This is a genomic window from Mesorhizobium sp. M1A.F.Ca.IN.020.04.1.1 (assembly GCF_003997315.1).
Lineage (GTDB): Bacteria > Pseudomonadota > Alphaproteobacteria > Rhizobiales > Rhizobiaceae > Mesorhizobium.
Genome location: NZ_RZSN01000029.1, coordinates 1 through 42,533, shown reverse-complemented (window position 1 = coordinate 42,533; position 42,533 = coordinate 1). Strand labels below are relative to the sequence as shown.

Below are 42,533 nucleotides of genomic sequence, written 5' to 3'. Positions count from 1 at the left end.
CCTATGCCGGGCTTGTCTAGGCGGGCAACACCGCCGATCCGCAGCGCGCCAAGCTCTATGGCGACATCCAGGAGAAGATGACGGATGCCAGCGCGCATCTTTTGTTCTTCGCGCTGGAGCTCAACCTGATCGACGACGCGGTGATCGAAGCAGCACTCGCGGCCGACCCGGCCTTCGCCCACTACCGCCCCTGGGTGCTCGACCTCAGGAAGGACAAGCCGTACCAGCTTGAGGATCGGGTCGAGCAGTTGTTCCACGAGAAGTCGGTCACTGGACGCGGCGCCTGGAACCGCCTGTTCGACGAGACGATGACCGATCTGCGATTCGACGTCGATGGCGAGGAGCTGACGCTGGAGCCGGCGCTGAACCGACTGCAGGACGCGGATGGCGAAGTGCGCCGCCGCGCCTCCGAGGCGCTCGCCGCGACCTTCCGCAAGAACCTGCGCACCTTCACGCTCATCACCAACACGCTGGCCAAGGATAAGGAGATCTCCGACCGCTGGCGCGGCTTCGAGGACATCGCCGATTCGCGCCATCTCGCCAACCGCGTCGAACGCGGCGTGGTCGATGCTTTGGCCGCGGCCGTGCGCGAAGCCTATCCGCGCCTGTCGCACCGCTACTATCAGATGAAGGCGCGCTGGCTCGGCATGGACGTCATGAACCACTGGGACCGCAACGCGCCGCTGCCCGAGACCCCGCAGTCGGTGATCCGCTGGGACGACGCCAGGGACACGGTGCTGTCAGCCTATCAGCGTTTCTCGCCGAAGATGGCGGAAATCGCGCGGACCTTCTTCGACCGCAAATGGATTGATGCGCCGGTCAGGCCGGGCAAATCGCCCGGCGCCTTCGCCCACCCGACCGTGCCTTCGGCGCATCCCTACGTGCTCCTCAACTACATGGGCAAGCCGCGCGATGTGATGACGCTGGCGCATGAGCTGGGCCACGGCGTTCACCAGGTGCTGGCCGCCGGCCAGGGCGCGCTGATGGCGTCCACCCCGCTGACGCTGGCCGAGACCGCCTCCGTCTTCGGAGAGATGCTGACCTTCCGCTCGCTGCTCGACCAGACCTCCGACAAGCGCGAGCGCAAGGCCATGCTCGCCCAGAAGGTCGAGGACATGATCAATACCGTCGTGCGCCAGATCGCCTTCTACGAGTTCGAGCGCAAGGTGCATGCCGAGCGCCGCAACGGCGAGCTGACCTCGGACAGGCTGGGCCAGTTCTGGCTTGAGGTGCAGGCTGAAAGCCTGGGGCCGGCGATCAAGTTGCGCGATGGCTACGAGGTCTTCTGGACTTATATCCCGCACTTCATCCACTCGCCCTTCTACGTCTACGCCTATGCCTTCGGCGACTGCCTGGTCAACTCGCTCTACGCCGTCTACCAGAACGCCGAGCGCGGCTTTCAGGAGAAGTATTTCGAGATGCTGCGCGCCGGCGGCACCAAGCATCATTCGGAACTGCTGGCGCCCTTCGGCCTCGACGCCACGGATCCGGCCTTCTGGCAGATCGGCCTGGGTGTGATCGGCGCGCTGATCGACGAGCTGGAGGCGCTCGACAAATGACGGGTGCTCGCCTGGCGGCATAGACCGGGAACGGTTTGGCCGGAACGCATACTTGTGCTGTTCTTGAATAACTCTGCCCGCACTTTTCAATTAGCTTTGCGCAGGCCGTGTGCTAGCGTAGACCCCAAGCTCAACCGGACGCGACAGCAAGGCCGGAGGCGGCCCTAGCGTTGCTTCAGCGAGAGCGATAGCGGCCGTCGGGCCGCAGCCGGAGGAGGGCCAGCCGCCAGCGATTGGAGGGGCGGTTCCGCCCAGCGCGCGGAACGATTGACGATCCCTGCGGCAAGGCCGCCGTTTGCGACCGCGGCCCGATCGGACTGGAGAGGGAAATGAGCACTTTCTTCTATATGCTCCTGGCGTTCGTTGTCGGTGTCCTGGTTGGCTGGTTCATCTGGGGCCGCCTGCGTGGCGAGCTCGACAGCCTGCGCGGCGAACTCGGTCGCGCCAAGAGCGAACGCGACCGGTTTAGCGCCGATACCTACCGCCTGAGCGGCGAGCTCGACGCATGCGGCCGCAGCCGCGCCGATCTCGAACGCAAGCTGCGCGAAGCGCCGACCTCTTCCGCCAAGGCGGGAACCGACAAAGCCTCCGCGCCGGCGCCTGCGGCGCTGATGTCGACCCCGACCCCAGCCAGATCCTCATCTGCAAGACCGTCAGCGGCAAAATCGGCTTCGACCAAATCCGCCGCGGCCAAGCCGGCAGCGGCAAAGACGGCCGCCGCGGCGCCAAAGAAGGCGCCGGCTCCGAAGAAAGCCGCCGCCCCGAAGGCGACCACCGGCAAGGCGGACAATCTGCGCCGCCTGATCGGCATCGGCCCGGTCAATGAAAAGCTGCTCAAGGCGCAGGGCGTCACGTCCTATGCCCAGATCGCCGCTTGGACCGATGCCGACGTCAAGCGCGTCGAGGAGGTGCTCAATTTCGACGGCCGCATCGCGCGCGAGAAATGGATCGAGCAGGCGAAACTGCTGGCCGCGGGCGACGAGGCCGAATTCGCTAGCCGATTCCCTACGGCGGCGACCTCGAACAACAACTGATCTCGCTGTGTCTTCCCAGCGCAGGCGGCGTCCATTGGGCGCCGTTTTTGCTTTGGACCAGATGCCTTTACGCCCTCCGACGCCGCTCTCTCGATTGCGCCTCGCCGCGCCCCCATATAGAGCGATCGACTTAATCGACCCATCCAAGGCTTATGTCCCTGCCCTCAGCAATATTCCGCAATGACGAGACCGGCCGCCAGCTCGTCTTTGACGGGCCGCTTGAGGTCATCACGGCGCGAACCGCGGACGAATTCACGCCGGCGCTGGAAGCGGCACAGGCCGCCTCCGACGCGGGCAAATGGCTGGCAGGCTATTTCTCCTATGAGGCAGGCTACCTGCTGGAGCCGAAACTGGTGCCGTTGCTGCCAGAGGGCCGCCGCGCGCCGCTGATCTGTCTCGGTGTCTTCGATGCGCCGCTCGAACAGGCTGTGCCGCGGAATGAAGGCCCCGCCAGCAACGGACCGATCTTCGACGCCCGCGCTTCCTGGTCCGCCGAGGACTACGCCGTCCGCTTCGCGCGCCTCCACCACCATATTCGCAAGGGCGACTGTTATCAGGGCAATCTGACCTTTCCGGTCCATGCGCAATGGTCGGGCGATCCGCTTGCCGCCTTCGAGGCGCTGACCGGGCGCCAGCCGGTGAAATACGGCGCGCTGATCTCGTTCGGCGATCCGATCGTGCTGTCGCGCTCGCCGGAACTCTTCTTCCAGATCGACGCCGACGGTATGATCGAGACGCACCCGATGAAGGGCACGGCGCCGCGCGGCGCCACCAAGGCCGAGGACGCGCGGCTGAAGGCGTTCCTGCGCAACGACGAGAAGAACCAGGCCGAGAACCGGATGATCGTCGATCTCCTGCGCAACGACATCTCGCTGATCAGCGAGGTCGGCACGCTGGAAGTGCCTGAGCTGTTCCGCATCGAGACCTACCCGACGGTGCACCAGATGGTGAGCCGGGTGCGGGCGAAGCTCCTGCCGGATATCGGTATTCGCCAAGTCTTCGCAGCACTCTTTCCTTGCGGCTCGATCACCGGCGCGCCGAAGATCCGCGCCATGGAGATCCTCCACGATTTGGAGGTGGTGCCGCGCGACGTCTATTGCGGCGCCATCGGCTGGGTCGCGCCCGGCGGCACGATGCGGTTCTCGGTGGCGATCCGCACCATCTCGCTCTTTGCCGACGGCGAGGCTGTCTACAATGTCGGCGGCGGCGTCGTCTTCGATTCCACCGCCGAGGAGGAGTACCGGGAGTGTCTTCTGAAAGCGCGCTTCGCGACGGGAACCGTGCCGACTTCGAGCTGATCGAGACCATGCGCTGGGAGCCTGGCTCGGGCTTCCTGCGCTTCGAGCGCCATCTTGCGCGGCTTTATGCCTCGGCCGCGGAACTCGGCTTTGCCTGCGATCCGCATCGGATCGGCGAGGTGCTGAAGAACGCGATCGGCGGGCAGCGGATCGCTTTGCGCACCCGGCTTGCGCTGCAGCGCAACGGCGAGGCGACAGTCGCCGCGCAGCCCTTTGAGCAGCTTCCCGCGGGCAGGGCATGGCGTCTGCAGCTGGCGCGGGTCCGGCTCGATTCCGGTAACTTGTTGCTGCGTCACAAGACCAGCCGCCGCGAAACCTACCAACAGGCGCGGGCCGAATACCTCGCCACCCGCGCCGACGAAGTGCTGCTCGCCAACGAGCGCGGAGAACTCTGCGAAGGCACGATCACCAATCTGTTCGCCGATTTCGGCGGCGGGGTGCTGGTGACGCCCCGGCTTGATTGCGGCCTGCTGCCTGGAGTATTGCGCGGCGAGCTTCTGGACGAAGGCCGCGCCGCGGAAGCGATCTACACCTTCGACGATCTGAAGTCGGCGCAGGCGATCTTCGTCGGCAACTCACTGCGCGGATTGATCCCGGCGCAACTCGGCTGATTGAGGCTGGGAGACATCAACTGGATAGCACCAGGCACGCATGACCATTCGCCAACCGACCCATACGCCCTATGACGGGTCCTCAAAGCTCTTCACCATCGGCCTGAAGCCGCTCGAGCTCAACCGCTGGATCGAGGTCGATCATTTGCTTCTGCCCCATCTCGCCGAGAAGCGGCGGCTTTACGCGGAGATCCCGGAAAAGATTTTTGTCGAGGAGGAAGAGACTCGCGATGCACAGCAAGAAGTGTTCGACCTTCTCGCCGGCTATCTTCCGGCAAAACATCCCGAGACCCACCGAGGTGCCGGCTCGGATGTCGAGGTCGTGGGCCTCGAAAGCGCGAGCAACGCGCTGCCGCCCGAATTGAACAAGGCGCCGCTCGCCCACGCGTCCCTGCTGGTGCAGGAAGACCTGATTATCATGCGCCGCGGCGATAACGGCTGGCGGCTCGCCGCCGGCTCGCTCTGCTTTCCGTCATCCTGGTCGCTCCAGGAGAAATTCGGCAAGCCGCTGCAACAGATCCACGCGCCCGTGCCCGGCTTCGGCCCCGGCACGCGGCCTGCCGACCTCATCAACCGCATGTTCGACGGCCTGCAGGGCCAAGCGGTCGAGCGCTTCAACTGGTCGATCCAGGCAGGCGACGCGCTCTATCATCCGCTTTCCAACGGGGAGCGCATCGACCGTGCCACGAACCGTCCGACGCGTTTTTCGGATGGTGACATCAACGCCCATGCCTTCATTCGCGTCGAGCGTCAGACCTTGCGCAAGCTGCCGGTGTCGCGCGACATCCTTTTCACCATTCGCATCCATCTCGACCCGCTGGCGGTGCTTGCCCGTCACCCCGACAAGGTCGCGCTTGCGGCCTCCTTCGCCGACCAGCTGAATGCTCTCGATCAGGCGCAGCTCGACTACAAGGGTTTGAGCGCGGACCGCGACCGGCTGGTTTCGTACCTCGCCGGCATGGCCATGGTGGCTTAACCAAACCGCCAGGCCGGTTTGGCCGTCGGTTGGCGGTTTTCGCTGGTTTGTGGCAATGATCTGTGATGTAGGGCTACCGGCGAAAAATGCCGGACTTTCCCATGTTTGAAGGAGTATACGAAAAAATGGCGAATGAGAACTGGCCCGTTTACGGTGAAATCACCGGCCCTGTCGTGATGATCGGCTTCGGCTCGATCGGACGGGGAACGCTGCCGCTGATCGAACGCCATTTCAAGTTCGACAAGTCGCGCATGGTGGTCATCGACCCGCGCGACAGCGACCGCATGCTGCTCGACGAGCGCGGCATCGCCTTCGTTCAGGACGCGGTGACCAGGAAGAACTACAAGAAGCTTCTGACCCCGCTTCTCACCAATGGCAGCGGTCAGGGCATGTGCGTCAACCTGTCGGTCGACACCTCCTCGCTCGAGTTGATGAAGCTCTGCCGCAAGCTCGGCGTGCTCTATATCGATACGGTGGTCGAGCCGTGGCTCGGCTTCTATTTCGACGACAAGGCCGACAATGCCTCGCGCACCAATTACGCGCTGCGCGAGAGCGTGCGCCAGGAGAAGGAGAAGGCTCCCGGCGGCACTACGGCGATCTCCTGCTGCGGCGCCAATCCTGGCATGGTCTCCTGGTTCGTCAAGCAGGCACTGGTCAACCTCGCCAACGATCTCGGGCTCGAGTTTGTGGTCCCGCCGGAGCACGACCGCGAGGGCTGGGCGAAGCTGATGAAGAAGGCCGGAGTCAAGGGCATCCACATCGCCGAGCGCGATACCCAGCGCACCAAGAAGCCGAAGCCGATGGACGTATTCTGGAACACCTGGTCGGTCGAGGGCTTCATCTCGGAAGGCCTGCAGCCGGCCGAGCTCGGCTGGGGCACGCATGAGACCTGGACGCCGAAGAACGGCAAGAAGCACAAGCACGGCTCGCAAGCGGCGATCTATCTGGAGCAGGCGGGCGCCAACACGCGCGTGCGCTCCTGGTGCCCGACGCCCGGCCCGCAATATGGCTTCCTGGTGACCCACAACGAGGCGATCTCGATCGCCGACTTCTTCACCGTGCGCGGCAAGAAGGGCAAGGTTCAGTATCGCCCGACCTGCCATTATGCCTATCACCCCTGCAACGATGCCGTGCTGTCGCTGCACGAGATGTTCGGCGCCGCCGGCAAGGCGCAACCGGTGCATCACGTGCTCGACGAGAACGAGCTGGTCGACGGCGTCGACGAGCTCGGCGTGCTGCTCTACGGCCATGCCAAGAACGCCTATTGGTACGGCTCACAGCTGTCGCTGGCCGAGGCGCGCAAGCTGGCGCCTTACCAGAACGCCACCGGCCTGCAGGTCACCTCGGCGGTGCTCGCCGGCATGGTCTGGGCGTTGGAAAATCCGATGGCCGGCATCGTGGAGGCCGACGAGATGGACTACCGGCGCTGCCTGGAAGTGCAGCTTCCCTATCTCGGGCCGGTCAGGGGCTACTACACCGACTGGACGCCGCTTGATAATCGCCCGGGGCTTTTCCCCGAGGATCTGGACAAGGACGATCCGTGGCAGTTCCGCAACATCCTGGTGCGATAGCAGCCAAGCCTACCCGCGTCTCCACCTTGCAATCGCCCGGAAATCGGGCGATTGAAGACGGGCGGCCTAGAGAAACGGGCGTTCCTTCGGACGCACAAAGTACTCTAGCACTTTGAATGCACGCATCGTGCTTTTCCGAAGATCGGAGATCGGTTTTCGGGCCGACGCGAGAGGAGAGGATTCTAAATGACCATTGCGCGCAAATTGCTTTCGGCAGGCGCCGCGGCAAGCCTTCTGGCCGCGGCCGCCTGCACCACCAACGGCCCTTCGGAGCCGATCGCAGCGGCGCCCAAGGGCGTCGAGGGCAACTGGATCGACGCCAAGGGCACCGGCCTCTCGACTTTCGCGGCCGGCAGCTTCACCACCGTCGCGACCGATACCGGCCAGAAGCTGTCCGAGGGCAGCTACATCATGACCGGCGCGACCTCGGTCGAGATCCACGGCACCTCGCTGATCCGCCAGACGCCGGTTAGCTTCAACTGCCTGATGGTCTCTACCAGCCAGCTCAACTGCACCAGCTCCAGTGGTCAGAATTTCGTGCTGACGCGCCGGGCCTGAGCTCAGGCAGAGATCGACTTTGTTGAGGATGGCGGCGCGAGCCGCCGTCCTTTTTTGTGCCGGCAAACCTCCTCCCGATTTCCGCTTGCATCGGCCAAAACGCGATGTGAACATGACCCGAAGCTGACTGTTACCTTCCAGCCAAGCGAGGGCTTTAAGCACTTCAAGTCAGCTCATCCGGGAGACGAGAATGAAGAAATTTGCCGCCATTGCCGCCCTTTCCGCATCAGCACTTGGCCTCTCGGCCGGAGCGTCTTTTGCCGACTACACGCTGAACATCCTGCATTTCAACGATTGGCATAGCCGCATCGAAGGCAACAACAAATACGAGTCGACATGTTCCGCGGAGGAGGAGACCAAAGGCGAGTGCATTGGCGGCGCCGGCCGGCTGGTCACTGCGATCGCGCAGGAGCGCAAGAAGCTCGAAGGTCAGAACGTGCTGCTGCTCAATGCAGGCGACAGCTTCCAGGGATCGCTGTTCTACATCACCTACAAGGGAGCAGCGGAGGAGGAATTCCTCAATCAGCTCAAGCCCGACGCGGTGACGCTCGGCAACCATGAGTTCGACGACGGCGAAAGCGCGCTTGTGCCTTACCTCGACAAGGCGAAGTTCCCGGTGGTCAGCGCCAACGTCGTGCCCAACGACAAGTCCGGCGCCCACGGCAAGGTCAAGCCGTCCATCGTGGTCGAGGTCGGCGGCCAGAAGATCGGCATCGTCGGCGCCGTCACCAACGACACTCCGGAACTCGCCTCGCCCGGCCCCAACATTGCCATCGCGGACGACGTCAAGTCGATCACCGCCGAGGTCGAGAAACTGAAGGCGCAGGGCATCAACAAGATCATCGCCGTCACCCATATCGGCTACAACCGCGAGCGCGACGTCATCGCGAAAATCCCCGGCGTCGACGTGGTGGTCGGCGGCCACAGCCACACGCTTTTGTCGAACACCGATCCGAAGGCGGCAGGCCCCTACCCGACGATGGTCGACAACCCCGACGGCTACAAGGTGCCGGTGGTGCAGGCGGCGTCCTATTCGAAATATCTCGGCGAATTCAAGGTCGTGTTCGACGACAACGGGGTCGTCAAGTCGGCCAGCGGCGACCCGATCTTTCTCGACAAGTCGATCACCCCTGATCCGGCGGTGCTCGCCCGCATCAAGGAGCTTGGCGCGCCGATCGAGGCGCTGAAGAACAAGGAAGTGGCGGAGACCACCAAGCCAATCGATGGCAGTCGTGAAAGCTGCCGCGCCCGCGAATGCGAAATGGGCAATCTCGTCTCCGACGCTGTCCTCGATCGGGTCAAGGGCCAGGGCGTCGAGATCGTCATCTCGAATGGCGGCGGACTGCGCGCCTCGATCGACCAGGGCACCGTGACCATGGGCGAGGTGCTGACGGTGCTGCCTTTTCAGAACACGCTGGCGACCTTCAAGATCTCCGGCAAGGATCTGGTCGCCGGTCTCGAAAGCGGCGTCAGCCAGGTCGAGGACGGCGCCGGCCGCTTCCCGCAGGTGGCCGGCTTGAAATATACCTTCGACAAGTCGGTCGCGCCCAATGCCGGTCGCGTCAAATCGGTCGAGGTGATGGAGAACGGCGCCTGGGTGCCGATCAACCCGGACAAGCAGTATCTCGTCGCCACCAACAACTACGTCCGCCAGGGCGGCGACGGCTACAAGGTCTTCGCCGAAAAGGCCACGGACGCCTATGACTACGGCCCGGGCCTGGAGCAGGTGGTGGCCGACTATCTCGGCGCGCACCGCCCCTACACGCCGAAGCTCGACGGCCGCATCACCGAGATCGGCGCCACGACAGCGGCCGCGGAGCCGGCAAAACCTGCCGAGACCGCCACGACGCCGCCTGCCGCCCAACCCGCGAAGCCGGCCGAGACGGCGCCGGCGGCCACCGAGCCTGCCATGCCGGCTTTGCCGTCCAATTCCGGCGACATCGCCGGGACGCCGCCGGCCGTTCCGACCGAGACGGCACCGGCAACGTCGGAGACAGCAAAACCTGCCGAGACTGCGCCGGCGGCCGCCGCCCCTGCGACCGAATCCGCCAAGCCGGCCGAAACAGCGCCCGCCGAGGCCAAGCCGGCCGCGACCGGTCCGGGGGCCAGCCCAGAGACCAGCCATGTGGTTGCCGCCGGCGACACCTATTGGGATCTGGCCAAGAAAAACTATGGCGACGGCAGCAAATGGAAGCTGATCTCCGAGGCCAACAAGGACTACAGGCCGCGCCGTCTGCCGCTCGGAGCAACGCTGACCATTCCGCCGGCCGCAAAGTAATCTTTCGCCGGAAGTTCATGGCGCCCGTCCGAGAGACCGGACGGGTGTTCCGTCTTCAGACGCAAACGCGGTAAGGTGCGTCCAGACGCAGCATTCCAAAACCGGCATGGCATCGCTAGTTTTCGCACCGACAACCGGAGACCGTCGATGACGCTTGCCAATCCTGCCGATGCGAAAGCCGCCAAGACCGCCGGTCCGGCGCCGGCGGGTGCCGCGCCGGTGAAAGCGGGCAAGATCGGCATCATGCTGATCAATCTCGGCACGCCCGACGGCACCGATTTCAAGCCGATGTGGCGCTATCTCAGAGAATTCCTCTCCGATCCGCGCGTCATCGAGCTCAACAAGGCGATCTGGTATCCGATCCTCTATGGGCTGGTTCTCACAACGCGACCGAAAAAGTCCGGCGCCAACTACGCCAGGATCTGGAACCGGGAGAAGAACGAGTCGCCGTTGCGCACCTTCACCCGCTCGCAGGCGGAGAAGCTCGCGGTTGCGCTTGCTGATTTGCCGGACGTCGTGGTCGACTGGGCCATGCGCTACGGCAATCCCTCGACCGGCAGCGTCCTCCGACGGCTGGTCGAGCAGGGCTGCGAGCGCATCCTCACTTTTCCGCTCTATCCGCAATATTCGGCGACGACCACGGCGACCGCGAACGACCAGCTGTTCCGGGCGCTGATGAAGATCAGGCGAGCGCCGGCGATCCGCAGCGTGCCGCCCTATTATGACGAGCCGGTCTATATCGACGCCCTCGCCCGTTCGATCGAGCAAAACCTGGCGACGCTCGATGTCGCGCCGGAGGTAGTGATCACCTCCTACCACGGCATCCCAAAACCCTATTCCGACAAGGGTGACCCTTACCAGGCGCATTGCCTCGAGACGACGCGGCTGCTCAGGGCAAGGCTCGGCTGGGACGAGAAGAAGCTCATCACCACCTTCCAGTCGCGCTTCGGCGCCCAGGAATGGCTCCAGCCCTACACCGACGTCACTGTCGAGAAGCTGGCGAAGGACGGCGTCCAATCGATCGCGGTCGTCAATCCGGGTTTTTCCGTCGACTGTATCGAGACGCTGGACGAGATCGGCCGCGAGGCCGCCGAGACATTCCACCATGCCGGCGGCAAGAACTTCGCCCACATCCCCTGCCTCAACGACAGCGCCGAGGGCATGGCGGTGATCGAGGCGCTGGTGCGGCGGGAACTGTCAGGCTGGGTCTGACGTCCAATAATAGGCGTCGAAACCGGTTCGCAACAGCCTTCGCTAACCAATATTCGCGATCACCTGATTGTAACGCTTCGGAAACACACTTAAGTGATTCCGCGAGGTCGCCGCCTTTTGAGGGAGAAACGAAATGGGGTTTAGCGGTTTCGATATTGCCATCATTGTTCTTGTATTCCTCGTCATCATCCTTCTTTTCAAAGGCATCAGAACGGTGCCGCAGGGCTACAACTACACGGTGGAGCGTTTCGGCCGCTACACCAAGACGCTGACGCCCGGCCTGAACATCATCAACCCGATCTTCGAGCGCGTAGGCGCCAAGATGAACATGATGGAGCAGGTGCTCGATGTCCCGACGCAGGAGATCATCACCCGCGACAATGCAATCGTCGGCGTCGACGGCGTCGCCTTCTACCAGGTGCTGAATGCCCCGCAGGCCGCCTATCAGGTCTCCGGGCTGCAGAACGCCATCCTCAACCTCACCATGACCAACATCCGTACCGTCATGGGCTCGATGGATCTCGACGAATTGCTGTCCAACCGCGATGCGATCAACGAACGGCTGCTGCGCGTCGTCGATGAGGCCGCGCACCCGTGGGGCATCAAGATCACCCGCGTCGAGATCAAGGACATCAACCCGCCGGCCAATCTGGTGGATTCGATGAGCCGCCAGATGATCGCCGAGCGCGACAAGCGCGCCCAGATCCTGGCCGCCGAAGGCATGAAGCAGTCGCAGATCCTCGAGGCCGAAGGCCGCAGGGAAGCCGCTTTCCGCGATGCCGAGGCGCGAGAGCGTTCCGCCGAGGCGGAGGCCAAGGCGACCCAGGTGGTGTCGGAAGCCATCGCCAAGGGCGACGTGCAGGCGATCAACTACTTCATCGCGCAGAAATACACCGAGGCGCTGGCCAGGATCGGCTCGTCCAGCAACAACAAGATCGTGCTCATGCCGTTCGAAGCCTCATCGCTGATCGGTTCGCTCGGCGGCATCGGCGAGATCGCCCGCGAAGTGTTCAAGGCCGACGGCCCTTCCGGCCCGCAACGTCAGGGGGCGCGCACGCCGCTCGTGCGACCGTCGGACAATTGAGTCACGCCATCTGGGTGGGAGAACGTCAATGATCGATCGCATCGTCTCGGAACTCGGGCCGTGGAACTGGATGGTCCTCGGCTTCGTGCTGCTGGTGATGGAAATCGTGGCGCCCGGCGTGTTCATGCTGTGGATCGGCATCGCCGCGCTGATCATCGGCGCGGTATCGCTGCTGATTTGGGACGCTGCCTTCTGGACCTGGCAGCTCCAGGTGCTCGCCTTCCTCGTGCTCTCTCTGGTCTCAGCCTTCGTCGGCAAGAAGCTGGTGGGCGATCGTGCCGTCAATGCGGACCAGCCGCTGCTCAACCGCCGCGGCGCTCAGATGGTCGGCCGCACGGCGACATTGGCCGAGCCCATCAAGAATGGCCGCGGCCGCATCCGCCTCGGCGACACGCTGTGGCGTGTCTCCGGCCCGGACCTGCCCGTCGGCACCCAGGTGCGTGTGACCGGCGCCGCCGACACCGATCTGGAGCTGACGGTGGAGGCCGTCTGAGTTTGCGGGTTTCCTATTCTGAAGCCGTTTGGGAATCAGGCCTGCGTGTCCTGAGTCTGGCCCATCTCAAGCGGCGCCGATGCGCAGCAGATCGTGCAGATGCACCAGCCCCACGGGGCGATCGGCCTCGACCACCATCAGGCTGGTGATGGCCGACGTATTGATCGTCTGCAGCGCCGTCGCCACCAGCGTGTCGGGGGCAGCCGTCTTCGGCTTCTTTGTCATCACCTCATCGACGTTCATCGACAGAAGATCATCGGCAATGTGGCGGCGGATGTCGCCATCGGTGATGATGCCGATCAGCGCACCGTCGGCGCCGGTGATCGCCACGCAGCCAAAACCCTTGCGCGACAACTCAACGATCGCTTCGCGCATTCCCGTGCCCGACGGTACCAGCGGCAGCCGCTCGCCGACATGCATGATCTCGCGCAGTTGCATCAGATTGGCGCCGAGCTGACCGCCGGGATGGAAGGTGCGGAAATGGTCCGGCGTGAAGCCGCGCGCCTCGAGCAGCGCGATCGCCAGCGCATCGCCCATGACCAGCTGCAGCAGCGCCGATGTCGTCGGCGCCAGCCCGTGCGGACAGGCCTCCGGCGAGGCCGGCAGCAACAGCACGACGTCGGCGGCGCGCGCCAGCGCCGAATTCTCGCCCGAGGTGATGGCGACCAGTGGGATCGAAAAGCGTCTGGAATAGGCGACGATGCCCATCAGTTCCTTGCTCTCGCCCGACCAAGACATGGCGATGATGGCGTCGTCCCCGGCGATCATGCCGAGATCGCCGTGATTGGCCTCGGCCGGATGGACGAAGAAGGCAGGCGTGCCGGTCGAGGCGAGCGTCGCTGCAATCTTTGAGCCGATATGCCCGCTCTTGCCGACGCCGGTGACGATGACTCGGCCCTCGATCCGCGCGATGGCATCCACTGCGGCAGCGAACGGTTCGGACAAGCCGTTGCCGAGAGCGGCTGCAAGCGCGGCCATGCCGGCCTGCTCCGTCGCCACCGTTCTCAGCGCCGATTCAATCGCTGCCTGCCTGTCCGGCTGCTTTCTTTCTGAGGACCCCGCGTGCATGGCAGATGCCATTAGCGCCATGTCGCCCGCCTGTCCAACGGAATTCCCGTCTCGCGTGCGTCGCGGACAAGGGCCCTTGGCCTGTTTCAACCCTCCGTTAACCATCCGCATTTACGGTCCGGTAAGTATGGCGCGCCTGCGCCGCGCAAGCAGTGGTGATGATGTTCGGGGGCGAGCCAGATACGAAAAAGGGCCGGAAGTGCATTGCCGTTGCAGCGCTTTTGCTGACGGCAAGCATTGTCGCCTTGCTGCGCACCGTGCCGGCATTTTCGCAAGAAACCGAGTTGCGCGGCGAGGTCTCCGAATCGGCAATCCTGGCCGACCAGCAACGCAAGGCCGGACAATTGCGCCCGCAGGGATCGCTGGATCAAGCGGTTCCAGCGACCCAGATGGCTGAGGACCAGACGCCCGCCAACCCTTATGAGCCGGCAAGCCCAGGCGCGGTGCCCGACGACGACCAGACCGGGGGCGCGGAGGGCAGCATCTTCAACCAGCCGCGAGCCACCGACGACCCCTTCGCCGACAATCAAACAATGGCCGCGCCACGCCGGCCTTCGACTGCCAGGCAGGGCGCGGCGGGTGCCAAGGGGAAAAGCGATGCCAAGGCGGCTGACAAGAAAAACGCCAAGAAGAAGCCTGGCCAGACGACCGACAGCACGGCCAAGGCCGCCACCCGCGATCAGGCCGAAACGGCGGCCACCGAGGATGACGGCGCGAACCGCCGCGCCGTCACTATCGACAGCGTCGACCGGCAGAAGCTCGATCCCGGCGCGGAGCGCACAGGATCGATCGAGGGCCAGAAAGTGAAGCTGGAGGACGATGCCTTCGCCGCCCCCGGCATCAAGGTCGGGACCTTTGTCTTCCGTCCGACACTCGAGCAAGGCCTCACCGCGACTTCCAATGCCGATGCCAGCGCCGGCGGCAGGTCGGCTGTGCTGTCCGAAACCGCGCTGCGTTTCTCCGCCACCTCCGACTGGCGCGAGAATTCGGCCGTCATCGACGGCTACGGCCTTTTTCGCAACACGCTTTCGGGCCAGAAGATCAACGATGCGCAGGGCCGGATCGAAGGCCAGCTCAATGTCGACCTCGACAATGAACTGCGCGCCATCGCCAAGCTCGGCTATGAAGCGGTGCCGGAATCGGCGTCCTCGCCGGATGCGATTGCCGGCGTCACCTCACAGCCGCTGCGGCAGACGGTCGACGGCAGCCTCGCCATCGAGAAGGATGTCGGCAAGATGCGCTACGCGCTGACCGGCGCGGTCTCGCATGATTTCTATGGCGACGCCAAGCTCTCGGACGGCACCGTCTTGTCGCTGAAGGATCGCGACTCGACACTCTACTCTGCGACCTTGCGTACCGGCTACCAGGTCTCACCGGCCATGACGCCATTCCTTGAGGTGGAAGCCGGCCGGCGGATCTACGATCTGCGCCTCGACAGCAACGGTTTCGAGCGCTCCTCGACGCGGCTCGGCGCGCGTGCCGGCCTCGAGCTCGACATGCGCGAGAAGCTCTCCGGCGAGTTCTCCGTCGGCTGGCTGCGCGAAGGCATCGACGACGACCGTCTGCCGGCGATTGCGGGGCCCTACGTCAACGCCGACCTCAAATGGTCGCCCGAGCGCGGCACCATCATCGGGCTGACCGGAAGAACCACGGTCGAGACCACGACCATCGCTAACGAGAGCGGCGACCTCCTCTATTCGGGCCGGCTCACCGGCGAGCGGCAGGTCCGCGCCAACCTGACGGCGAATACAGCGCTCGGGCTCGACTGGCGCGACTACACCGGCTCCGATGGCCACGATCTGATCCTGAGCGCCGAGGCCGGCCTGACCTGGTGGCTGAACCGCTATGCCGGCCTCACCACAAGAATCAGGACGGAGAAGCTCACCAGCAACCTTCCCGGTCGCGACTATGTCGCCAACAGCGTCTATCTCGGTCTGAAGGTGCAGCGCTGACACTTCGTGATCCTCGCGCCAGCGATGCGGACGCGGAGATCCGAAGGATCCGCTCCGCTTAGCCAGCACCTAGGAAGCGGCGCCGATCCGCTCCGCCGGCCGCACCTCATCCAGCAGCGTGCGGATGACCCCGGCCATGCTCGCATTCATGTCGCTGCGCCAGAGCGCGAAGGCGACATTGGCCTCGACGAAGCCTTCCGGCGAGCCGCAGTCGAAGGTGCGCCCCTTATAGTGATAGCCGTAGAAGGCCTGCTGCTTCTCCAGCTTCAGCATCGCATCCGTCAGCTGGATCTCGTTGCCGGCGCCGCGCTCCTGGCTTTCGAGGATGCCGAAAATCTCCGGTTGCAGGATGTAGCGCCCGTTGATGAAGAGATTGGAGGGCGCCGTGCCAGCCTTCGGCTTCTCCACCATGCCGGTGATGCGGAAACCGTGATGGGTGTCCTCGCCACGGCCGACGATGCCGTATTTATGGGCCTCGGCCGGGTCGCATTCCTGTACGGCGATGATGTTGTTCCCGGTCTCGGCATAGAGTTCGACCATATCCTTCATGCAGCTTTTTTCCGACTGCATGATCATGTCGGGCAAAAGTAGCGCGAACGGTTCGTCACCGACCAGTTCACGCGCGCACCAGATGGCATGGCCAAGGCCCATCGGCACCTGCTGGCGGGTGAAGCTGGTCTGGCCAGGCGCTGGCTGCAGCCGCTGCAGGCGGGCGAGCTGGTCGTCCTTGCCGCGCTGGGCGAGCGTATCGTAGAGCTCGAACTGGACGTCGAAGTGATCCTCGATGACCGCCTTGTTGCGCCCGGTCACGAAAATGAAATGCTCGATGCCGGCGTCGCGCGCCTCGTCGACCACATATTGAATGACCGGCCGGTCGACGACTGTCAGCATCTCCTTCGGAATGGCCTTGGTGGCCGGAAGAAACCGTGTGCCGAGACCGGCGACCGGGAAAACTGCCTTGCGAACTCGCTTCATGCTCCACCCATCCGTTTAAGCCCATTATCCGCGCGGCCATCCGCTCCGCAATCCCCCCGAACATTTTCGCGCCGGAATGTTGAATTATCCGAGCGGATGGCCTGAAAATCGAAAGTTAAAGCACCGACCTCTCTTTTCGTTCCTAATGGCACCTATGGTAAACTAAATACTAACCGGCTTCGGCGTTGAATGATCCTTCCTAATTTTGATGAAGGAGGAAAAGGATGTCCGTTCGCAACAGCGCAAGGCGCCTGGCGGCATTTGTGACGGCCGCGGGCCTCACGCTTGCCTTGCTGATGCCCGCCGGACCCGCTTTCGCCGATGCGGGTTTCCGCCAGTGGGTCGCGGGCTTTCGTGCCACCGCGGTTTCGGGCGGCGTTTCCGGCGCAGTCTACGACAGGGCCATGAGGGGCATCGAGCCCGACCCGGTCGTGCTGGAAAAGGCCCGCACCCAGCCGGAATTCACCGCCCCCGCCTGGGATTATTTCGACAACCGCGTGCATGACCAGTCGGTGACCAACGGTCAGGCAATGGCGCGCAAATGGAAGCCGTGGCTGGATCGGATCGAGGCGCGGTTCGGCGTCGATCGCCATATCCTTCTCGCCATCTGGTCGATGGAATCGAACTATGGCGAGATCCTCAAGCGCGACGACATAATGCGCAATGTCATCCGTTCGCTGGCGACCCTTGCCTATGGCGACCCGAAGCGGTCGAAATATGCCCGAACCCAGCTGATCGCGGCGCTGAAGATCCTGCAGACCGGCGACATCGACGAAAGCCATCTCATGGGTTCCTGGGCGGGCGCAATGGGTCAGACGCAGTTCATCCCGACCAGCTATCAGCACTACGCGGTGGACATGGACGGCAATGGCCGGCGCGACATCTGGAATTCGATACCCGACGCGTTGGCGACTGCCGCCAACCTGCTCAGGAAGAACGGCTGGCAGGCCGGCAAGACCTGGGGCTATGAAGTGACCTTGCCGCCGGGCAAGCTGCCCGCCGGATCGAAGACGCTGGCGCAGTGGCAGGCGCTCGGGGTCGCCAGGGCCAACGGCAAGCCGTTCAGGAACTTGAGCGACAAGGCGACGCTCAAGGTGCCGGACGGCAGGGGCGGACCGGCCTTCCTGATGATCAGGAATTTCTCGGTCATCAAGGCTTACAACAATGCCGACAAATATGCTTTGGCCGTCGGCCTGCTCGCCGACGAAATCGCCGGTGGCACCGGGCTTGTGCAGGACTGGCAGCGGCCTTTCACCAAGCTCAGCTTTGAGCAACGGCAGGAACTGCAGAAGCGGCTTTCCGAGCACGGTTATTATGACGGCAAGTTCGACGGCAAGATCGGCGAGGGGTCGAAAGCCGCCATCATGGCCTACCAGGCGAAGGTAGGCTTGAGCCAGGATGGCTATCCGAGCCTGGAAGTGCTGAAATGGCTCCGGAAGCAATAGAGCCGCCCATGTCGTCAAGCATCCTTTCAAAAGCGGAAAGGATGCTGTAGCGCTGCGGCCTGCGCATGACTTGCCGGCTTTTTACGTTGTCATGCGCCAAGGATGGAGGCTTTCATTGGTTACGGTCGCGCGTGTCTGGCTGATCGTTCGCCGCCTGCCGATTCTCGTCCTGGCCATCGCCGTGCTTGCCGTCGCCGGCTCGAGCGCCTTTCATACCCCGGCTTTCGCGCAGGAAGACGGAAACCGCGGCTGGTCGCTGCGCGATCTTCTTTTCCCGCGCCGCAGCGAGCGCATTGAACCTCCTGCCAATGTCCAGCCGGTGAGGCCGAAGCCGAAGGCCAGAAACCCCAAGCCGCGCCCGCCGGCCGAGCCGGAGGCGCCGGTTGTCGAAAAGGCGCCGGATGCGCGCGTCGTGCTGGTAGTCGGCGATTTCCTGGCGGGCGGGCTCGCCGAGGGTCTGGACGTCGCCTTCGCCGACAATCCGGCGGTCAGGATCGTTGCGCGCAGCAACGGCTCGTCGGGCTTCGTGCGTGACGATTTCTACAATTGGCCGGTCGAGATCAAGTCTCTGATCGAGACGGAGAAGCCGTCCGTCGTGGTGGTCATGCTTGGCTCCAACGACCGCCAGCAGATGCGCGTCGGCGACGTCCGCGAGCAGCCGCGCTCCGAGAACTGGACCAAGGAATACGAGCACCGCACCGATGCGCTGGGCAAGGCCATTCAGGATGCAAAGGTGCCGTTCCTGTGGGTCGGCATGCCGGCATTCGGGGCGGCAAAAATGACCTCGGACATGCTCGCCTTCAACGACATCTATCATTCAGCCGCACAGACCCATGGCGGCGAGTTCGTCGATGTCTGGGACGGCTTCGTCGACGAGAACGGCGCCTTCGTCACCTCCGGTCCGGACATCAACGGCCAGCCGGTGCGCCTGCGCTCCGACGACGGCATCAATGTGACCAAGGCCGGCAAGCGCAAGCTTGCCTTCTACACCGAAAAGCCGCTGGCCAAGATCCTCGGGCTGGCGGCACCCGGAAGCGTCACCACGGTTTCCGCGCCGGCGGGCGCTCCGGTCGAGGCGTCGAAGCCTGCCGCGGCCCCTGTCATCGTCGACCGCACCGCGCCGATGCTGCTCAGCGACCCCGCGCTCGACGGCGGGACCGAGCTGCTGGGTGCCGCACCGCCAGCCAAGGCCGATCCGAATCTTCCAGGCGAAAAGCTGACCGTCGAGGGCAAGGCGCCCGTCGCCTCGCCCGGCCGAGCCGACGATTTTTCCTGGCCGCCGAAGACGCCGACCGCTTCATCGGAGACCTCGACAGCGGTGCGTCGGTAGGGCCGCAACGGAAGAGCCCATCGTGGCTGCAGGTAGCCTCAGCGGGGGAGTACGCTAGACCCCATCAGCGCCTCGTCGATCGCCCGCGCTGCCTGGCGGCCTTCGCGGATCGCCCACACCACCAGCGACTGGCCGCGACGGACGTCGCCCGCGGCATAGAGCCTGTCTATGCTGGTTCTGTAGTCCCGGTCGTCGGCCTCGACGTTCCGCGAGCGGCGGCTGTCGGTGACCATTTTTATCTCGCCGTCCAGCTCCTTCATGACCCCATCATTCGCCGGACCGGCAAAGCCGATGGCGATGAAGGCGAGATCGGCGCGGATGACGAACTCGGTGCCGGCGATCGGCTTGCGCTTCTCATCGACCTCGCAGCAGCGGACGCCAGTCAGCTGTCCGTCCTCGCCGATGAATTCGAGGGTCGCCACCTGGAATTCGCGCTCCGCGCCCTCGGCTTGCGAGGAAGACGTGCGCATCTTCGTCGCCCAGTAAGGCCAAACGGCGAGCTTGTCTTCCTTCTCCGGCGGCTGCGGACGGATGTCGAGCTGCGTCACGCGCACCGCGCCCTGCCGGAAGGCGGTGCCGATGCAGTCGGACGCGGTGTCGCCGCCGCCGACGACGACGACATGCTGCCCGCCGGCGATGATCGGATGTGACGGCCAGGCCACCGATTGGATCGGCTCGCCACCGACGCGGCGGTTCTGCTGCACGAGATACGGCATGGCGTCATAGACGCCGCTGAGATCGTCGCCCGGAATGTTGGCCGGGCGCGGCGTTTCCGAGCCGCCGCAATAGAGCACGGCGTCGTGCTCGGCGAGGAGCTCGGCAACCGGCTTGTCGACGCCGACATTGACGCCGCAATGGAAACTCACGCCCTCGCCCTGCATCTGCTCGATGCGGCGATCGATGTAATGCTTCTCGATCTTGAAGTCGGGAATGCCGTAGCGCATCAGCCCGCCCGGCCGGCTCTCGCGCTCATAGACATGCACATCGTGGCCGGCGCGGCCGAGCTGCTGGGCGGCGGCCATGCCGGCCGGCCCGGAGCCGATGACGGCAACCCGCTTGCCGGTCTTCTTTTCCGGCGGGTAGGGCCGGATGTGGCCGGTCTCATAGGCCTTGTCGGCGATCGCCTGCTCGACCGTCTTGATGGCGACCGGAATGTCCTCGAGGTTCAGCGTGCAGGCTTCCTCGCAAGGCGCCGGGCAGATGCGGCCGGTAAACTCCGGGAAATTGTTGGTCGAATGCAGGTTGCGGATCGCGCTGTCCCAGTCGCCATTGTAGACGAGGTCGTTCCAGTCCGGGATCTGGTTGTGGATCGGGCAGCCGGTCGGTCCATGGCAGAACGGGATGCCGCAATCCATGCAGCGCGCGGCCTGTTTCTCGACCTCCTTGTCCGACATCGGCAGCGTGAATTCGCGGAAATGCCGGATGCGATCCGAGGCAGGCTGGTACTTCTGCACCTGCCGGTCGATTTCGAGAAACCCTGTTACCTTGCCCATAGTCCAGTCCCTGCTGTCCGAAGGCGCGCTCGCAAGTCTAGCTTGTCGGCGCACCCGTTAACCTCATAAGGCCGCCGTGGCAACCTTGGTCCGAGGTCAGGATTGTTGGTGAGGATGCCGGCCGGGCGATTACCTCCCCGGCCGTGCCCAAAGCCTATTCCGCCGCCACGCTCATGCGCATGCGCTCCATCTCGATCAGCGCGCGGCGATACTCGACCGGCATAATTTTCCGGAATTTCGGCCGGAAGCTTGCCCAATTGTCGAGGATCTCGCGGCCGCGCACCGAGCCCGTGTAATGGACGTGGTTCGAGATCAGCTGATAGAGCCGCTCCTCGTCATGGCTTGTCATGTCTCCGGAGACGTCGACGCGTCCCTTATGGTCGAGGTCACCGCCATGATGGAGCAGCTTCTCCATCAGGTCGTCCTCTTCCGGAACGGGCTCCAGCTCGACCATCGCCATGTTGCAGCGTTCGGCGAAATCGCCCTTCTCGTCGAGCACATAGGCGACGCCGCCCGACATGCCGGCGGCGAAGTTGCGGCCCGTTTTGCCGATGACCACGACGATGCCGCCGGTCATGTATTCGCAGCCATGGTCGCCGACGCCTTCGACAACGGCAACGACGCCGGAATTGCGCACCGCGAAGCGCTCGCCGGCGACGCCGGCGAAATAGGCCTCGCCCTCGGTCGCGCCGTAGAGCACCGTGTTGCCGACGATGATCGAGTCGGCCGCGACGATCTTGGCCTCTTCCGGCGGCCGGATGACGATGCGGCCGCCCGACAGGCCTTTGCCGACATAATCGTTGCCGGCGCCGACCAGCTCGAAGGAAACGCCGCGCGCGAGAAACGCACCGAAAGACTGGCCAGCCGTGCCGGTGAGCTTAACCTGGATCGTGTCCTCGCGCAGGCCTTTGTGCTTGAAGCGCTTGGCGACTTCGCCCGACAGCATCGCGCCGGCAGAGCGGTCGACATTGCGGATCGGCAGCTCGATGCTGACCGGCTGCTTGGCTTCCAGCGCCGGCTTTGCCAGCTCGATCAGCTTGCGGTCGAGCACGTCGTCGATCGGATGCTTCTGCCGCTCGGTCCAGTGCAGCGCCTCAGCCGGCGCCTCCGGCTTGAAGAACACCTTCGAGAAGTCGAGCCCGCGCGCCTTCCAGTGCTGGATCACGTCGCGCTTCTCCAGAAGGTCGGTGTCGCCGATGATCTGGTCGAGATGGGTGAAGCCCATTTCGGCGAGCAGCGCGCGCACCTCCTCCGCCACGTAGAAGAAGAAGTTGATGACATGCTCCGGCGTGCCCTTGAAGCGCTTGCGCAGCACCGGGTCCTGCGTCGCCACCCCGACCGGGCAGGTGTTCAGGTGGCACTTGCGCATCATGATGCAGCCGGCCGCAATCAGCGGCGCGGTCGAGAAGCCGAACTCGTCGGCGCCGAGCAGCGCGCCGATGATGACGTCACGGCCGGTGCGCAACCCGCCGTCGACCTGCAGCGCCACGCGGGAGCGCAGGCCGTTGAGCACCAGGGTCTGATGCGTCTCGGCGAGGCCCATTTCCCACGGGCTGCCGGCATGCTTGAGTGAGGTCAGCGGCGAAGCGCCGGTGCCGCCGTCGTAGCCGGAGATGGTGATGTGATCGGCGCGCGCCTTGGCGACGCCCGCCGCAACCGTGCCGACGCCGACCTCCGAGACCAGCTTGACCGAGACATCGGCCGCCGGATTGACGTTCTTCAAGTCGTAGATCAGCTGAGCCAGATCCTCGATCGAGTAGATGTCGTGATGCGGCGGCGGCGAGATCAGGCCGACGCCTGGCGTCGAGTGTCTGACCTTGGCGATGGTGGCGTCGACCTTGTGTCCGGGCAACTGACCGCCCTCGCCGGGCTTGGCGCCTTGGGCCACCTTGATCTGCATGACGTCGGAATTGACCAGATACTCCGCCGTCACGCCGAACCGCCCCGACGCGACCTGCTTGATCGCCGAGCGTTCCGGATTCTTGCCGCCGCCGGGCAGCGGCAGATAGCGGTCGGCCTCTTCGCCGCCCTCGCCGGTGTTCGACTTGCCGCCGATGGCGTTCATCGCGCGCGCCAGCGTCGTGTGCGCTTCCCGGGAGATCGAGCCGAAGGACATCGCCCCGGTCGAGAAGCGCTTGACGATCTCGGCCGCCGGCATGACGTCTTCGATCGCGACCTTCTTGCGGCCGGTCTCTTCCGCCAGCTTGATCTCGAACAGGCCGCGGATGGTCTGCGCTCTAGCTGTCGCGCTGTCGATCTGCGCCGAATACTCCTTGAACGTGTCCCAGGAGCCCTGGCGCACGGCATGCTGCAGGCTGGCGACCGCATCCGGCGACCACATATGCGCCTCGCCGCGCATGCGGAACATGTATTCGCCGCCGACCTCGAGATTGTTGCGCAGCACCGGGTCGTTGCCGAAGGCATCGGTATGGCGGCTGAGAGTCTCGGTCGCGATCTCGTCCAGCCCGACGCCTTCGATCAGCGTCGCGGTGCCGGTGAAATACTTCTCGACGAAGTCCGACTTGAGCCCGATGGCGTCGAAGATCTGCGCACCGCAATAGGACTGGTAAGTCGAGATGCCCATCTTGGACATCACTTTGAGGATGCCCTTGCCGATCGACTTGATGTAGCGGGAGACGACCTCGTATGCGTCGACCTCCTCCGGCAGTTCGCCGCGCCTGTGCATGTCGAGCAGCGTGTCGAAGGCGAGATAGGGGTTGATCGCCTCGGCGCCGTAGCCGGCCAGGCAGCAGAAATGATGCACCTCGCGGGGCTCGCCGGATTCGACGACCAGTCCGACCGCGGTGCGCAGGCCCTTGCGGATCAGGTGATGGTGCACCGCCGCCGTCGCCAGCAAAACCGGAATGGCGATGCGGTCCGGCCCGACCTGGCGGTCGGACAGGATGATGATGTTGTAGCCGCCCGCGACCGCCGCCTCGGCGCGCTCGCAGAGCCGGTCGATGGCGCCTTGCATGCCGGCAGCGCCCTCGTTCGAACCGTAGGTGATGTCGATCGTCTTGGTGTCGAAGCGGTCCTCGGTGTGTCCGATGGAGCGGATCTTCTCGAGATCGCCGTTGGTGAGAATCGGCTGGCGCACTTCAAGCCGCTTGCGGCGCGATGTGCCGATCAGGTCGAAGATGTTCGGCCGCGGCCCGATGAAGGACACCAGGCTCATCACCAGTTCCTCACGGATCGGGTCGATCGGCGGATTGGTGACCTGAGCGAAGTTCTGCTTGAAATAGGTGTAGAGCAGCTTCGACTTGTCCGACATCGCCGAGATCGGCGTGTCGGTGCCCATCGAGCCGACCGCTTCCTGGCCGGTAGTGGCCATAGGCGCCATCAGAAGCTTCGTGTCTTCCTGTGTGTAGCCGAAGGCCTGCTGGCGATCGAGCAGGCTGACATCCTTGCGCAGCGCCCGCGGCTCGACCGGCTTCAGCTCTTCAAGAATCAACTGCGTGTTGGCGAGCCAGGTCTTGTAAGGGTGCCTGGTCGCGATCTCCGACTTGATCTCCTCGTCGGAGATGATGCGGCCCTTGGCCAGATCGATCAAAAGCATGCGGCCGGGCTGCAGCCGCCACTTCTGCACGATCTTTTCCTCCGGCACCGGCAGCACGCCGGCTTCCGAAGCCATGATGACGCGGTCGTCGTCGGTGACGATGTAGCGAGCCGGACGCAGGCCGTTGCGATCGAGCGTCGCGCCGATCTGGCGCCCGTCGGTGAAGACGACCGCCGCCGGCCCGTCCCACGGCTCCATCAGCGCAGCGTGGTACTCGTAGAACGCCTTGCGGTCGGAATCCATGAGCTTGTTGCCGGCCCAGGCTTCCGGGATCAGCATCATCATGGCGTGGCTTAAGCTATAGCCGCCCTGGAACAGGAATTCGAGCGCATTGTCGAAGCACGCCGTGTCGGACTGACCCTCATAGGAGATCGGCCACAGCTTCGAGATGTTGTTGCCGAACAGCTCGGAATCGACCGAGGCCTGACGCGCCGCCATCCAGTTGTTGTTGCCGCGCACCGTGTTGATCTCGCCGTTATGCGCGACCATGCGATAGGGATGCGCCAGCTTCCATGACGGGAAGGTGTTGGTCGAGAAGCGCTGGTGGACGAGGATCAGCGCTGTGTCGAAGCGCGGATCCTTGAGGTCCTTGTAATAGGCGCCGACTTGGTAGGCGAGGAACATGCCCTTGTAGACGATGGTGCGCGCCGACAGCGACACGCAATAGGCGCCGACATCCTTGTTGTCGTTCTCGGCATAGATGCGGCCCGAGATCACCTTGCGCAGCAGGTAGAGCCTCGCCTCGTACTCCTCGTCGTCCGGAATCTCGGCCGTGCGGCCGATGAACACCTGGCGATGGAACGGCTCGGAGGCGACAATCTCCGGCGCCTTCGACAGCGACGAATTATCGACCGGCACGTCGCGGAAGCCGATCAGCGGCAGCCCTTCGGACTGGGCCGATTCGGCGATGATGTCCTCGATATGGGCGCGAAGGGCTGCGTCCTGCGGCATGAACCAGTGGCCGACGCCATATTGGCCTGCCGGCGGCAGTTCGACGCCCTTTCCGGCCATCTCATCGCGGAAGAACCGATCCGGAATCTGCACCAGCACGCCGGCGCCGTCGCCGACCAGCGGATCGGCGCCGACAGCGCCGCGATGGGTGAGGTTTTCCAGCATCGCCAGACCGTCCTCGACGATCTGGTGCGACTTTACGCCCTTCATGTTGGCGATGAAGCCGACGCCGCAGGCGTCATGCTCGTTGCGCGGATCGTAGAGGCCCTGCGCGATCAAACCATTGGCGGCGGTACCAGTTTTGACGGCTGCCGCTTTCGTCTGCGCGGCCTGGCCGTTGATCGCAGATGGCGTCAGTTCCGTCATCGTCCTATCCTCCGTTCCGCACCCTTGGCGGTGATTTCCCTCGGGGCGCTGGTTTGCCTTGGGAAGCACGATGCTTCCCTTCGTCCTTGCTGCACGTCTCGCGAAATTCTTGCCGAACCATGCGGCCATACGCCCGGTTCGCATCCGGTATCGTACAGGCCAGAGCGGAGCCGTCTACCCGCCGCTCGCGACAATAGCCGGAATGGCAGCGATGATATGCCAGTCCAGCCTGTTTTGTGCGACAAAATAAGACAGCACTACTGTCCTAAATTTTTTATGGCAGAAATCCCGCACCTGCACAAGACCGATTCACAAAATTCTTGGGCGTGCCGCGACACAAAATTTCGCGAAGGGATCGGAAAACGCAACCTCTAGTCAGTCGTTACGGCCCGGCTGGCTTCACCGTTTTGCGAAAGATTGGCCCTTGCGCTTCGGGCGCCAAAGCAGTCAAGTCGCGCCGCTTTCTGCCAATCACAATACGGACCTCTCGATGTTCTTTGCATCCGACAACTGGGCGGGCGTTCATCCCGACATTTCGGCGAACCTCTCCCGCCACGCGGCCGGCATCGCGACCGCGTATGGCGACGGCGACTTGGACCGCACCGTCTACCATCGCTTCAGCGAGATCTTCGAGCGCGATGTTCAAGTGTTCTTCGTCGCCACCGGCACCGCGGCCAACGCCCTTTCGATGGCGGCGTTGAACCGTATCGGCGGCATCGCCCTTTGTCATTCCGAAGCGCATATGAATGTCGACGAGTTCGGAGCGATGGGCTTCTACACCGGCGGCGCTCGTACGACGCCGGTTGCGGGTCCCCTGGGGCGCATCAACCCGCAGGCTCTCGACGACGCCATCAGGCGTTATTCACAGGATCTTGCGCCGGCCGGCCAGCCGATGGCCGTGACGATCACCCAGGCGACCGAGGTGGGCACCGTCTACACCGTCGACGACGTCAAGGCGATCGCCGAGGTCAGCCGCAGGCACAAGCTGCCACTGCATATGGATGGCGCGCGCTTTGCCAATGCGATTGCCGCGACCGACGTCACGCCGGCGGAAATGACCTGGAGGAGCGGCGTCGACCTGATCTCCTTCGGCGGCACCAAGAACGGTTGCTGGATGGCCGACGCGGTGGTGATCTTCAACCCGGAAGTCGGCCGGGATCTGCGCCTGCTTCGCCAGCGCGCCGGACAGACCTTTTCCAAGGCGCGCTTCATCTCGGCGCAATTCGAAGCCTATTTCACCGACGACCTTTGGCTGAGGATGGCGCGGCATGCCAATGCGATGGCGGCACATCTCGCCGAGACGATCGAGGACGCGCCGGCGGGCAGGCTCGCCTGGCTGCCGCAGGCCAACGAAGTGTTCGCAATCTTCGACCGCGCTCTTGCCGAAAAGCTGCAGACCGCCGGCGCCAAATTCTATGAATGGGGCGTGCCGCAGGGTTTCGATGGCCATCTCGGCGACAAGGAAGCAATCTACCGTTTCGTCGCCAGCTTCGCCACCACCACCCAAGAGATCGACCGTCTCGGCCAACACCTCTCGCAATGATCAGGCGAGCAAAGGCCCCAGCGACAGTTCGAGGCCAAGCAGGATCAAAAAAGCCAGAAAACATCGGCGAAATGTCGCCGCGTTGATTTTCTGGCGCAGGATTAATGTCACAAAAAAGCGGCGCCCTTCGGCGCCGCTTTCGTCTCGGGAGGGAGACGTTTCTTACATGGAGCCCGCGGCTTACGCGGCGGCCTTGGCCTCGATCTGCTTGGCCTTGTCCGAAGACGAGGTGATCGCGATCTTGCGCGGCTTCAGCTCTTCCGGAATGTTGCGCTTGAGGTCGACGAAGAGCAGGCCGTTCTTCAGCGTGGCGCCCTCGACCTCAACGTGGTCGGCGAGCTGGAAGCGACGCTCGAAGGCGCGCGAAGCGATGCCGCGATAGAGCAGCTCCGAACCCTCGCCATTGTTCTCTTCCTTGCGCTCACCCTTGACGGTCAGCACATTGCGGTGCGCCTCGATCGAGATCTCGTCTTCCGAGAAGCCGGCAACCGCCATCGAGATGCGATAGGCGTTCTCGCCGGTGCGCTCGATGTTATAGGGCGGATAGGTCTGCGCGCTCTCGGGCTGGCCGAGCGTATCGAGCATGGTGAACAGCCGGTCGAAACCGACGGTCGAACGATAAAGCGGGGAAAAATCAACGTGACGCATGATGTGTTCTCCTGTTGAGCAACATGGTTTGCGTTTGACCCGGTACGAAACCCTCGAAAGGCGTTCCGGATAGGCCAGCGGCCCCGACATCGGCGGCCGCAACCTCCATTTGGGAAGCGGAAAAGCCCATTTCAAGAACTTCGCGCACCAACTTTCCCTTCGATTTTTTCGTTTCGATGAACGCCAGATGAACCGAGGCTTGGGCATCCGTTCAGCGTGGGATCGCTAGGCTGCAGTCAACGATACGGATATGCGGCGCCTCGATCGGTGCGCCGCGACGAGGCCGACCGGGTGTAACGTCCCTTCCTCCCGGATCGACAGAGGCCGGAAGCGCGCCGCAGGTGCTTCCGGCCTTCCCGTTCAGGAAAGCGCGTATCCCGGACCTTTGCTTTTGGCGCATGGGCGTCTATCACCGTGGCGACGCCTGGCCCGCTCGGGCAAGAAGCAATCAACGAAGCGCCGAATGACGGACCTTTTCTATCTGACTGAGGGCAATCCGCCGCCGCAGAACGCTGCCGGCGGCTTCTTCACCACCCGCGACGGCAGGAAGATCCGCTACGGCGTTTTCGCCACCGTCGCCCGCCCGCTCCAGGGCACGGTGGTGCTGCTGACCGGCCGCAACGAGTGCATCGAGAAATATTTCGAGACCATCCGCGATCTCGCCGACCGCGGATTCGGCGTCGCCACCCTCGACTGGCGCGGCCAGGGCGATTCCAGCCGCCTGCTGCGCGACCGGCAGCGCGGCTATGTCCGCAGCTTCCGTGACTACACCCGTGATCTCGAGCAGTTCTTCGAGGAGATCGTGCTGCCCGATTGCCGCGGTCCCTATTACATCCTCGCCCATTCGACGGGAGCAGTGATCGCGCTGCTTGCCTCGCCGTCGATGGTCAACCGGGTGCGGCGCATGGTGCTGATCGCGCCTTTCCTGGCCGTGCCCGACTTGCGGGTTTCGATCGCCACCATAAGGCGCGTCTGCGCGGTGTTCTGCGCGCTGGGCCTCGGCCGCCTCTATGCCGCCTGGGGGCCGCGCCCGAAATTGCCGACGCCCTTCGAAATGAACAAGGTGACGTCCGACCCGGAGCGCTACCGGCGCAATACCGACATTTACAGGGCCTGGCCCCACCTTGGACTCGGTGGTCCGACCATCCGCTGGCTGAAGGCCGCAGCCGCAGCCGCGGAAGCGGTCAGCGACCCCGATTTCATGGCAAGGATCCAGGTACCGACGCTGATCGTCGCCGCCGGCGCCGACCAGGTGGTCTCTACCAAGGCGGTCGAATCCTATGCCAGACGGCTTCGCGTCGGCTCTTTGTTGATGATCGACGGCGCGCATCATGAGATCCTGCAAGAGAGGGATCTCTTTCGCGAGCAGCTCCTGGCGGCCTTCGATGCTTTTGTTCCGGGAACCGGCGACGCTGCCTGATCACGGAACGACGCCGCGGATCAGCCGCGCAGCGCCGCCATTGCCGCGGCGTGCAATTCCGGCGTCGCCGCCGCCAATATGTCGCCGCCGTTTTCTGCCGGCCCGCCTTCGAAGGTGGTGACGACGCCGCCCGCCTTCTCGATGATCGGGATCAGCGCCACGATGTCGTAGGGTTTCAAACCCGGATCGGCGACGATATCGACGCTGCCCGCCGCCACCATGGCGAAGGCGTAGCAGTCGGTGCCGTAGCGGGCGAGCTGCACCTGTTTCTCGAACGCGTCATAGCGGTTGCGCGCCGCGCCCTTGAACAGCGCCGGCGTGGTGGTGAACAGGGTCGCCTGCGAAAGCTCCGTCGTCTTGCGCGTCGCGAGCTTGCGCGGGCCACCCGGGCCTTCGTAATGCGAGCCGGAGGCATTGGCATAGAACAGCTCGCCGGTGAAGGGCTGCGACATCAGGCCGGCTACGGCATCGCCGTCGATCGTCAGTCCGACCAGCGTTCCCCAGACCGGCAGGCCGGAAATGAAGGCGCGTGTGCCGTCGATCGGGTCGATGACCCAGACATGCCGGCTCGAAATGTTCTCGCTGCCATGCTCCTCGCCGAGGATGCCGTGATCGGGATATTCCGCCGAGATAAGCGCCCGGATCGCCCGCTCGGCCTCGCGATCGGCCTCCGTCACCGGATCGAAGTTCTCCGCCAGCTTATTGGCGACTGCGGCCTGGCTGCGGAAGCGAGGCAAGGTCTCGGCGGCGGCGGCACGCGCGATGCGCCGCATGAAGTCGATGCTGATATCCAACCCACTCTCCCCGTTGCGGCAACCATCTCGCAGCCGCTGTCTTCTTGCCGGACCGGATCGTGAAATCGGGTCAGGCGCCCTCGCCTGTTGCCTCAAAGTCACACGTCAGGCACCGAAACCGGATTTGCACATCATATTGAATTAAAAAAGCCTGAAGTCGATTGACATTTGTGCATCGCACAATACTTTTGTTCTCGGACAGCTTATCCTGTCCATGCCCTCCTTGGGCGTTTCCTCCCTAGACTTCGACCGTGTCGTGAAAACGATGCGGTCTTTTTTTGAGCTGCGGTTCCCAGCGCCACCGTCATTCGGCGGCGAGCGGCAGGTCGAGGAAATGATGGCCGGGCATCGAAATCAGTTCGGCCGAAAACCGCGTCAGGTCGTCGGCTAAAGCGTCGAAGCCGGCCGATTTCTGGAATGTCCGCTCGTTCATGTAGAGCCCGCGATTGACCTCGATCTGCAGCGCGTGGAGATGACGCGCCGGCCGCCCGTAATGCTCGGTTATGAAGCCGCCGGCATAAGGCTTGTTATGCGCGACAGCGTAGCCCATTCCGGTGAGCAGGCCGATCGCCCTCTCGGTTAGAGCCGCGCTGGCGGAAATGCCGAAACGATCGCCGATGATGAAATCCGGCCGCGCGCCATTGTCGCCGACCCGGACGCTGGCCGGCATCGAATGGCAGTCGATCAGCACGGCATAGCCGAACCTGGCGTGGGTCCTGGTCAAGAGCCGCTTCAGCGTCTCGTGATAGGGCTTGTAGACGGCCTCTATGCGTCCCACGGCCTCGGAGAGCGGCAGACGCCCGGGATAGATGTCGAGCCCCTCCCCCACCAGCTTCGGCACGGTGCCCAGCCCGCCCGCGACGCGGGCAGAGCGGATATTGCAGAAGGACGGCACCGGCTCCGCGAACATGCGCGGATCGAGTTCCCACGGTTCGCGGTTGACGTCGAGATAGGCGCGCGGGAAATTTGCCGCCAGCATCGGCGCGCCGAGCGCGACGGCGCCGCCGAACAGCTCATCGACATAGCAATCCTCCGACCGGCGTATGGCGTTGCGGTCGAGCCGCACCATGGCCAGGAAGCGCTCGGGATAATGGCGGCCGCTATGCGGCGAGTTGAACAGGAAAGCTACGCGTTGCTCGGCGCCCGATCGGATTTCGAAGGGTGGTGTGACCGAAAAATCCTCGGCTGCCGTCTTCAATTTGAACGAACCAGGACGAAGCACTGCATCATGATGCGAAACTGCCATCTTGCGTCCGGCATGTCCAGCATTTCAGCCCCGCGAAACGCACAGTCGAAGTGGTCGCGACAAGGCCAACGTTCACTTGATGTTTACCGTCTCCTCCTCATATACAGGATGGTTAACGGGCTTGCCCGGCGGCAGGCTTGGGGCGGGTGATTCGGACGGGATACGATGGCACGCATTCTTCTGGCGGAAGACGACGACGATATGCGCCGGTTCCTCGTCAAGGCGCTGGAACGCGCCGGCTATCAGGTGAGCGATTTCGACAACGGCGCCAGCGCCTATGAGCGGCTGCGCGAAGAGCCTTTTTCGCTGCTTCTGACCGACATCGTCATGCCGGAGATGGACGGCATCGAGCTTGCCCGCCGCGCCACTGAGATCGATCCGGATCTCAAGGTCATGTTCATCACCGGCTTCGCTGCCGTCGCGCTCAATCCGGATTCCAAGGCGCCCAAGGACGCCAAGGTGCTGTCGAAGCCGTTCCATCTGCGCGATCTCGTCAACGAGGTCGAAAAGATGCTTCAGGCCGCCTAAAGGGTTTTTCCGGCCGGCGCATGTCGTCCAAAACGGCGCAGCGGCTGGGAAAACGACATCCACAAAACAAAGATCTAAGCGCGTCACTCGAACCCGTTTCGACGCGACGCGCTTTAGGCATCGGCGCTTCCGCCGCTGCGGCAAAACGGAGCTTTCTTTTCTTGTTCCTGCTATTGACGCGCCGGACCAAAAATGGTGTATGCGCGGCTTCGGATGGGCGTGTAGCTCAGCGGGAGAGCACTGCATTGACATTGCAGGGGTCACAAGTTCAATCCTTGTCACGCCCACCATCCTTTCAATAACTTAGCTAACCCAATGTGCCGATTGGCACAGAAACTCCGGGGCGAAGATTTCCAACCGCACTCCGGAACCAAAGCGGACGCGTTCCGTTGCACGCCAAATGGGGACTGGCTGCAATGGCCGAAGACGACGACCGTTTCTGGAAGGTCTATATAGATTCCATCAAATTGCGCGCCGAGCGGTATCAGCTTCGAGCCGAAGTCGATGCCGAACGGCAACAAGCGCGACGGATCCGGTGCAATCGGCCCGAGAGCGAGCCTGGATATTCCGGCAAGGCCCAGAAGATCTAACGCACCGTGCAACTGATCTGACGCTCGCAAGTTAACCTTCATCGTCGGCAACTAGCAAAGGACGCCGGCGGGTGAGAGACAGCGACCGCGCTCCCGTCTGAACCAAGACCGGAGACGCGTCATGCGAGACCAAATTCCCGACAACCCACGTCCGCGCCCTCTTCAAGCCGAGAGCGACAGGAAGCTCCTCGCCCAAACGAGAGATGTGATCAATCGTTCGAGGCAGAAGCTCATCGACACAGAACCGCAGATCGATCCGCACCGGTTGAAGCGGATTTCTCGCAAAGTCCCTGGGGTCTAAACCTGGGCCTGCGGGACGTGCGCTACTGCCGATCGGCCGGCCTAATGATGGTCCATGACGGCGGTGCCCACCCCTTCCAGCTGAATTTCGGCTGCTGCCGGCCCAAGCCCGATATCAAAGTTACGCTCTTCGCCAGCGGCAGGGGAAGCGAGAGGCGTATCCCTCTCAGACGCCCGAGACGGCGCACAGCGCTTTCATTCTAGCGACGGCGAGATCTGGATCGGCCAGCAATCCCGCCTGATCGGCGAGGCGGAAAACATCGGCGTAGTGGCAGACGCCGCGTGCCGACTGCATGCCGCCGACCATGGTGAAATGATCCTGGTGGCCATTCAGCCAGGCCATGAAGACGATGCCTGCCTTGTAATATTCCGTCGGGGCTTCGAAGATCTTGCGCGACAGCGGCACGGTCGGCGCCATCAGCGCGTCATAGCCGGCCCGGTCGCCCTCGGCGAGCCTGGCCAGCGCGGGGTTGGCCACCGGGGCGATGGCATCGAAGATGCCGAGCAGCGCATGCGAGTGCCTCTTGCCGTCGCCCGCGATCAGCTCCGGATAGTTGAAGTCGTCACCCGTGAACATCACCACGCCTTCAGGCAGGCGGTCTCGCAGCAGCACCTCCTTGCCGGCGTCGAGCAGTGATATCTTTATGCCTTCGACCTTGTCGGCGTGCCGCTCTATGATGGCGACCACGGTGTCCAAGGCGGTATCGAAATCGTTGCTGCCCCAATAGCCCTTGAGCGCCGGATCGAACATGTCGCCCAGCCAGTGCAGGATCACCTTGCCGGAGGCTTGGCTGAGGATCCGGTCGTAGACGCGGGCATAGTCGTCCGGGCCTTTGGCCGCGGCCGCCAGCGCGCGGCTTGCCATCATGATCGCCTTGCCGCCCTCGCCTTCGATGAAGGCGAACTGCTCCTCATAGGCTCGGATCACATCGTCGAGCGTCCTTGCCGCGGCCGGCGTCAGGTGGTCGGTGCCGGCGCCGGAGGCGAGATCGGCGCCTTTCACCGTGCGCGCCTCGGCGATCGAGCGCCGGATCAGTTCTTTCGCGCTCGCCCAGTCGAACCCCATGCCGCGCTGCGAGGTGTCCATCGCCTCGGCGATGCGGAAGCCGAGCCGCCACAGATGATGACGGAATGCCATGGTCTTGTCCCAGTCGACCGCCGGCCGCGACCAGGGATCGGTCATGGCGAAGGGGTTGGCGACGACATGGGCGGCGGCATAGGCGAGGCGCGGGAAATCCGCGCCGATGTTGGGCTGCGCCGGTTGGCCGACCAGCCGGTAGCCGACACGATCGCCATTCTTCGCAGGCAGGATGATGTCCATCGAAATCTCCCTTTGTGGCAGCCTATAGATGGAACGTTCCAATAAATCAAGAACCTTTATGATCCCTGCGACTGAAGCGATCCAACGCAGCGCTGCGGCCCTAAACACCATACATTTTCTGGCCATCGATCAATTTTTCGAAATCGACATGATTCCCAGTTGACTCCGGTTTGACGCAATGTTTAGAACGTTCCAATAAATTTTAGCGCCGGACGCGGAGGAAGCACGGATATGGCCAGCCGGGCCAAGGCGACGATTCTGGACATCGCCCGCGAGGCCGGCGTGTCCAAATCGACGGTATCGCTCGTGCTGCAAGGCAGCGGGCTGATCCGGCCTGAGACCGCGGTCAAGGTCCGCAAGGCGATCGAGGATGTCGGCTATGTCTACAACCGCGGCGCCGCCAACCTGCGCAAGGCGCATTCCAACGTCATCGGCATGGTGATCAACGATCTCACCAACCCCTTCTTCGCCGAGCTGGCGGTTGGCATGGAGCGCGTCTTTCAGGCCGCAGGCATCGTGCCCTTCATCGCCAACACCGCGGAAAATCCGGTCCGCCAGGAAGAAGTGCTGAAGTCGCTGCTGGAACAGGGCGTCGCCGGTCTGATCGTCTCGCCGGCGCGCGGCACCACGCCCGGCGCCTTCCGCCGCATCGAGGCTGCCGGCGTGCCGGTCGTCTTCGCCATGCGCCGCCTGCCCGAGAGCCGCATCCCGGCAATCGCGCCCGACAACCATCGCGGCGCCTATCTCGCCACCCAGCATCTGATCGGCAAAGGCCACCGCCGGCTGGCTTTCTTCGGCGGTTCGTCCGACCTCGTTGTCTATCACGACAGGCTTGGCGGCTTCATCGAGGCCTGCGAGGCGCTTGGCATCCCGGCCGCCAACCGAACGATCGTCGAAGGCGAGACCAGCCGCAGAGGCGGCATGGCCTGCCTGGAGACCGCGCTTGCGGCAGCCGAGCCGCCGACAGCCGCGCTTTGCTTCAACGACGCCGTCGCTTTCGGCGTCATGCTCGCGCTGCGCAAGCGCGGCCTGGAGGCCGGGGCCGACTTCGCCGTGGTCGGTTTCGACGACGTGGCCGAAGCCGAGCACTACATGCCGGCGCTGACCAGCGTCGCCGTCGACACCCCAGGCCTCGGCGAGCGCGCCGCGCACGTCATGCTGAAGATGATCCAGTCGCGCACGACGCGCGCCGAGGACCATATCGGCGCGGTCAGCCTCGTCGTCAGGGAAAGCTGCGGCCCGAGCCGCAGCGCGCACGGCACTGGAATGGGAGACGCGGCATGAGCGTGAGATGGGGCCTGATCGGCGCGAGCACAATCGCCAGGCAGTTCATGATCAACGCCATTCGCGCGCAGGCCGACGGCGAGGTTGCCGCCGTGATGAGCTCCAGCGCAGAGCGGGCTCAAGGCTACGCCAAGGAAAACGGCATTCCTAAAGCCGTCTCGACGCTCGATGCGCTGCTTGGCTCGGACATTGATGCCGTCTACATCTCGACCACCAATGAGCTGCATCTCGAACAGGGGCTGGCCGCCATCAAGGCCGGCAAGCATGTGCTCTGCGAAAAGCCGCTGGCGCTGACCAGCGCCGATGCGCGCAAGATGGTGGCGGTGGCCAGGAAAGCCGGCATCGTGTTCGGCACCAACCATCATCTGCGCAATGCCGGCGCGCACCGCGCGATGCGCGAGGCAATCGCAACCGGCCGTATCGGCAAACCGATCGCCGCGCGTGTCTTCCATTCCGTCTATCTGCCTGAAAGCCTGCAGGGCTGGCGCATCACCAGGCCTGAAGCCGGGGGCGGCGTGGTGCTCGACATCACGGTGCATGATGCAGACACGCTGCGCTTCGTGCTCGGCGACGATCCGGTCGAGATCTCGGCCTTCACACAGTCGGCCGGCATGGCCGGCGGCGGGCTGGAGGACGGCGCGATGTGCATCTGGCGCTTCAAGTCCGGCGTCATTGCGCAATCGCATGAAGGCTTCACGACCAAGTTCGCCGGCATCGGTTTCGAAGTGCATGGGTCGGAGGGCTCGCTGATCGCCACCGATGTGATGACGCAGAAGCCGGTCGGCTCGGTGCTGCTGCGCACTGCAAATGGCGAGGAAGAGCTGAACTTCGATCGCGAGGACCTCTACACCCGCTCGCTGCGCCAGTTCCATGCCGCGATCCGCGGCGAAGGCCAGCCTTCGGCCACCGGCGAGGACGGCATTTGGTCGCTGGCATCCGCCGAAGCAGCACTGCAATCATCGAAGACCGGCAAGGCCGTGATCATCGATCCGCAACTCGGGAGCCTCGCGTGAGCAAGCTCGTCACGGCAGCGCATGCCGCCAGCCTGATCAAGGACGGCATGGTTGTCTCGGTGTCGTCCTCGAGCGGCCTCGGCTGCCCCGACGCCGTGCTCGCCGCGATCGGCGAGCGCTTCGATGCGGAAGGGCATCCGAGAGCGATCACCACGCTGCACCCGATCGCCGCCGGCGACATGTACGGCATCAAGGGCATCGACCATCTCGCCAAGCCTGGCCTGCTCAAACGCACGCTCTGCGGCTCGTATCCGTCAGGCCCCTCCTCCGCCGAGCCGCCGCGGATCTGGCAGATGATCGGCGACAACTCGGTCGCGGCTTACAACGTGCCCTCCGGCATCCTCTTCGACATGCATCGCGAGGCGGCCGCCAAGCGTCCCGGCGTGCTGACCAAGGTCGGCCTCGACACTTTCGCCGACCCTCGCCACCAGGGCTGCGCCATGAACGCCGCCGCCAGCGAGCCGATCGTCTCGGTGCAGCAGTTCGACGGCGAGGAGTGGCTCTATTTCCGCGCCATCGTCCCCAACGTCTCGATCATCCGCGCCACCTCCGCCGACGAGCGCGGCAACCTCACCTACGAGCATGAGGGCGCCTATCTCGGCGGTCTCGAACAGGCATTGGCTGCCCGCAACAATGGCGGCATCGTCATTGCGCAGGTTAAGCGCATCGTCGAGAACGGCACCCTCAAGCCGCACGATGTGCGCGTGCCCGGCGTCTTGGTCGACCATATTGTGGTCGCGCCCGATCAGCTGCAGACGACGCAGACGGCTTACGACCCGGCGATCTCGGGCGAGATCTTCCGGCCGCTCTCCACCTTCCGCACCCCGGAGATGAACATCCAGAAGGTGATCGCGCGCCGCGTCGCCATGGAGTTGCGCGACGGCATGGCCGTCAATATCGGCTTCAGCATCTCCGCCAACGTGCCGCGCATTCTTCTCGAGGAAGGCCAGCACGGCAAGGTCACGTGGGTGATCGAGCAGGGCGCGGTCGGCGGCGTGCCGCTGCTCGACTTCAAGTTCGGCTGCGCCTCGAATGCCGAGGCGATCATGCCCTCGCCGCACCAGTTCATCTATTTCCAGGCCGGCGGCTTTGACGCCTCGCTCCTGTCCTTCCTGCAGATCGACCGCCACGGCTCGGTCAACGTGTCGAAGCTTTCGGCGAGACCGCATGTGACGGCCGGCGCCGGCGGCTTCGTCGATATCACCGCGCGGGCGAAGAAGATCGTCTTCTCCGGCTTCTTCAATGCTGGCGCCAAGCTTTCGCTGGCGAACGGCACCCTCCGCATCGACCAGGAAGGCAAGGTGAAAAAGATCGTCGAGGAGGTCGAGCATATCTCCTTCTCCGGCAAGCGCGCGGTCGCGCAAGGCCAGGACATCACCTATGTCACCGAACGCTGTGTGATGAAGCTGACCCAGGCCGGGCTGATGGTGACCGAGCTGGCGCCCGGCATCGATCTCGAACGCGATGTGCTGGCGCAGGCCGACACTCCGCTCGCCGTCGCAAACGACCTCAAGATCACGCCGGCGTCGCTCTATCAGGATCGGCCGATCGGCCTGTCGCTCAACGGCGGCGCTTCACTTGGAGGCGCGCATGGCTGAGCGCCTCGTCACCTTCGAGCAGGATGGCGCGATCGGTACCGTGACGCTCAGGCGGCCGGAAAAGTTCAACGCGCTCGACATTCCGATGCTGCGCGCGCTCGAAGCCGCGCTCGACAAGGCCGAGCTGGCCGAGGGTGTCCGTGTCGTGCTCATCAGCGGCGAAGGCAAGGGTTTTTGCGCCGGCGGCGACGTCGAGGCCTGGGCACAATTAAGCGCCGCCGATTTCCAGGTTCAATGGGTGCGCTACGGCCATCGTGTCTTCGACCGGCTGGCGCGGCTTCGGCAACCGACAATCGCCGTGCTGTCCGGCCATGCGCTGGGCGGCGGCTTGGAATTGGCCGCCGCCTGCGATTTTCGCGTCGCCGAAACCCAGATCAAGCTCGGCTTTCCCGAGACCTCGATCGGCGTCGTGCCCGGCTGGTCTGGTACGCAGCGCGCTGTGCGCCGCTTCGGTGCACAGATCGTGCGGCGCATGGCGCTTGGCGGCGAGATTTTTCTGGCGAACGAGGCGCTCGCCGTCGGCGTCGTCGACCGCGTCGTCGAAACCGGCAAGGCCTTGGATGAAGCAAAAGCCTGGGGAGAAAAGATCGCCGAGCGTGGTCCGCTCGCAACCGAGGCCGCCAAGCTGATGATCGGCATTGCCGAAGGCGAGGAAGACGCCGCCGCCACGGAAGCGCTGGCCAGCGGCTTCATTGCGCTCACCGGCGACCTCAAGGCCGGTGTCGGCGCCTTCAAGGCCAGGCACAAGCCGGACTTTTCGAGATCCTAGAGAAGATACGATGAACGCACCGCTTAACATTTCCATGCCGGTCGAAGCGTCTCAGGCGCCGAAGAGCTACAAGCTTCTGATCGACGGCAAACATGTCGATGCCCGGGACGGCCGCACGATCGAACGCAACAGTCCCGGCCACGGTTTTGCGGTTTCACGCTATGCGCAGGCGGGTGCTGCGGAAGTCGACGCTGCGGTGCAGGCAGCTCACAAGGCCTTCGAGGCCGGCGCATGGCCGCGCATGAAGGCGTCGGAACGCGCCGCGGTGCTGCTCAAAGCGGCCGATCTGATCGAGGGCCGACTGGAAGAGATTGCCAGGCTCGACGCGTTGGAATCCGGCAAGCCGATCGCGCAGGCGCGCGGCGAGATCGGCGGCGCCGTCGACATCTGGCGCTATGCCGCTTCGCTTGCTCGCACGCTCCATGGCGAGAGCTATGCCAATCTCGGCGATGACATGCTGGGCGTGGTGCTGCGCGAGCCGATCGGCGTCGTCTCGATCATCACGCCGTGGAATTTTCCCTTCCTGATCGTGAGCCAGAAACTGCCCTTCGCGCTCGCCGCCGGCTGCACTGCCGTGGTCAAGCCGAGCGAGATGACCTCGGCGTCGACCTTCGTGCTCGGCGATATCCTGCTGCAGGCCGGCCTGCCGACGGGTGTCGTCAACATCCTCGCTGGCCTGGGTAGCGATGTCGGCGCGCCAATGGTCAGCCATCCGCTGGTTGAGATGGTGTCCTTCACCGGCTCGACCCGCGTCGGCAAGATGACCATGGCGGCGGCGTCCAGTTCGCTGAAGAAGGTGTCGATGGAGCTCGGCGGCAAGAACGGCCAGATCGTCTTCCCCGACGCCGATCTCGAAGCAGCGGCGGATGCCGCAGTCTTCGGCGGCTTCTTCAACGCCGGCGAATGCTGCAATGCCGGCAGTCGGCTGATCGTGCATGAGGCGATCGCGGACGACTTTCTCGGCGCAGTCAAGGCGCTGGCCGAGAGGGTGAAAGTCGGCGATCCGCTTGACGACCGCACCAAGGTCGGCGCGATGATCTCGGCCGACCACATGGCAAAGGTAGCCGGCTATGTGACGGCGGCCAAGACCAGCGGCGGCAGCGTCTTCAGCGGCGGCGGACAGCTCGCCTCCAACGCCGGCCAGTATCTCGATCCGACCATTGTCCGCAACGTTACCGAGGACATGGAAATCGCGCGCGAGGAAGTCTTCGGGCCGGTGCTGTCCGTGCTCACTTTTGAAACGATTGAAAGGGCATTGCACATCGCCAACAACACGCCCTATGGTCTGTCTGCGGGAGTGTGGAGCGCCAGCATCGACACATGCATGTCGGTGGCGCGCGGTGTGCGTTCGGGGACGGTTTGGGTGAATACGTTCATGGAGGGTTATCCCGAACTGCCCTTCGGCGGCTACAAGCAATCCGGTCTCGGACGCGAACTCGGCAAACGCGCCGTCGAGGACTATACCGAGGAAAAGACAATCCAGTTTCATCGCGGCCAGCGCACCGGATGGTGGCTTGGCTGAGTTGGGAGACCCCGGCGGTCACCCCGCCGGTTATGTGAATGCAACAAGGGAGGTAGTAGATGTTGCGCAAACTGCTTATCGGAACGGCTCTTGCGACGAGCTTTGCGTTCTCGGCGCATGCCGCGGACGTCAAGGAAGTGCAGATGCTGCATTGGTGGACGTCGGGCGGCGAAGCGGCTGCTCTGAACGTGCTGAAGCAGGATCTGGCCAAGGAAGGCTATGCCTGGAAGGACGTGCCGGTGGCCGGCGGCGGCGGCGACGCCGCCATGACCGCTCTGAAGGCGATGGTCGCGGCCGGCAACTATCCGACTGCCTCGCAGATGCTGGGCTACACCGTGCTCGACTATGCCGCTGCTGGCGTCATGGGCGACCTCACCGAGACCGCCAAGAAGGAAGGCTGGGACAAGAGCGTTCCGGCCGCCCTGCAGAAGTTCTCCGTCTATGACGGCAAGTGGGTCGCGGCTCCGGTCAACGTCCACTCGGTCAACTGGCTGTGGATCAACAAGGCCGTGATGGACAAGATCGGCGGCACCGAGCCGAAGACCTTCGACGACTTCATCGCCCTGCTCGACAAGGCCAAGGCCGCTGGCGTCATCCCGCTGGCGCTTGGCGGCCAGAACTGGCAGGAAGCGACCATGTTCGACTCCGTCGTGCTGTCGACCGGCGGACCGGAATTCTACAAGAAGGCGATGAACGACCTCGATGAGGAGTCGCTCAAGTCCGACACGATGAAGAAGTCGTTCGACAACCTTGCCAAGCTCGTCACCTATGTCGACCCGAACTTCTCGGGCCGCGACTGGAACCTCGCCACCGCCATGGTCATCAAGGGCGATGCGCTGGTTCAGGTCATGGGCGACTGGGCCAAGGGCGAGTTCCACGCCGCCAACAAGACCCCGGGCACGGACTTCCTCTGCTACCGCTTCCCGGGCACCGACGGCTCGGTGATCTACAACTCCGACATGTTCGGCATGTTCAACGTTCCGGACGACCGCAAGGCCGCCCAGGTCGCTCTGGCCACCGCCACCCTGTCGAAGAGCTTCCAGTCGGCTTTCAACGTCGTGAAGGGCTCGGTCCCCGCCCGCACCGACGTGCCGGACACCGACTTCGATGCTTGCGGCAAGAAGGGCATCGCCGACCTTAAGGCGGCTAACGAAGGCGGCAAGCTGTTCGGCTCGTTGGCCCAGGGCTACGGCGCGCCCCCGGCTGTCGCCAACGCCTACAAGGACGTCATCTCGAAGTTCGTCCATGGCCAGATCAAGACCTCGGACGAAGCCGTGACCGAATTGGTCAAGGCGATCGACGACGCCAAGTAAGGCGTTTTGCTGGAGCAATTCCAGGAAAAGTGCATAGCGGTTTTCCGTTCGGAATTGCATAAACAAAACCACTCGAGTCTCCCCCGCTCCGGCGGGGGAGGTCTCCTGTCGAGACGATATACGGGATTGCTGCCTGGTGTGCGCCGCACGCTGGCTGGTCCCCAATAACCGGTACTGGATGAGCCGATGAGCACAGTCGCCGAAACCCAAATCAAGCTGACGCCGGAACATGACGCCCGTCCTGGCGCCTCCGTCCGCTCGCGATTGCAGGACCTGTTGCCGAAGATCGTCCTGGCGCCGAGCTTCGCGGCGACGATCGTCTTCGTCTATGGCTTCATCCTGTGGACGATCTATCTGTCGTTCACCAATTCCAAGACCTTCCCATCCTACGACATCACCGGCGCCCGCGCCTATCAGCGGCTGTGGCGCTGGACCTTCGAGAGCGACCCGCCGTCGAGCTGGTACACCTCGATCACCAACATGGGGATTTTCGGCTTCCTCTACATCCTGATCTGCCTGGCGCTCGGCCTCTTCCTGGCCATCCTGCTCGACCAGAAGATCCGCGGCGAAGGCATGCTGCGGCCGATCTATCTCTATCCGATGGCGCTCTCCTTCATCGTCACTGGCGTCGCCTGGAAGTGGTTCCTCGACCCCGGCCTCGGTCTCGAGCAGACCCTACACCAATGGGGCTGGACGAGCTTCCATTTCGACTGGATCAAGAACAAGGATTTCGTCATCTACACGGTGGTGATCGCCGGCGTCTGGCAGGCTTCCGGCTTCATCATGGCGATGTTTCTGGCCGGGCTTCGCGGCATCGACGGTGAGATCATGAAG

General features: G+C 63.9%; 32 protein-coding genes, 1 tRNA gene and 1 pseudogene. 26 read left to right on the top strand and 8 right to left on the bottom strand.

The genetic code is table 11. The annotated features are described in order from the left end of the window. From EOA49_RS09205 to EOA49_RS09155, 11 genes and pseudogenes are all read left to right on the top strand, one after another. Positions 1 to 1,559, top strand: a pseudogene (locus EOA49_RS09205) (M3 family oligoendopeptidase); the annotation flags it as partial. Between the two features lie 329 nt (positions 1,560 to 1,888). Further along, positions 1,889 to 2,593, top strand: a complete 705-nt coding sequence (locus EOA49_RS09200) for an NADH dehydrogenase (RefSeq protein ID WP_067325955.1) — start codon at positions 1,889 to 1,891, stop codon at positions 2,591 to 2,593. A 152-nt stretch (positions 2,594 to 2,745) separates the two neighbouring features. Continuing rightward, entirely contained in the window at positions 2,746 to 3,891 is a 1,146-nt protein-coding gene (locus EOA49_RS09195) for an aminodeoxychorismate synthase component I (protein WP_127240935.1), read from the top strand. Continuing rightward, entirely contained in the window at positions 3,840 to 4,502 is a 663-nt protein-coding gene (locus tag EOA49_RS09190) for an aminotransferase class IV family protein (RefSeq protein ID WP_127240934.1), read from the top strand. Before EOA49_RS09195 ends, EOA49_RS09190 begins: the two co-directional genes overlap by 52 nt. 40 nt (positions 4,503 to 4,542) lie before the next feature. Further along, complete coding sequence (locus tag EOA49_RS09185; protein ID WP_127240933.1) at positions 4,543 to 5,478, top strand: DUF3445 domain-containing protein; 936 nt, start codon at positions 4,543 to 4,545, stop codon at positions 5,476 to 5,478. 125 nt (positions 5,479 to 5,603) lie between these two features. Further along, a complete protein-coding gene (locus tag EOA49_RS09180; protein ID WP_095823421.1) occupies positions 5,604 to 7,049 on the top strand; it encodes a homospermidine synthase in 1,446 nt (481 codons plus the stop codon). Positions 7,050 to 7,235: 186 nt separating this feature from the next. After that, positions 7,236 to 7,607 carry a hypothetical protein gene (locus EOA49_RS09175; RefSeq protein WP_127240932.1) on the top strand — a complete coding sequence of 124 codons (372 nt, stop codon included), beginning with the start codon at positions 7,236 to 7,238 and terminating at the stop codon, positions 7,605 to 7,607. Positions 7,608 to 7,797: 190 nt separating this feature from the next. Next, positions 7,798 to 9,885, top strand: coding sequence for a 5'-nucleotidase C-terminal domain-containing protein (locus tag EOA49_RS09170; protein WP_127240931.1), 2,088 nt, complete (start codon positions 7,798 to 7,800; stop codon positions 9,883 to 9,885). A gap of 147 nt (positions 9,886 to 10,032) precedes the next feature. Beyond that, positions 10,033 to 11,097 carry a ferrochelatase gene (gene hemH / locus EOA49_RS09165; protein WP_127240930.1) on the top strand — a complete coding sequence of 355 codons (1,065 nt, stop codon included), beginning with the start codon at positions 10,033 to 10,035 and terminating at the stop codon, positions 11,095 to 11,097. A 133-nt stretch (positions 11,098 to 11,230) separates the two neighbouring features. Next, complete coding sequence (locus tag EOA49_RS09160; protein ID WP_067002512.1) at positions 11,231 to 12,181, top strand: SPFH domain-containing protein; 951 nt, start codon at positions 11,231 to 11,233, stop codon at positions 12,179 to 12,181. A gap of 28 nt (positions 12,182 to 12,209) precedes the next feature. After that, a complete protein-coding gene (locus EOA49_RS09155; protein WP_067325928.1) occupies positions 12,210 to 12,674 on the top strand; it encodes an NfeD family protein in 465 nt (154 codons plus the stop codon). 66 nt (positions 12,675 to 12,740) lie between these two features. Here the strand turns inward: EOA49_RS09155 and EOA49_RS09150 are convergent, their stop codons facing one another. After that, a complete protein-coding gene (locus tag EOA49_RS09150) occupies positions 12,741 to 13,742 on the bottom strand; it encodes a KpsF/GutQ family sugar-phosphate isomerase (protein WP_095800646.1) in 1,002 nt (333 codons plus the stop codon). A 161-nt stretch (positions 13,743 to 13,903) separates the two neighbouring features. Between EOA49_RS09150 and EOA49_RS09145 the strand changes: the two genes are divergently transcribed. After that, positions 13,904 to 15,694, top strand: a complete 1,791-nt coding sequence (locus tag EOA49_RS09145) for an outer membrane beta-barrel protein (RefSeq protein ID WP_127243128.1) — start codon at positions 13,904 to 13,906, stop codon at positions 15,692 to 15,694. Positions 15,695 to 15,763: 69 nt separating this feature from the next. Here the strand turns inward: EOA49_RS09145 and galU are convergent, their stop codons facing one another. Further along, the gene (galU, locus tag EOA49_RS09140; protein WP_127241909.1) at positions 15,764 to 16,669 is read right to left on the bottom strand and encodes a UTP--glucose-1-phosphate uridylyltransferase GalU; all 906 of its coding nucleotides are present in this window, start codon (positions 16,667 to 16,669) and stop codon (positions 15,764 to 15,766) included. 224 nt (positions 16,670 to 16,893) lie between these two features. Between galU and EOA49_RS09135 the strand changes: the two genes are divergently transcribed. Together EOA49_RS09135 and EOA49_RS09130 are read left to right on the top strand one after the other, a co-directional pair. Continuing rightward, the gene (locus tag EOA49_RS09135) at positions 16,894 to 18,114 is read left to right on the top strand and encodes a lytic murein transglycosylase (RefSeq protein ID WP_127241908.1); all 1,221 of its coding nucleotides are present in this window, start codon (positions 16,894 to 16,896) and stop codon (positions 18,112 to 18,114) included. A 115-nt stretch (positions 18,115 to 18,229) separates the two neighbouring features. After that, positions 18,230 to 19,444 carry a DUF459 domain-containing protein gene (locus EOA49_RS09130; RefSeq protein ID WP_127243127.1) on the top strand — a complete coding sequence of 405 codons (1,215 nt, stop codon included), beginning with the start codon at positions 18,230 to 18,232 and terminating at the stop codon, positions 19,442 to 19,444. 38 nt (positions 19,445 to 19,482) lie between these two features. On the opposite strand, the gene EOA49_RS09125 is transcribed toward EOA49_RS09130, so the two are convergent. Both EOA49_RS09125 and gltB read right to left on the bottom strand, forming a co-directional pair. Then, positions 19,483 to 20,937 (bottom strand): glutamate synthase subunit beta, encoded by a 1,455-nt coding sequence (locus EOA49_RS09125; RefSeq protein WP_067325915.1) that lies wholly within the window; start codon positions 20,935 to 20,937, stop codon positions 19,483 to 19,485. 154 nt (positions 20,938 to 21,091) lie between these two features. After that, the gene (gene gltB / locus EOA49_RS09120) at positions 21,092 to 25,810 is read right to left on the bottom strand and encodes a glutamate synthase large subunit (RefSeq protein WP_127241437.1); all 4,719 of its coding nucleotides are present in this window, start codon (positions 25,808 to 25,810) and stop codon (positions 21,092 to 21,094) included. Between the two features lie 490 nt (positions 25,811 to 26,300). Here gltB and EOA49_RS09115 point away from each other — a divergent pair, with 490 nt between their 5' ends. Next, positions 26,301 to 27,353 carry a low specificity L-threonine aldolase gene (locus EOA49_RS09115; RefSeq protein ID WP_067325909.1) on the top strand — a complete coding sequence of 351 codons (1,053 nt, stop codon included), beginning with the start codon at positions 26,301 to 26,303 and terminating at the stop codon, positions 27,351 to 27,353. 180 nt (positions 27,354 to 27,533) lie between these two features. Here EOA49_RS09115 and EOA49_RS09105 read toward each other — a convergent pair whose 3' ends face one another. Next, positions 27,534 to 28,001, bottom strand: coding sequence for an Hsp20 family protein (locus EOA49_RS09105; protein WP_067002526.1), 468 nt, complete (start codon positions 27,999 to 28,001; stop codon positions 27,534 to 27,536). Positions 28,002 to 28,464: 463 nt separating this feature from the next. On the opposite strand from EOA49_RS09105, the gene EOA49_RS09100 reads away from it, so the two are divergent. Next, the gene (locus tag EOA49_RS09100; RefSeq protein ID WP_127241436.1) at positions 28,465 to 29,421 is read left to right on the top strand and encodes an alpha/beta hydrolase; all 957 of its coding nucleotides are present in this window, start codon (positions 28,465 to 28,467) and stop codon (positions 29,419 to 29,421) included. Between the two features lie 20 nt (positions 29,422 to 29,441). Here EOA49_RS09100 and hisN read toward each other — a convergent pair whose 3' ends face one another. Beyond that, positions 29,442 to 30,215, bottom strand: a complete 774-nt coding sequence (gene hisN, locus EOA49_RS09095; RefSeq protein ID WP_127243126.1) for a histidinol-phosphatase — start codon at positions 30,213 to 30,215, stop codon at positions 29,442 to 29,444. Positions 30,216 to 30,519: 304 nt separating this feature from the next. Continuing rightward, positions 30,520 to 31,461, bottom strand: a complete 942-nt coding sequence (locus tag EOA49_RS09090; protein WP_067002532.1) for an N-formylglutamate amidohydrolase — start codon at positions 31,459 to 31,461, stop codon at positions 30,520 to 30,522. 165 nt (positions 31,462 to 31,626) lie between these two features. Here EOA49_RS09090 and EOA49_RS09085 point away from each other — a divergent pair, with 165 nt between their 5' ends. The 3 genes from EOA49_RS09085 to EOA49_RS32575 all read left to right on the top strand — a co-directional run bounded on the left by EOA49_RS09085 (position 31,627) and on the right by EOA49_RS32575 (position 32,579). Beyond that, positions 31,627 to 31,989 carry a response regulator gene (locus EOA49_RS09085; protein WP_006199474.1) on the top strand — a complete coding sequence of 121 codons (363 nt, stop codon included), beginning with the start codon at positions 31,627 to 31,629 and terminating at the stop codon, positions 31,987 to 31,989. Positions 31,990 to 32,204: 215 nt separating this feature from the next. Continuing rightward, positions 32,205 to 32,279: transfer RNA gene (locus tag EOA49_RS09080), tRNA-Val, on the top strand. A 126-nt stretch (positions 32,280 to 32,405) separates the two neighbouring features. Further along, positions 32,406 to 32,579: a hypothetical protein gene (locus tag EOA49_RS32575; RefSeq protein ID WP_164746704.1), complete on the top strand. Its 174-nt coding sequence runs from the start codon at positions 32,406 to 32,408 to the stop codon at positions 32,577 to 32,579. 466 nt (positions 32,580 to 33,045) lie between these two features. On the opposite strand, the gene EOA49_RS09075 is transcribed toward EOA49_RS32575, so the two are convergent. Next, the gene (locus EOA49_RS09075) at positions 33,046 to 34,200 is read right to left on the bottom strand and encodes a dihydrodipicolinate synthase family protein (protein WP_127240048.1); all 1,155 of its coding nucleotides are present in this window, start codon (positions 34,198 to 34,200) and stop codon (positions 33,046 to 33,048) included. Positions 34,201 to 34,431: 231 nt separating this feature from the next. On the opposite strand from EOA49_RS09075, the gene EOA49_RS09070 reads away from it, so the two are divergent. The 7 genes from EOA49_RS09070 to EOA49_RS09040 all read left to right on the top strand — a co-directional run. Then, positions 34,432 to 35,484: a LacI family DNA-binding transcriptional regulator gene (locus tag EOA49_RS09070; protein ID WP_095800485.1), complete on the top strand. Its 1,053-nt coding sequence runs from the start codon at positions 34,432 to 34,434 to the stop codon at positions 35,482 to 35,484. After that, positions 35,481 to 36,497, top strand: coding sequence for a Gfo/Idh/MocA family oxidoreductase (locus EOA49_RS09065; protein ID WP_127240047.1), 1,017 nt, complete (start codon positions 35,481 to 35,483; stop codon positions 36,495 to 36,497). The genes EOA49_RS09070 and EOA49_RS09065 overlap by 4 nt, the downstream gene beginning before the upstream one ends. Next, positions 36,494 to 38,095 carry an acyl CoA:acetate/3-ketoacid CoA transferase gene (locus tag EOA49_RS09060; protein ID WP_127243125.1) on the top strand — a complete coding sequence of 534 codons (1,602 nt, stop codon included), beginning with the start codon at positions 36,494 to 36,496 and terminating at the stop codon, positions 38,093 to 38,095. The genes EOA49_RS09065 and EOA49_RS09060 overlap by 4 nt, the downstream gene beginning before the upstream one ends. After that, positions 38,088 to 38,864: an enoyl-CoA hydratase/isomerase family protein gene (locus EOA49_RS09055; RefSeq protein ID WP_127240045.1), complete on the top strand. Its 777-nt coding sequence runs from the start codon at positions 38,088 to 38,090 to the stop codon at positions 38,862 to 38,864. The genes EOA49_RS09060 and EOA49_RS09055 overlap by 8 nt, the downstream gene beginning before the upstream one ends. 10 nt (positions 38,865 to 38,874) lie before the next feature. Beyond that, positions 38,875 to 40,386 (top strand): aldehyde dehydrogenase family protein, encoded by a 1,512-nt coding sequence (locus EOA49_RS09050; protein WP_127240044.1) that lies wholly within the window; start codon positions 38,875 to 38,877, stop codon positions 40,384 to 40,386. A 59-nt stretch (positions 40,387 to 40,445) separates the two neighbouring features. Then, entirely contained in the window at positions 40,446 to 41,699 is a 1,254-nt protein-coding gene (locus EOA49_RS09045) for an ABC transporter substrate-binding protein (protein ID WP_067002546.1), read from the top strand. A 186-nt stretch (positions 41,700 to 41,885) separates the two neighbouring features. Next, positions 41,886 to 42,533: sugar ABC transporter permease (locus EOA49_RS09040; protein WP_164749205.1), on the top strand; the 648-nt coding region annotated here is incomplete at its 3' end.

Excerpts from the sequence above, each read along its gene's own strand:
- EOA49_RS09070 (WP_095800485.1), top strand. The coding sequence starts at position 34,432 with ATGGCCAGCCGGGCCAAGGCGACGATTCTGGACATCGCCCGCGAGGCC.
- hemH (WP_127240930.1), top strand. The coding sequence starts at position 10,033 with ATGACGCTTGCCAATCCTGCCGATGCGAAAGCCGCCAAGACCGCCGGT.
- gltB (WP_127241437.1), bottom strand. The coding sequence starts at position 25,810 with ATGACGGAACTGACGCCATCTGCGATCAACGGCCAGGCCGCGCAGACG.
- EOA49_RS09065 (WP_127240047.1), top strand. The coding sequence starts at position 35,481 with ATGAGCGTGAGATGGGGCCTGATCGGCGCGAGCACAATCGCCAGGCAG.
- EOA49_RS09075 (WP_127240048.1), bottom strand. The coding sequence starts at position 34,200 with ATGGACATCATCCTGCCTGCGAAGAATGGCGATCGTGTCGGCTACCGG.
- EOA49_RS09150 (WP_095800646.1), bottom strand. The coding sequence starts at position 13,742 with ATGCACGCGGGGTCCTCAGAAAGAAAGCAGCCGGACAGGCAGGCAGCG.
- EOA49_RS09185 (WP_127240933.1), top strand. The coding sequence starts at position 4,543 with ATGACCATTCGCCAACCGACCCATACGCCCTATGACGGGTCCTCAAAG.
- EOA49_RS09200 (WP_067325955.1), top strand. The coding sequence starts at position 1,889 with ATGAGCACTTTCTTCTATATGCTCCTGGCGTTCGTTGTCGGTGTCCTG.
- EOA49_RS09100 (WP_127241436.1), top strand. The coding sequence starts at position 28,465 with ATGACGGACCTTTTCTATCTGACTGAGGGCAATCCGCCGCCGCAGAAC.
- EOA49_RS09105 (WP_067002526.1), bottom strand. The coding sequence starts at position 28,001 with ATGCGTCACGTTGATTTTTCCCCGCTTTATCGTTCGACCGTCGGTTTC.
- EOA49_RS32575 (WP_164746704.1), top strand. The coding sequence starts at position 32,406 with ATGGCCGAAGACGACGACCGTTTCTGGAAGGTCTATATAGATTCCATC.
- EOA49_RS09175 (WP_127240932.1), top strand. The coding sequence starts at position 7,236 with ATGACCATTGCGCGCAAATTGCTTTCGGCAGGCGCCGCGGCAAGCCTT.
- EOA49_RS09050 (WP_127240044.1), top strand. The coding sequence starts at position 38,875 with ATGAACGCACCGCTTAACATTTCCATGCCGGTCGAAGCGTCTCAGGCG.
- EOA49_RS09155 (WP_067325928.1), top strand. The coding sequence starts at position 12,210 with ATGATCGATCGCATCGTCTCGGAACTCGGGCCGTGGAACTGGATGGTC.
- EOA49_RS09085 (WP_006199474.1), top strand. The coding sequence starts at position 31,627 with ATGGCACGCATTCTTCTGGCGGAAGACGACGACGATATGCGCCGGTTC.
- EOA49_RS09045 (WP_067002546.1), top strand. The coding sequence starts at position 40,446 with ATGTTGCGCAAACTGCTTATCGGAACGGCTCTTGCGACGAGCTTTGCG.
- EOA49_RS09125 (WP_067325915.1), bottom strand. The coding sequence starts at position 20,937 with ATGGGCAAGGTAACAGGGTTTCTCGAAATCGACCGGCAGGTGCAGAAG.
- EOA49_RS09180 (WP_095823421.1), top strand. The coding sequence starts at position 5,604 with ATGGCGAATGAGAACTGGCCCGTTTACGGTGAAATCACCGGCCCTGTC.
- EOA49_RS09145 (WP_127243128.1), top strand. The coding sequence starts at position 13,904 with ATGTTCGGGGGCGAGCCAGATACGAAAAAGGGCCGGAAGTGCATTGCC.
- EOA49_RS09195 (WP_127240935.1), top strand. The coding sequence starts at position 2,746 with ATGTCCCTGCCCTCAGCAATATTCCGCAATGACGAGACCGGCCGCCAG.
- EOA49_RS09055 (WP_127240045.1), top strand. The coding sequence starts at position 38,088 with ATGGCTGAGCGCCTCGTCACCTTCGAGCAGGATGGCGCGATCGGTACC.
- EOA49_RS09160 (WP_067002512.1), top strand. The coding sequence starts at position 11,231 with ATGGGGTTTAGCGGTTTCGATATTGCCATCATTGTTCTTGTATTCCTC.
- EOA49_RS09170 (WP_127240931.1), top strand. The coding sequence starts at position 7,798 with ATGAAGAAATTTGCCGCCATTGCCGCCCTTTCCGCATCAGCACTTGGC.
- galU (WP_127241909.1), bottom strand. The coding sequence starts at position 16,669 with ATGAAGCGAGTTCGCAAGGCAGTTTTCCCGGTCGCCGGTCTCGGCACA.
- EOA49_RS09090 (WP_067002532.1), bottom strand. The coding sequence starts at position 31,461 with ATGGCAGTTTCGCATCATGATGCAGTGCTTCGTCCTGGTTCGTTCAAA.
- EOA49_RS09135 (WP_127241908.1), top strand. The coding sequence starts at position 16,894 with ATGTCCGTTCGCAACAGCGCAAGGCGCCTGGCGGCATTTGTGACGGCC.
- EOA49_RS09115 (WP_067325909.1), top strand. The coding sequence starts at position 26,301 with ATGTTCTTTGCATCCGACAACTGGGCGGGCGTTCATCCCGACATTTCG.